At 52.2% G+C, this 57,671-nt stretch carries 38 protein-coding genes (1 of these 38 only partly in view); 14 read left to right on the forward strand and 24 right to left on the reverse strand.

Annotation, left to right across the window (positions count from 1 at the left end; genetic code table 11):
* The 3 genes from prmC to rpmE all read right to left on the reverse strand — a co-directional run.
* Positions 1-334, reverse strand: the 5' portion of a protein-coding gene (prmC, locus tag SH449x_RS26685) for a peptide chain release factor N(5)-glutamine methyltransferase (protein WP_482379128.1). The gene continues 572 nt to the left of window position 1, outside the view; only the first 334 of its 906 coding nucleotides appear in the window; it begins with the start codon at positions 332-334; its stop codon lies off the left edge, out of view.
* 60 nt (positions 335-394) lie between these two features.
* Positions 395-1,471 carry a peptide chain release factor 1 gene (gene prfA, locus SH449x_RS26690; RefSeq protein WP_482379129.1) on the reverse strand — a complete coding sequence of 359 codons (1,077 nt, stop codon included), beginning with the start codon at positions 1,469-1,471 and terminating at the stop codon, positions 395-397.
* Positions 1,472-1,590: 119 nt separating this feature from the next.
* Complete coding sequence (gene rpmE / locus SH449x_RS26695; protein ID WP_482379130.1) at positions 1,591-1,836, reverse strand: 50S ribosomal protein L31; 246 nt, start codon at positions 1,834-1,836, stop codon at positions 1,591-1,593.
* A gap of 317 nt (positions 1,837-2,153) precedes the next feature.
* On the opposite strand from rpmE, the gene SH449x_RS26700 reads away from it, so the two are divergent.
* On the forward strand, positions 2,154-3,521 hold the full coding sequence (locus tag SH449x_RS26700; RefSeq protein ID WP_482379131.1) for a rhomboid family intramembrane serine protease: 1,368 nt from the start codon (positions 2,154-2,156) through the stop codon (positions 3,519-3,521).
* Here SH449x_RS26700 and SH449x_RS26705 read toward each other — a convergent pair.
* The 3 genes from SH449x_RS26705 to SH449x_RS26715 form a co-directional block, all read right to left on the reverse strand.
* Positions 3,518-4,270, reverse strand: coding sequence for a 3-keto-disaccharide hydrolase (locus SH449x_RS26705; protein WP_482379132.1), 753 nt, complete (start codon positions 4,268-4,270; stop codon positions 3,518-3,520). The genes SH449x_RS26700 and SH449x_RS26705 overlap by 4 nt on opposite strands.
* A gap of 31 nt (positions 4,271-4,301) precedes the next feature.
* Positions 4,302-5,771 (reverse strand): L,D-transpeptidase family protein, encoded by a 1,470-nt coding sequence (locus SH449x_RS26710; protein WP_482379133.1) that lies wholly within the window; start codon positions 5,769-5,771, stop codon positions 4,302-4,304.
* 88 nt (positions 5,772-5,859) lie between these two features.
* Positions 5,860-6,171: a Rieske (2Fe-2S) protein gene (locus tag SH449x_RS26715; RefSeq protein ID WP_482379134.1), complete on the reverse strand. Its 312-nt coding sequence runs from the start codon at positions 6,169-6,171 to the stop codon at positions 5,860-5,862.
* A 212-nt stretch (positions 6,172-6,383) separates the two neighbouring features.
* Between SH449x_RS26715 and SH449x_RS26720 the strand changes: the two genes are divergently transcribed.
* Positions 6,384-9,827, forward strand: a complete 3,444-nt coding sequence (locus SH449x_RS26720; RefSeq protein ID WP_482379135.1) for a pyruvate carboxylase — start codon at positions 6,384-6,386, stop codon at positions 9,825-9,827.
* Between the two features lie 89 nt (positions 9,828-9,916).
* Positions 9,917-10,390, forward strand: coding sequence for an RDD family protein (locus tag SH449x_RS26725; protein ID WP_482379136.1), 474 nt, complete (start codon positions 9,917-9,919; stop codon positions 10,388-10,390).
* Positions 10,391-10,408: 18 nt separating this feature from the next.
* Here SH449x_RS26725 and SH449x_RS26730 read toward each other — a convergent pair whose 3' ends face one another.
* From SH449x_RS26730 to mch, 5 genes are all read right to left on the reverse strand, one after another.
* Entirely contained in the window at positions 10,409-11,572 is a 1,164-nt protein-coding gene (locus SH449x_RS26730; RefSeq protein WP_482379137.1) for a XylR family transcriptional regulator, read from the reverse strand.
* 324 nt (positions 11,573-11,896) lie between these two features.
* Positions 11,897-12,628: a DUF4058 family protein gene (locus SH449x_RS26735; protein WP_482379138.1), complete on the reverse strand. Its 732-nt coding sequence runs from the start codon at positions 12,626-12,628 to the stop codon at positions 11,897-11,899.
* 454 nt (positions 12,629-13,082) lie between these two features.
* Positions 13,083-14,801 carry an L-arabinonate dehydratase gene (gene araD, locus SH449x_RS26740; protein WP_482379139.1) on the reverse strand — a complete coding sequence of 573 codons (1,719 nt, stop codon included), beginning with the start codon at positions 14,799-14,801 and terminating at the stop codon, positions 13,083-13,085.
* A 68-nt stretch (positions 14,802-14,869) separates the two neighbouring features.
* A complete protein-coding gene (locus SH449x_RS26745) occupies positions 14,870-16,339 on the reverse strand; it encodes a Gfo/Idh/MocA family protein (protein ID WP_482379140.1) in 1,470 nt (489 codons plus the stop codon).
* 99 nt (positions 16,340-16,438) lie between these two features.
* The gene (mch, locus tag SH449x_RS26750; protein ID WP_482379141.1) at positions 16,439-17,413 is read right to left on the reverse strand and encodes a methenyltetrahydromethanopterin cyclohydrolase; all 975 of its coding nucleotides are present in this window, start codon (positions 17,411-17,413) and stop codon (positions 16,439-16,441) included.
* 193 nt (positions 17,414-17,606) lie between these two features.
* On the opposite strand from mch, the gene SH449x_RS26755 reads away from it, so the two are divergent.
* Complete coding sequence (locus SH449x_RS26755; RefSeq protein ID WP_482379142.1) at positions 17,607-18,446, forward strand: hypothetical protein; 840 nt, start codon at positions 17,607-17,609, stop codon at positions 18,444-18,446.
* Positions 18,447-18,546: 100 nt separating this feature from the next.
* Here the strand turns inward: SH449x_RS26755 and SH449x_RS26760 are convergent, their stop codons facing one another.
* Positions 18,547-21,891: a hypothetical protein gene (locus SH449x_RS26760; RefSeq protein ID WP_482379143.1), complete on the reverse strand. Its 3,345-nt coding sequence runs from the start codon at positions 21,889-21,891 to the stop codon at positions 18,547-18,549.
* Positions 21,892-22,147: 256 nt separating this feature from the next.
* Positions 22,148-23,434: a gluzincin family metallopeptidase gene (locus tag SH449x_RS26765; RefSeq protein ID WP_482379144.1), complete on the reverse strand. Its 1,287-nt coding sequence runs from the start codon at positions 23,432-23,434 to the stop codon at positions 22,148-22,150.
* 334 nt (positions 23,435-23,768) lie between these two features.
* On the opposite strand from SH449x_RS26765, the gene SH449x_RS26770 reads away from it, so the two are divergent.
* Positions 23,769-25,340, forward strand: a complete 1,572-nt coding sequence (locus SH449x_RS26770) for a hypothetical protein (protein WP_482379145.1) — start codon at positions 23,769-23,771, stop codon at positions 25,338-25,340.
* On the opposite strand, the gene SH449x_RS26775 is transcribed toward SH449x_RS26770, so the two are convergent.
* Both SH449x_RS26775 and SH449x_RS26780 read right to left on the reverse strand, forming a co-directional pair.
* Positions 25,283-26,698, reverse strand: coding sequence for a hypothetical protein (locus SH449x_RS26775; protein WP_482379146.1), 1,416 nt, complete (start codon positions 26,696-26,698; stop codon positions 25,283-25,285). The genes SH449x_RS26770 and SH449x_RS26775 overlap by 58 nt on opposite strands.
* On the reverse strand, positions 26,695-27,453 hold the full coding sequence (locus SH449x_RS26780) for a glycosyltransferase family 2 protein (protein WP_482379147.1): 759 nt from the start codon (positions 27,451-27,453) through the stop codon (positions 26,695-26,697). The genes SH449x_RS26775 and SH449x_RS26780 overlap by 4 nt, the downstream gene beginning before the upstream one ends.
* Positions 27,454-28,173: 720 nt before the next feature.
* Here SH449x_RS26780 and rsmH point away from each other — a divergent pair.
* Complete coding sequence (gene rsmH, locus SH449x_RS26785) at positions 28,174-29,076, forward strand: 16S rRNA (cytosine(1402)-N(4))-methyltransferase RsmH (RefSeq protein ID WP_482379148.1); 903 nt, start codon at positions 28,174-28,176, stop codon at positions 29,074-29,076.
* 167 nt (positions 29,077-29,243) lie between these two features.
* Positions 29,244-30,728 carry a BBP7 family outer membrane beta-barrel protein gene (locus SH449x_RS26790; RefSeq protein WP_482379149.1) on the forward strand — a complete coding sequence of 495 codons (1,485 nt, stop codon included), beginning with the start codon at positions 29,244-29,246 and terminating at the stop codon, positions 30,726-30,728.
* A 12-nt stretch (positions 30,729-30,740) separates the two neighbouring features.
* Here the strand turns inward: SH449x_RS26790 and SH449x_RS26795 are convergent, their stop codons facing one another.
* Entirely contained in the window at positions 30,741-34,643 is a 3,903-nt protein-coding gene (locus tag SH449x_RS26795) for a cohesin domain-containing protein (protein ID WP_482379150.1), read from the reverse strand.
* 372 nt (positions 34,644-35,015) lie between these two features.
* On the opposite strand from SH449x_RS26795, the gene SH449x_RS26800 reads away from it, so the two are divergent.
* Positions 35,016-36,413 carry an SdrD B-like domain-containing protein gene (locus tag SH449x_RS26800; RefSeq protein WP_482379151.1) on the forward strand — a complete coding sequence of 466 codons (1,398 nt, stop codon included), beginning with the start codon at positions 35,016-35,018 and terminating at the stop codon, positions 36,411-36,413.
* Positions 36,414-36,604: 191 nt separating this feature from the next.
* Positions 36,605-37,804 (forward strand): hypothetical protein, encoded by a 1,200-nt coding sequence (locus tag SH449x_RS26805; RefSeq protein WP_482379152.1) that lies wholly within the window; start codon positions 36,605-36,607, stop codon positions 37,802-37,804.
* Positions 37,805-37,809: 5 nt separating this feature from the next.
* Here SH449x_RS26805 and rsmG read toward each other — a convergent pair whose 3' ends face one another.
* The 6 genes from rsmG to SH449x_RS26835 form a co-directional block, all read right to left on the reverse strand.
* Positions 37,810-38,493, reverse strand: a complete 684-nt coding sequence (gene rsmG / locus SH449x_RS26810) for a 16S rRNA (guanine(527)-N(7))-methyltransferase RsmG (RefSeq protein WP_482379153.1) — start codon at positions 38,491-38,493, stop codon at positions 37,810-37,812.
* 34 nt (positions 38,494-38,527) lie between these two features.
* A complete protein-coding gene (locus tag SH449x_RS26815; RefSeq protein WP_482379154.1) occupies positions 38,528-41,341 on the reverse strand; it encodes a tetratricopeptide repeat protein in 2,814 nt (937 codons plus the stop codon).
* 265 nt (positions 41,342-41,606) lie between these two features.
* Complete coding sequence (locus tag SH449x_RS26820) at positions 41,607-42,422, reverse strand: segregation and condensation protein A (protein ID WP_482379155.1); 816 nt, start codon at positions 42,420-42,422, stop codon at positions 41,607-41,609.
* A 9-nt stretch (positions 42,423-42,431) separates the two neighbouring features.
* The gene (locus SH449x_RS26825) at positions 42,432-44,045 is read right to left on the reverse strand and encodes a BamA/OMP85 family outer membrane protein (RefSeq protein WP_482379156.1); all 1,614 of its coding nucleotides are present in this window, start codon (positions 44,043-44,045) and stop codon (positions 42,432-42,434) included.
* Positions 44,046-44,141: 96 nt separating this feature from the next.
* Positions 44,142-45,521: a BamA/OMP85 family outer membrane protein gene (locus SH449x_RS26830; protein WP_482379157.1), complete on the reverse strand. Its 1,380-nt coding sequence runs from the start codon at positions 45,519-45,521 to the stop codon at positions 44,142-44,144.
* Between the two features lie 193 nt (positions 45,522-45,714).
* The gene (locus SH449x_RS26835; RefSeq protein ID WP_482379158.1) at positions 45,715-45,852 is read right to left on the reverse strand and encodes a hypothetical protein; all 138 of its coding nucleotides are present in this window, start codon (positions 45,850-45,852) and stop codon (positions 45,715-45,717) included.
* Here SH449x_RS26835 and SH449x_RS26840 point away from each other — a divergent pair.
* Complete coding sequence (locus SH449x_RS26840; RefSeq protein WP_482379159.1) at positions 45,851-49,159, forward strand: PVC-type heme-binding CxxCH protein; 3,309 nt, start codon at positions 45,851-45,853, stop codon at positions 49,157-49,159. The genes SH449x_RS26835 and SH449x_RS26840 overlap by 2 nt on opposite strands.
* Before the next feature lie 503 nt (positions 49,160-49,662).
* Here SH449x_RS26840 and SH449x_RS26845 read toward each other — a convergent pair.
* Entirely contained in the window at positions 49,663-51,066 is a 1,404-nt protein-coding gene (locus SH449x_RS26845) for a DUF1598 domain-containing protein (protein ID WP_482379160.1), read from the reverse strand.
* A gap of 199 nt (positions 51,067-51,265) precedes the next feature.
* On the opposite strand from SH449x_RS26845, the gene SH449x_RS26850 reads away from it, so the two are divergent.
* From SH449x_RS26850 to cyaB, 4 genes are read left to right on the forward strand one after another with little or no spacing between them, the layout of a single operon-like run.
* Complete coding sequence (locus tag SH449x_RS26850) at positions 51,266-53,350, forward strand: sigma 54-interacting transcriptional regulator (RefSeq protein WP_482379161.1); 2,085 nt, start codon at positions 51,266-51,268, stop codon at positions 53,348-53,350.
* The gene (locus tag SH449x_RS26855; RefSeq protein WP_482379162.1) at positions 53,347-53,982 is read left to right on the forward strand and encodes an HAD family hydrolase; all 636 of its coding nucleotides are present in this window, start codon (positions 53,347-53,349) and stop codon (positions 53,980-53,982) included. The genes SH449x_RS26850 and SH449x_RS26855 overlap by 4 nt, the downstream gene beginning before the upstream one ends.
* A 50-nt stretch (positions 53,983-54,032) precedes the next feature.
* Complete coding sequence (locus tag SH449x_RS26860) at positions 54,033-56,333, forward strand: efflux RND transporter permease subunit (RefSeq protein WP_482379163.1); 2,301 nt, start codon at positions 54,033-54,035, stop codon at positions 56,331-56,333.
* 15 nt (positions 56,334-56,348) lie between these two features.
* Complete coding sequence (cyaB, locus tag SH449x_RS26865) at positions 56,349-56,912, forward strand: class IV adenylate cyclase (protein WP_482379164.1); 564 nt, start codon at positions 56,349-56,351, stop codon at positions 56,910-56,912.
* Positions 56,913-57,081: 169 nt separating this feature from the next.
* Here cyaB and SH449x_RS26870 read toward each other — a convergent pair whose 3' ends face one another.
* On the reverse strand, positions 57,082-57,516 hold the full coding sequence (locus SH449x_RS26870; RefSeq protein WP_482379165.1) for a hypothetical protein: 435 nt from the start codon (positions 57,514-57,516) through the stop codon (positions 57,082-57,084).
* Positions 57,517-57,671: the final 155 nt, after the last annotated feature.

Below are 57,671 nucleotides of genomic sequence, written 5' to 3' on the forward strand. Positions count from 1 at the left end.
CCAAATGCTCGGTTTCGCTCCGCGGAATGAGACACTCTGGCCCCACCTTAAGAGAGATCGAATAAAACTCCTTCTTGCCAACCAGATAGGCGACCGGTTCTCCGGCAGCTCTTCGTTTGATGAGTTCGCGAAACTTAGCCTTTACGTCTTCGGGAGGCTCTTCGTTGAATGCGGTGTAGAGTTCGATGCGTTTGCAATCTCTGGCATGGGCCAGCAGAACTTCGGCGTCCAGTCTTGGAGTGCTTGACCCAGACTTTTTCAAGTGCTCTGTGGTCCACTGCAGCAATCGCATGATGGTCCATGGTTCCGAGTTTGCCGCATTCTGGTTTGTCATCCGTGCTTATCCTTGGTGATTGTCCTGCGTTCCGCTTTAGGCCGTTCTAAGTCTAGCGGCTTAAGTCAGGTCGCCATCGTCACGCAACGTGGACCGTTCGTATTCGATCAATGCTTCCGTTACCGGCTGCATGTAGCCCGCCATGATTTGGTCGAGCTTGTACAACGTTAAATTAATCCGGTGATCGGTCAAGCGATTCTGTGGATAGTTATAGGTTCGGATTCGCTCGCTCCGATCTCCCGATCCAATCAGTGACATCCGTTGATCCGACCTTTGCTTCATTTCCTGCTCGCGCTTCGCCTCGTAGAGTCGAGTCTTCAGAACACGCAAAGCTTTCGCTAGGTTCTTGTGCTGGCTTTTCTCGTCCTGGCACTGAACGACGATCCCTGTTTCCAAGTGGGTTAGTCGTATCGCCGATTCCGTTTTATTGACGTGCTGACCGCCGGGGCCCGACGCGCAGAACTTGTCAAGCCGGTAGTCCTCCGGCTTGATGTCAATTTCAATGTCTTCGGGCTCGGCCATGACGGCAACAGTCGCGGCGGAGGTGTGAACCCTTCCTTGCGTCTCAGTCTCAGGCACTCGCTGCACTCGATGTCCGCCGCTCTCGAATTGCAAATCGCGGTACACACCTTCCCCTTCGAGCCCCATGATGATTTCCTTGAAACCACCGCGCTCGCTGATACTGCTGTCCATGATTTCGATCCGCCAGCCTTTGCTGTCCGCGTATCGCTTGTACATGTCGTAAAGATCGCGAGCAAAAAGAGCGGCTTCTTCGCCACCGGTGCCGGCTCGGATTTCCATCACACACCGAGTCCGGTTCGCGTCCTCCCCACCGATACTCATGTCGAGAAGTTCGTTCCAAATCGTCTCGCGCTCGGCCTTTAACCGGGCCACTTCCTCCTCGGCCATAGATCGTTCGTCAGAATCATGAGAAGCGAGCATGGGCTCTAGCTCTCTCAGCTCCTCCCCCATTCGCTTGTATCTGCCAAATTTGTGCCCTACTTTGGCCAGTCCCCCGTGCTCTCGGAGAATTGTAGCCATTCGATTCGACTCGCTCAGAACCTGAGGGTCGGACATCATGGCTTCGAGTTCTTGAAAGCGTGCGTAGGTTTGTTCGAGTTGATCCCGGATTTTCATAATAACACCAATAGTAAATGCAAAAACCGTCACAGGCCTATCGAGGCAATCTGCGACGGTTTTCGATTTTTGATTGCCAGAGCCAATTTTACCCTCGTGCGAGGAAGCGGCTCAGGCAGCTATTTCTTCTTGGCGGATTTCTTCGCTGGTTGTAGCGAAGCGTAGGTTCCGGCAGCAAACTTGCTTTGGAACTTCTCAATGCGTCCTGCCGTGTCAACAAACTTAAGCTTGCCGGTGTAGAACGGGTGGCAGACATTACAAATGTCGACCCTGAGCTCTTTCCGTGTGCTTCGAGTCACAAAACTGTTTCCACAACCACAGGTTACAGTGGTGGATTGATAGTTTGGATGAATTCCGTCTTTCATAGCATAACCAGAAAAAATTATTGGATTTCGATCGGAAGCCACCTCTTCGATGAGGCGCTCTCCTGCACGTTGTGACCCGATGGGCCGCAGATTATAACGCCGGCCGGGATGTCGTGTTAGCCCAAATCTCGGCATTTTTCCCCGGCAGTAAGGCTTGTTTTTTCCCAATTCCCAGCTTTTCGGCTGGAACGGTTAGAAAATCACCTCTGAGGATGTGATTTCCCGTGCCGTAATCCACTTAGGCAACCTTTCTGGTTACACTAGTCGGGGGACAATGCCCTATTTCTCTAAATCTTTACGCCTAGTATGGGCCGCCTATGATTCCCATCTCCACCGACGCCCCACTCTACCACTACCCAATCGCTACCGTCACCATCATGGTCCTCAACGTGCTGGTTTTCCTGGGGGTGGGACTAAATCCCGAAATCGAAATTGTCGAACGAGAATCCTCGAAACATCGCTCCTCACAGACGAGTCCACACGACCAGTCCGAGCAACCCAAGGGCTGGAATGACGTTCTACGGGACGAGGAATCGGGCCAGCAAAGATCAGACGGGCCTGGTGATTTTAACGATGCCGATGACGAGTTCTTTTTTGACCCTGAACGTTCTACCGTTCGAACTGGCTTCCTTCATCGCAATCTATGTTTGCAGTTCGGAACGTTCAAACCGTGGCAATGGGTGACCTGCAACTTTATGCACGCCGACTGGTTTCACCTGATAGGAAACTTGATTTTCCTCTGGGCTTTCGGGATCATTGTGGAAGGAAAGGTCGGATGGCTCGTTTTTTTGGGGATCTACCTGGGGGTGGGGGCTCTCTTCGGATTCTTCCTGCAAATGAGTACTCTTATCTTCGGCATGAATGAAGGGGTGGCCCTCGGAGCCTCGGCTGCCATCTTTGGGCTTCTTGCCATTTGTGTCGCATGGGCACCAGCTAACGAATTTGAAACCCTGTTTTTCGGGATTCGCGGTGGTACAGTCGAGCTTAGCATATTGACCTACGGTGCATTTTTCTTTGCTAAAGAAGTTATTTTCCTTGGGCTCCAAGGCTTTCGCATGAGCTCTGAGTTGTTGCACATCATGGGCTTCCTCGTGGCGTTTCCCGTTGGTTTGTGGATGGTGAAAGCTGGGCATGTGGATTGCGAGGGCTGGGATTTGTTCTCTTACCTCCAAGGAAATACCGGCAAGGACTCGAAAGTCGTCAAGCAAACCGAGCGACTCAAGCGAGAGAAACGACAGCAGCAAAAGCAGCTTGCCGCCACAGCCTCTCCGCCCCAACAAACCAATGTCGCACAATTTCAATCCCAGGTCGCAGAGGCATTGGATCGTGGAGAATTCGAGTTGGCACACCGGCTTCATCTAAAGCTGGCAGCCAACAATCCGTCCATTCAATGGAAACAAGACGAACTGCACCAGATCATATCAGGCTATCTAAAATCCAAACGCTACAACGAGGCTGCGGATTTGATTCAGGTGTATCTCGAACGATTCGATCACGACAGCTTTGCCATGCAAGTAGCCTTGCTCCGTATCTGGCTTAGTCAGCAAAGACCTCGCAAAGTACTAAAGTACGTCAAAGGCATGAACGTCGCTTTCCTCGGTCCAGAGCACACCGCGAAACTAAAACCGATTGTCGAGCATGCCAAAAAGTTAATCGAGTCGGGTGTGGTAGAACTCCACGACTAGCGGGGTGAGGACTTGCTTTCGGGGGCGGTGGCCGGAATCTTTAGGGACGTGAGCTTGTACCAAACTTCACTGCCGTGATCGGTCAGCATGAGTCGCCCCTTGCGATTGGCGCAAAACCCTTCGACATCATGGAACTTGCTCTGTGCAAGTCGATCGTTCCATTCGTCGCTGCCTACCATTGCGGAAACGATCAAGGCACCATTCAGCCAATGCTCAATCTTATCTCCGTCAACTACGATTCGGGACTGATTCCACTCTCCAACTGGTCGAAGACGCTTAGACATATTCGGCTCGTATAGATCGTAAAGGGAACCGGTGGAGTTCTTCGGGGAAACAGGATGCGTTCCGTCGTCATCGTAGATTTGGTACTCAAGACCTAATACGCGATCTTCGTAATGCTGCACCATAAACTTGATACCACTGTTGCCGTTTTTAGCAATCTTCCACTCGAATTCGAGATCGAAATCTAGGTATTCCTCTTTGGTCACGATGTGGCCCGACCGTCCCTCTTTCATCGAGAGGAAGATAACGGTGTCGCCAAACTCCCAGCCGCTCTTCGGTGGAGATCCGTCGATCATCATCCATGCATCCGTGGAGTGAAGCTCGCTTGCATCAGCGGTATCAGCCCCCCCTGAAGGATTGGAGGCGGCGGCCCCGAATATTACCAACCATACGGTAATGCAAAACACCGAGCCTGCTGCGCGGACCCGGTGTATGTGACAGTCTTTCTGCTCCCGCCAGTTCAACATGGGGATCGATCTCTATACGAGTTCTTGGTGCTTAACGCCTGATGGTCACTTGGGAACCACTGGATAGCATACCAAAAACGTCAGCCACATCCTTAGGGGAAAGGCTTATACAGCCCAAGTTTTCATTGGCACCGCTGGTCGAGCCATGAATGCTGAGCTGGTTGCCTAGATCGATCCAGAACCCGCCATACGGATTGTTGGCATCGGTAGCCATGATTGGCGTGCTAGACCCATAATAATTCTTGTTTCTGTCTTTGGAAACGACCGAGTAGCTGCCGGGTTGTGGATTGGGGTCTTTACCTACAGAGACCGGGAATCGGCTTGCATACAGTTCACCTAAGAAGAGGGTCAGTTCTTTGCGGTTCAAGTCGACCTCTGCTCGAAAAGGCCCTGGCAAAACCTTTAGTTTTGTGCCGTTATTGACAACCGCCCCCTGATCCAAGCCGTTGATACTTGCTAGAACCTCGACAGGAATCTGATAACGCTTTGCAATCCCATCTAGTGTCTCACCTGCTGCGGTGAAATAAGGTAGATCAAGGTAGTGCTCACGAGAGTAAATGACTTCGGCAGCCAGCGCATCCAACAAATCGACTAGATCGGTGCGTTGCGCCTCGTCGAGATCTGCTGAGTTGTAGAAGACGCTGAGGGTGGCCAGCGCCTCTTTGAGTTGCCCCTTGCCCGCTTGCTCTAACGCAACCGCTTTCGCGTTGCTGTAGGATTTGCTGGGGCGTACCGGTGCGGATTGTGCGGTGCTGCCTGAAGAGGTGTTGGCTTCAGGAAGCTTGGGTAGTAGGTCGGTCGATGGCAACGATACCGATCCAGGCAAACTGGAAGCTGCATTCAAGCTGGGGCTTTCGGCTGCGAGGTTCGCTGCTGGCTGACTCTTTGGGGCGGTCGGTATGGCGAGGCCAAAGTCGGGTGTGTCGGTGCTTGCGACGTCACTAACAGAGGCTGTTTCAGGGAGTTTTGGAGAACTGGATCCCGCGAATGCTCCGGGTAGGGGGGACAATGTGTCTGATGCTCCAGGAAGCGAGGGGGCAGTTTCTGATGACGGTGGGAGCGAACCTGAGCTCACAATCGGAGGAAGCGGCGGCAGTGGCGGCAAGTCGGACGCTTCCAACGTTGGTAGAGTGCCGGCTGCAGGATTGCTAGAAGCATTGCTGGCAGTCTGCGACTCAATAGCGGCTGGTAAAGTGGGGAGGGACGGAGGAGTAACCCCTGCATTGCTAGCCACAGGTTGAGCATTAAACCCAGCTGCGGGTTTCGACTGAAACTGCGCCCAGGGATCGTCAGTTGCTGATGGTGTCAATGAGCTTGGCGGCATCGAGCTCGATACGAACGGCCCAGTTACGCCACCGATGTCTGGGGTATTGGTATCCAAATCCACCATGCTCGCGAACTCGGGATTCAACTCTGTGTTGCTTCCGTTGATGGCTACGAACGCGCCGTAAATCACAAATAACAAAAGCACAACGACTAAGGCAGTCTTCAAGGTTTGCACTGCTAGGCCTCCTGACCATGCGAATCAATAAATACGACCACCAAACATCCTGTTTGACGACCTTGATTAACCGCCGGAATGCTAGAAACTAGCTTTCCGGTACGTCAACCTCAATATGCCCTGCATTGTCTCGAATCTGATAAGTTTTTAGCATGTGCTTTTTTGTAGCTGCATTGCAACCAGTGGCCAATTCATACTGCCAACCGTGCCATGGACATGTAACCACCCCATCCCGAACGCACCCCTTAGCGATTGGACCTCCCTGGTGCATACAGACGCCATCCACTGCAAACAGTTGCCCATCGCTTCTAAAGATCGCTACGATCTCCCCATTCAGCAACTCTTCTCGTGCTTGCCCATCCGTCAACTCTGCCGAAGCACAAATTTGTTTCCAAACCATTTCGCTATAACTCAATCGTTGAATAAGTGTTGCTTGTGAACGAAAGACTCCTGCCCCGCAGTTCTGTTCCCTATAGTAAACCGAATCTCGTTTACGAATCAACTTGGGCAGCGATTTGGGTTACAATTCGACCGGGTCAATGTCCATATCCTGGTAGACATTCACTCCCTTGTTCTCTCCAAATCCACTCAATATAAACGACGAAACTAGTTATGCGACCGATCACGAAGCTGTTGGCAGCCAATCGTAGCGAAATTGCAACTCGAATCTTTCGAAGCGCTCACGAAATCAAAGTCCGAACCGTCGCTATCTACTCACACGAGGATCGATTCGCTCTCCATCGTTTTAAAGCGGATGAGGCTTACCAGATCGGACGCCCCGGCGAACCGATTCGATCCTACCTCGATATCGATGGTATCGTGCGCCTGTGCGTGGAGTACGGCATCGATGCCGTTCACCCAGGCTACGGATTCTTGTCCGAGAACGCTGATTTTGCACGTGCACTTGAACAAGCCGGTATTACGTTTGTTGGCCCCAGTGTGCGAGCCCTCGAGTTGCTAGGTGACAAGGTGGCAGCACGAGCCATCGCCAAAAAAGTCGGTGTGCCGGTTCTCGAAGGCTCTGCTCATGCCGTCACATCTCTCGACGAGGCGATGGAGACCGCAAAGAAGATGGGCTATCCTGTCATGCTCAAAGCCTCCAAAGGTGGCGGCGGACGAGGAATGCGAGTCGTTGAATCCGAAAAAGATCTCGCCATCAACCTCGAACAAGCACAAAGAGAAGCTAAGAACGCGTTCGGTAGCGACGAAGTTTTTATCGAGAAACTAGTGGCCAAAGCTCGCCACCTTGAGGTGCAGATTCTTGGCGATCAACACGGCAATCTCATCCATCTCCACGAGCGAGACTGCTCGGTACAACGCCGTCATCAAAAAGTTGTTGAACTAGCACCTGCACCGAACTTGGATCCCAAGGTGGCGGCGGAGTTGCACGAAGCAGCGCTGGCGATCGGTCGCGAAGTGGGGTATCACTGTGCTGGCACGGTAGAGTTTCTGTACGACACGGATACGAACAAGTTTTACTTTATCGAGGTCAACCCTCGCATCCAAGTAGAACATACCGTTACCGAAGAAGTGACCGGGATCGATTTGGTCCGCGCCCAGATTTTGGTAGCACAAGGTGAGAAGCTCGGCAATGATGCATTGGGTTTGCCGCTTCAGAAAAACGTTCAGGTCATGGGTGCTGCCATTCAATGCCGCGTCACGACCGAGGACCCTGCCAATCAGTTTCGACCTGACTACGGCCGCATCACGCACTACCGCAGTGCTGGTGGCTTGGGGATTCGGCTCGATGCGGGAAGCGCCTTCAGCGGGGCGGTGGTTAATCCGTTCTACGATTCAATGCTCGTCAAGGTTACCGCTCGCGGACGCAATCTAGGGGAAGCGGCTGCTCGCATGGAACGTTCCCTCCAAGAGTTCCGAATTCGGGGTGTAAAAACGAACATTCCATTCCTGATCTCCTTGATCACCCACCCAACATTTTTGGCGGGCGATGCGACGACTCGGATGATCGACAAAACCCCTGAGTTGTTCCAAATGACCGAACGCCGGGATCGCGCGACCAAACTGTTGAGCTACATCGCCGATACCATCGTCAATGGTAACCAAATGATTGGGACCAATATCAAAACGATCCGCCGTGATCCTGCCCCTGCCCCAAAACTGGATGTTCGAAAACCAATTCCCGAAGGCTATCGCAACCAGTTCTTAAAGCTTGGGGCGAAAGGGTTTTGTGACTCGATTCGTGGCTCAAAAGAATTGCTCCTCACCGATACCACGATGAGAGATGCCCATCAGTCGTTGCTGGCAACGAGACTCCGAACCTATGACTTGCTGCAAATTGCAGACGCCTATTCGCGGATGGCTTCGAAACTCTTTTCGATTGAGATGTGGGGTGGTGCTACCTTTGATACGTCGATGCGTTTCCTCTCCGAATGCCCTTGGAGTCGGCTCGCAGAACTCAGGCAAGCAATTCCAAACATTCTCTTTCAAATGCTTCTCCGGGCATCGAATGCAGTCGGGTACACCAACTATCCAGACAATGTCGTCAAATTGTTCGTTAAAGAGGCAGCTGATGCCGGAGTCGATGTTTTCCGTGTATTCGATGCGCTAAACTGGACAGAGAACATGCGCGTCGCCATGGATGCGGTCCTCGAATCGGGCATGATCTGCGAAGCCGCGATCTGCTACACAGGAGATATTATCAACCCAACTCGGACCAAGTATTCTTTAGGCTACTATGTGGATCTGGCAAAGCAATTGGAAAAAATGGGGGCTCATATCTTGGCGATCAAAGATATGGCGGGGCTCTGCAAGCCAGCTGCGGCTCGTAAACTAGTCGCTGTACTGAAGCAGGAGATCGGCATACCGATCCATTTCCACACGCACGATACGGCGGGCATACAAGCGTCGTCAATCTTGAATGCTGCCGAAGAAGGGCTAGAGATTGCGGACGGGGCATTTGCTTCCATGTCAGGCGGAACGTCGCAAGTCAATCTCAACACGTTGGTTGAAGCCATTCGGTTCTCGCCTCGAGAAAGCCAGCTAGATACCGACACTTTGACGCAGATCTCTGAGTATTGGAAGGCTGCTCGCCAGTATTACGCTCCGTTCGAGAGTGAATCGCTCGTCGCCGGTGGAGATCTCTATCAACATGAAATGCCTGGTGGACAATACACCAATCTTTATCAACAAGCGAAAGCACTGGGCTTGGCCGATCAATGGGCCGAGGTTTGCAAGAAGTACGCCGATGCAAACCAACTGCTGGGAGACATCGTTAAGGTGACACCAACCAGTAAAGCGGTAGGGGACCTGGCATTGTTCATGGTTGCAAACCAGTTGTCCTCCGAGGATATCGCCGAGAATCGACGCGAGATTGCATACCCTGCTTCCGTAATCGACCTGGTTGGTGGCAATATGGGGCAACCACCCGGAGGATTCCCAGAGGCAGTCAAAAAGGCGATTCTTAAGGATCGCGTGGAACTGACCGAACGTCCCGGCGAGAGTTTGCCGCCGATCGATTTCGAGGAGGTCAAAGAAACCCTTCACCGCAAGCACAAGATTGAACCGACCATGAAAGATGTCGTGACCTCGGCTCTTTATCCTAAGGTCTTCGACGACTTCCTGAAGCAGTGTGCTGTGTATGGCGATTTGTCGATTCTACCCTCCCCCATTTTCTTTTACGGTCCCGAGGTCGCCGAGGAATTCTCGATCGATATCGAAACAGGCAAACGCTTGATCGTGAAGTATTTGACTGTGGGGGATCCTCGCCCCGATGGAACTCGCGTCGTCTTTTTTGAACTTAACGGTCAACCCCGCGAAATCGAGGTTCTCGACAAATCGATCGAGGGGGAAACCTCATCCCGAGTTAAAGCTGATCCGGCGGATCCGACTCATGTTGCCTCCGGAATGCCTGGTATGGTGATCGGTGTTACGATCACCGTGGGGGACAAGGTTAAGAAAGGACAAAAACTATTGGCTTTGGAAGCCATGAAGATGGAGACGGTAGTAACCGCTGAGCGGGACGGCGAAATCACGCAGCTACATGTGAAATCTGGAAGCCAAGTGGAAACCGGAGATTTGCTTCTGGTACTCAAGTAGCTTTTTTGTGTAAACTATCAAATGACGAAACAGGCAGGGTGTGGTGCCTTGCCGATTGTTAGTTTTAGGCTGTCTAATAAGGTTAAGTCATGTCCGAGCTCTCAAATCCTTACGCCTCTCCAAGTTCGACGCCAGGTGATTCTTTGACGCAGCTAGGTGCAACCTTTGACGTCGCGGGCAAAGGTGCACGATTTGTAAACTTGCTAATCGATTCTGCTGTTTACTACGCGATCAGTTTTGCAGCTGGAGTCGTTATTGCATTGTCGTCTAGTGAGGCATTTCTCGATTACTTGGAAAAAGTTCCAAACTTCCTGCTCGGCCTACCGATCTATTTTGGATACTACTTTACCCTTGAGGCGACGACAGGCAGAACGCTTGGCAAAATGGCTACTGGCACAATGGTGATCAATGAACAAGGACAGCCCCCATCGCCAGGGCAAGTCGCAGGACGAACACTTTGCCGATTGATTCCTTTCGAGGCTTTTTCCATCCTTTTCGCGAGCAGCGAACCTCGTGGATGGCATGACAGTATTCCGAAGACCTACGTCGTGAAATCGAGATAAGCTAAACGTCTGGAAAGTTTAGTCGGAACGTTCTGATTTAGACTCCCGATACTGGCTGGGAGTCATGCCGATCTCTTTCTTGAATGCGGCGGTCATATACTCCGGATGAGAAAATCCCGTTCGTTGAGCGATTTGATGGATCGAATCGTCGGTTTCCGTTAACAGTTCTTTGATTCTCGTTAATCTGATCCTCATGATTTCTTCATGCGGCGAATGCCCTATGTGTTTCATAAATCGATGCTCCAAGGAACGCCGCGAAATAGGCGTCACCTTGAGAACGTCGCATACTTGAATACCGCGAAGTGCGTTGCGGCGAATATAGATCAACGCCTTCGTAATTTCTTGATCGGGAATCGCCATGGTATCGGTCGACTCTCGAATTTTGACTCCAAGTGGTTTGGTTACAAGTCGAGTTGAGCGATCGACCTGCTCTTTGTCCATCATGCGTTGCAACAGTTCCGCTGCTTCAAAGCCAGTTCGATAAGTGTTCGGTTCTATGCTAGAGAGAGAGGGGGTGCAGAGAGAGTAAAGCAGGTGATCGTCATCGACCCCAAGCACGGCCACTTCTTCGGGGACAGATATGTGCAGTGACCGACATAGATCTAGTAGATGCTTTCCCAAATAGTCGTTACAAGTCATAACGGCGGTCGGGACAGGCAAGGATCGAATCCATACCGAAAGTTCATTTTGTACCTTGTCCCATTGAAACGACGGATCGTATCGATGGACCAGTTGGTGCTCAAAGTATTTGCAGCCCGCATCCTCGGCGAACGAGCGAAAGTATTGTCGTCGCGAATTGGACCAGGCATATCCAGCCTCCCCGCAGAATGCAACGTTCGCAAATCCTCGGTCTAGAAAGTGGTCGATCGCGAGCTGTGCAATGGCTTCGTCGTCAGTGTCAGCCCATGGAATGCCTTGAATTCGTCTTGCTGCGCTCAAGTCGACGATGGGGATCTGCAACTGCTTCAATGAGGCACCAACTTGGTCGGTTTCAATGCGGGCAATAATCCCATCACCCTTCCAATCAGCAAGCCAAGGGGGCGGAGGAGCGCCTCGCTCTTGTTCGTTGAGGTAAATCGACCATTCGCCTTGTAATTTTGCGAACGCGTGGATTCCTTCGAGCAGCCCGCGGCAGTAACCACTCGACATTTCAATTAGCAATGCAACCGCACGCGAGCTCATGACGTGATCCGTGTTCTAGTGGCGGTTTGCGCACAACAATGACTGCGAAGCATACTGACCAGTGTAAAAAATCTACGACTGTATACGCAAAGTTTACTGGTAAATCGATTCCGAACAAGTTCTACTTCTGCCCGTTGAAGGATTTCTGCCGCTAGAGTGTTGTTTTGTTGCGGGAGCCTTGATCGCTCAACAGCACTAGCGACCAGGTTTTTGCGCAAAATTAATGCTTTAGCGAGCAGACCCTTCTTTCTCGCTGGCTCGCTTGTAAATTCCTCTCGGCTGGCAATTTTCCGGACAACAGTTCTACATACGCAATCGGGCGGCTCAAATTAATCGTAGCGCGGCGCACGTTTGTTGATAAGACACCTCCAGGTCTAGAGAGATGGCATGCTCGTTGTCCAGCCAAAGAGGCAAAACAGGTAATCGCTGCCCGACAAGCATCGGGTACGCCCAAGATTCAAACCGCGAACGAGTAGCCATACGATGACTGCGACATGTAACCGCGTAGGTCGATGGAGGCTCTGGAGTAAATGCAGGATCGGTCTGACCGAAATTCTTGAGCACTTCGCAGTACAGATTGAAATGTTTCACTGTCACCAGATCCACGATCGAAACACAAATCTTTTTCTGTAGTAGGGCCGCGCATTTGGAGACAAAAGCCTGTCGAGTTTCAGGACGATCTTTGTTGGCAGGGCTCACAAGTTCTATGGCGGCTACCAGTTCTCGCCCTCGTTGTTGATCGAAGATTAAGACTTCGTACTCGAAGTTCTCAGTGGGATCGAGTTCCAGAGTAAGGGTAGGGACTGGAGGAGCCCAAATGGCCGTTCCCCCTTCATTAGCCGTTTGATCCGATGGCAAAGTGTTTTCTCCAACCATATCAAACGTGCAAACATCGACTTCAAAATTCTTTCCCAGATGCACTCGAGGCTCAGCGACATATTGCTCAGGCAGTAACTTGCAGAGGTCCATGACAATCGCCATGGGCCAGCCTCCATGAAATCCCTCCCAGGAACCTCTGTTCGAAATGGGGGGGCGAAAATGATCAAGCAATGGCATAGGAATCTCCTCTAGTAACCATTATAGCCAGCAGCCTGAGGAAACGAAATCGTCTTGCGGTTGGCCGAAGACCAGGAAATTGCCAATTTGATAGCTGGCCATAGCTTGATTTTATTCTGTTAAGGATGTCGCTGTCCATGTACCAGTTCATGTCGGAAAATTCCACGCAGCCCCGTCGATCCAAATACGTTGTGATGGGATCTGCCACGTACCAGTGATTCGAGTTCCGTCGACCGCATCAAGGTGTTGCTGGGTATTGTGGCTATCTGGGAATATTGTCCTGGAAGCCTAAACGCGGAGACGCTGAGAGCGCTGAGGGGACGCGATCTAGCAATCTCTGCGTCGTCTCCGTCTCTGCGTTTAACAATATTTTTAACCTAGTGGTCAATCCAATTTTAGAATTACGCCTTCCACCAGTCACTGGCATTAAACAGGGGTGTCTGTTTAGCCACGCCTAAATCTCTGGCTCTAAGCCAGCGGTGTTGCCGTGAAGAAAATCGAAGTCGCAACCCTCGTGGGCTTGCGTGACATGATCCGCGAACATCTTTAAATAACCTCGCTCCCACCTTGGTGCAGGCTTTTGCCAACCTGCACTTCGCCGATTCAACTCTTCGTCACTCACAAGCAATTGTAACGATCGATTATTGACATCCAGTTCGATGATATCACCGTCTTGTACCAACGCTAACGGGCCGCCTTGATGTGATTCCGGCGACACATGAAGAATGCAAGTCCCATAACTGGTGCCACTCATCCGAGCATCCGATATACGAACCATGTCACGGACTCCAAGCTTAAGAAGCTTTTCCGGTAACGGTAGCATCCCCCACTCAGGGAATCCGGGCGCACCAACAGGTCCACCTGATTGCATCACCAACACGTCGTCAGGAGTAACGTCTAAATCGGGACTATTGATTCTAGCTTTGAGATCACTATACGAGGAAAATACAATCGCACGCCCTCGATGCTGGTGCAGCTTGGGATCCGAAGCTACCGTTTTAATCACACAACCATTCGGTGCCAAATTGCCTCGCAGCACACACGTTCCTCCCGTCGGCCACAGGGGATTATCGCGCGTGCGTATCACATTGTCGTCGAGGACCGTCGCCCCCTGGATTTGATCTCCCAGGTTCGTATCGTTGATGGTTTTCGCCTCTAGGTACAGCTTGTCTCTTAACCGGTTGAGCAATCCTGCCAAGCCACCGGCGTTGTAGAAATCCTCCATCAGAAATCGGCCACTTGGACGCAGATCGGCCAAGACCGGAATCTCGCGAGATATGCGATCATAGTCGTCCAGAGTTAGGCGTATCCCCGCTCTACCGGCCATGGCTATCATGTGAACGATCGCATTCGTGGAGCCACTCAAGGTGAGTTGCGCGATGAGTGCGTTCTCGAAATGCTCTCGCGTCAAAAAGGAAAGAGGTGCGATTTGTTGCGTTGCTAATTGAACCGCTTTGCGTCCCGTTGCGACCGCGAGCCGACTATGTTCGGAAACCACCGCAGGAATGCAGCTCGCATTGGGAAGCGTAACGCCCAGCGTCTCTGCAATGCAAGCCATCGTGGATGCGGTTCCCATGGTCATGCAGGTGCCGGCTGATCGGGCGATACAGTTCTCGATATCTTTCCAGTCCCCATCGCACAGATTACCTGCGCATCGTTCCGCCCAATACTTCCATGCATCTGTTCCGCTGCCGAGCGTTTGATCCTTCCAACGCGCTTTTAGCATTGGTCCGGCAGGAAAGAAAACGAAGGGTATGTTGGCAGAGATGGCTCCCATAATCATAGCCGGTACCGTCTTATCGCATCCTCCCATCAAGACGGCAGCATCCACCGGATGACATCGCAAAACCTCTTCGGTCTCCATGGCCAGCAGATTGCGGTACAGCATGGTGGTGGGCTTCATGAGCATCTCACCCAAGCTCACGACCGGGATCTCCACGGGAAAACCACCCATCTGCAGAACACCTCGCTTTACCTCATCCACGCGAGACTTGAAATGCGAATGGCAAGTGTTTAGGTCGCTCCACGTATTGAGAATAGCGACGATGGGTTTACCAAGGTAATCCGCATCATCAAAGCCCATCCCCTTTAGCCTGGAGCGATGCCCAAAGCTACGCAGATCATCTTTAGAAAACCATCGGCTGGACCGAAGTTCTTTTGATTGCCCGTCCAATTCACGCTCCTCGTATGTTCTAAGCCGACTGTGTAATTAAATCGTGATCTGCGAAAATTGAATTTACATTAAGATATCTCTGGTACAACGTAGGGAGCTCGATACTCACGCTTGAGATACTTGTTTGCGTCTTGCGACCCATTCCCAACAAAGATTTCTTTCGCGGGATCGAACTCCAGCATTTTGCTGATCCGTACGTTAGCATCTTCGATATCGAGAGAATGGGCGGCCAGGTGATCCTTCATTTCGCCGACGAGAGCTCGCCATTCCGGAAGCTCCACTTGCCCGGCGGCTTCCAGTGAGAACGGCTCGCCTGTTTGGAAGACAATATTGGCAAGATTGCACCATCCGGTCGAATCATGGCCGACTTGGACATCGGCGGCCAGCATCGAAGGATCGCGGGATCGAATAGCATTGAGAAAGTTTTCTTGATGCAATCCATTTCCGCTGTTACCACGGAAGCGTTTCATCTCTTTGCCGTCTGAGTCGTAAGCCACCGCACCACCACGCTGCCCTTCGAGCCGACCACCTTGTCCAAAGGCGATGTATCCGCTACCGGGTCCCTTGACTCTGGGTTGTTTGTCCGAGTCGGTGCCGGCTGTGAGATTGCTAAGTCCGATGACAACGGGAATCGAACCCGTATCGAAGTAAACGAAATGAACGTTCGGAGTTTCTCCGGCATCGTTCCAAACGACTCGCCCACCGCCACCAAAGATGCGTTTAGGCAAGTTAACTTTGTCGAGGAATACATTGTTTCGCAAATCATCGAGCACGTGAACGCCCCAGTTCCCCATCTCTCCGGAGCCGGTGTTAAAGTCCCAGTGCCAATCGTAATGAAAGTTCTCGCGGAATATCGGGCGATCTTGAGCGGGTCCCAACCACAGGTCGTAATCGATTTTTGGGTCGATGGGCAAAGGAGTCGATCTGAGTCCAATCGATTTGCGGACACCGTAACGATTCACGCGGGCAGTCAGGATCTCGCCTATTCCTTTCTCTTCGTGGAGAAAAGCTTTAATTTCTGCCTGCATCGGGTCGGAGCGTTGTTGGGTGCCGACCTGGCAAATACGATTGTACTTTCGGGCGGCGGCGATCGTCTGCTGGCCTTCCCATTGGCTGTGCGAGAGTGGCTTTTCGACGTAAACGTCCTTGCCCGCTTGCATGGCCCAAATCGCTGCCAAGCAGTGCCAATGGTTGCAGGTCGCGATGACAACAGCATCGACGTTAGGGTCATCAATGAGATTTCGCAAGTCTGCGTAGCCTTTAGCTTGCGGGGCGAATTGGGAGCGAGCTCGTTCCACCTTGGTGCTATCAGGATCGCACAGGGCGGTGACGGCGGCACCTTTGAATTTGGTAAAGGTGCTCAAGTGCTCATTGGCGCGACCTCCGCACGAGATGAATCCCAACCGAATTTCATCGTTGGCCATCGCAAAACTACGAGCGACCGAGGGGCTGGTATTCGCCGCCGTCGTTACCAGCGCCGAGGTGGCTGCGAGGTTGGTTAGAAAGCGACGGCGTGAGGTTTTCTTGTTGCGGTTCATGCTAAGCTCCTGAGAGGTTGATAGGGAAGGATTATCATCCACCAGTTTAACACAGAAGCGATTGCCTGTGACGCAGCGTCGGCCAAAGGAGGACCACAGCTATTCGAGATACACTTCGCCAAAGGATTGTTGCAGGAGATCGGGGCGTATTTTTCCCCAGCGCCACGATCGACCGGACTTTAGGTTGATGATGGTAATCATGGCGGGGCTAAACAGCCCTGGATCCACTTTGTAGAAGTCGCAGTTGTAGCCTCGGAATGTTTCAGCAAAGGGGCGACCGTAGTCCTTTGAGTGACTGCTCGGTACTTTCGCCCCCACCGACTCGATTGTTGAGTCATCCGAATCGACCCAAAGGGTTACATGCGAGCCATAGAGAATGGCATCGTTCGTGCGGCCAATCCCATCTACAAAATCGAGTGCTGGAGGAGGAAGTGGGGCTGCTCCGTGGCCGTGCACCACAGCTTCGAGTGGGAACCCAAGTTCGAAAAGTTTGTGAAGGCTCGTCTCTACCGATCTCGCGACCACCTGAACTGTACCGGCGATGGATCGGGTTGGAGCGACACACAAGAAAACTTTTGAGGGTTCTACTTTGCATTCTTCGGCCACAAGGCTAGCGACCGTGCAGTCGGGTAACTTGTCGCATTCCAATACGCCAACCGCGTACTCGCTGTCGTCGGTGACCAGTAGGGCTTCTAGGACTGGTTCGCGCCCCCGCTTGGCTCGCATCGGTCCCGATCCCATCGCAAAAAAGCCCTCACATTGAACGGGCCAACCCGCGTACTGACTGGCCATGCAAGCGTTCACGGGATCCTCTGTATAGACTTGGATGAGTGGCCATGGTCCGATGGAGCTATCCGCAGGGTGAACCGTAACTTTCGCTCGGTCCGCCAAACAGATACGGGCAAGGTTTTGGCCAGCCAAAATGCCTCCCGTTGTTTGGATCCCAAAGTCGATGACTGTCGCTCCGCAATCCAACGAATGCGATGCGATATGCCACGATTGCGTGTGACCGAGTGCAGATCGGCAGATGCCGAGAGATTGGTCGTTTAGATTCCTGGAATTGATTTGGGACAACGTTGCACCGGCGGGGGGTTGGAGGATGTTTTTTTGCTAGCGATGGAATAGCGACCACACTATAGCGATTTTTCGGATTCGTCCAGGTCGAAATTCCTTGGGCTGATTAAGGCGAATCGTTTTCATTTCGTATTTGGTCGGCTATATTCAAAAAAGGAACGGATTTCTTTATTCAACGCAGGAATGACGACTCATGGATGGCTCCAAGATTTCGTTCGGGGTAACAGGTGTTGTTTTGTGGGTGACACTAGTTTTTTTGTGCGTGACGCTCAGTGTGGCACAATTGCCATTCCGTGATCGAACGAACAGTACAAGCCCCCGGTCACATCCCTGGCTGGCGACTGCTCCTGGCGAGTATTTGCGTCTTATTAATCGCGGGAACGTTGGTATCAAGGTCGATGATGCGTTGCTGGCGTCTCATCGCAAGGCAGCTCTTACGCAATTCGAGATAAAGTTAGACTACAAGTGCATCTATAGCACGCCACGTGGGACAGCTCAAGACATTGGGCGTCAGTCTCCTAGAGCGAGCACAACGCTAGACTTTCGGTACACGCGCCGCGACTTGAAGGTGGCCCACTCCATCATCATTCCCAACAGCTTCCAACCGGATGAACCCTGGAAGGATCGCTTGTTGAAGCATGAGATGGACCATGTCGCGATTACGACAGACCCGCGGTTGTATACCGTCGTACAAGGAATCTTCAGTCGGGGAGCCACTTTCGTGATTCCACTCGATGGAGGGCGTGTTCCGAGTTCGATCGAACTGCAAGGGTACATTGATCAATTTACGGCTGCCCGCATTTCCGAGCTCGAGTCCCTTCTCCAATACCAGTACGATGAATTGGACCGAGTTTCGCGAGATGGGTTGGAGGATTTAGAAGACAGGCTTACTTTTTTCCAAAATCTCTATGACTACGAAGCTTGTAGGAAACGATTAACTTTGTGCCTCGATAATGTCAGTCGTGAGACGTGGGAGCGATGGACGCGGCTCGAATCCAAGAAACTTTCCGCTCATTACTCATTGAGCAGGTAAGTCTGAATTTTCACGAGAACAGATTGCAATACATAAGCACGAAAAAAGCGAGCCATTTCTGACTCGCTTTTTCATTCTCAACAGATACCTCGAATCCTGCTTAAGGGATCGGAGTGCCTGTGAGCTTTTCTTCTTCTTCTTCAGGAATGATGATTCTCGGAGAGACGGTCATCATCAGAGTACTGGTTTCCCGACCGATCGCATTGTTCTTGAACAATCGGTTCAGGTAAGGGATCTTGCTCAAGATTGGTGTTCCCCGCTCCACTCGACCTTCAGACAGACGCTTGATACCACCCAAAAGGATCGTTCCGCCATCTGGAACGTTAACCGTGGTCTGGATACTGGTGGTACCCAGGGTCGGCTGTTGGACCGTCGTTCCCTCGATAACCTCATCCTGCTGGTTTCTCGTACCCGTTGGCAATCCCGTGTTTGGGTTCAGGATGCTTGTACCGGTGTTGCTCGAACGACGTCCTTGGAAGGTGAACTGTCGGTCCGCGTTTTCAAGGCGGGTGAACTGTGGCACCAGAGTCATTCTAACAAACCGTCGATCTTGGGAGACGACTGATTGCACATTCAATTGTGTTCCTTCATTGAGAACCACAACGATTGGCCTTTGAGCCACGGCAAAGTCACCGACAACCGGCTCAAAGGAGACCACGAACGGTCGCTGAGCAAAGTCGTTGATACTTGCAATCTGGCCGTCAAACATCGTCACCTTCGGTGCATTGAGCACGTTCTGACGACTGTTACCTTGCGAAGCTTCCAGGAAAAAGAACAACTCTAGGTCACTCAAAATCGCCAATCCGAACGTGGTAGCCTGATTAATATCTGGAGCCCCGAATGGTGGGTTGACGGAAAAATTGTTGCTCAGCCCAATATCAAGATCGCTCGTAAAGCTTGGTCCCGCAGGTGTATTTCCTGCGCTCAAGCCAACTGCGACGCGAGGGCCGCTATCATCGTTTGGCAACCTGCGGACGTTGTCGTCTTTCTTGATGTCAAAGTCGATGCCGATTCTCTCGAAGAACGTATCTTGAAGCTGGATGAAGCGAACTTCGATTGTCACCTGAAGATTCATAAGATCTCGCAAGCTCTTGAGCAGATCAGCGAGTGCCTCATGTGTCTCTTGCGGAGCTCGTACCAGCAAACTCAGCGTTTGTCGGTGTTCGATCATCGAGCTGGTACCAGAGTTCGATTCCCAAGCATCGGGCGTAACCACGGTTTCAATGAGCTGTATCAGTTCGCCAAAGTTAGCCAGGGGTGATCCACCGAAGCCCTGAGTTGCACCCGGAAACCCTCCCGGAGTGCTCGCTCCGTACATGCTGGACGACATCCCGGGAACCATGCCTCCGAAGCCTCCAGGTCCCATTTGTCCGTTCATACCTGGCATCGCAGCCAGCTGGGTTAAGACTTCTGATCGCGGATCGATGCTAACAGGATTGGCAGCAGCCAGTGCGGATGCTCTCCCTTGTCCTGGAACACTCGCGCTCGCAAAACTTGTCTGCGCGTTGTAGGCAGCCTGCAATGCACCTGCCATGCCCGTATTGTAATCGGATACAAAGTTTGGAATGGGGATGACCAAATCCTTGATCGAGTAGGTCACGGTAATGAGCTCAGGCTGAGAGAACTGCTTGCCTTGAATCGTGAGGGTCTCGTTCTTCACGACATACCTCAGGTTCAGCTTTTCCAGCATCAAGTTCAACGCACTCTTAACCTTGATCGAGTTCCCTTGTAGGTCGAGGGAAACCGGTTGATCGATCGAGACGTTTTCGACTTGAAGCGATCGCTCATCAATGTCGATTGGAATTCCATACATCTCTCCGAAGGTTCGCATCACATCGACGAGAGGTCTTCTATCGAAGGATCCCGAGAAGGATTCGTCGAGAGCTTCCCATATGCGTTTCTCCGATGGTAACATCTTCGATTCGCTTTGCGATTTCAATCGATTTCGACTCAACTGACTCCATTCATTCGCCGGACCAAAGCTCAAAATCTTTCGGTCGTCCTGAGGGATGGAGGCGAACTCAGTGCTCATCATCATGTTCGCGAAACCGTATTCTTTTTGTTCGCGAAGGAGTTCGTATTCGTTGTTATTTGCCTGAATCTTGGACTTGGCAGTCATAACGGCAGCGATCTCCGAGCCCGGACGCAATTCTGCTACACGTCTGGCAACCTCAACCGCTTCGTCGAATCGACGCTGATCGATGAGCGTATTATACTGATCCACTAACGAAGAGACCTGTAGGTCGGACCTTACGAGCTGGTCGGCTTCGACCCGCATCCGGTCTTCGATCTGCTTGTTGGTCTGATCGAGTTGAATAGCAACTTTGTTCTGCTCTACCCACTTCTCAATGTTTCCACTGACTTGATCAACGGTTGTCAGAAGGGACTTCTTGTACTCGTTTGATGCATCGCTTTGGCCGATCCGAACGCGGAGGGATCGCAGCTTGTCGAGCGCCTCGAGAGGTTTGTTTTGCATAGCCAATCGCTCGGAGTCCGCAATCTCACCGGTGACTTCGCTGAACAATCGCTGTCGTTTGCGCAGTTCGTCTTGGTTGGCTGCGGAAACAGCGTTGATTTCCTCAGGCGCACCACTTTGGCGAGCGCTGACCTGGAGCATAGCCATCTTATCCTTGAGCTGTGTCAAGGTCGGCTGATCGAGGTCCTGTCGCTTCTGATACGCAGCTCGGAACTTCGACATGGCAGCGTCGTTGTTGCCCGCTGCCAGTGCGTTCATTCCTTCGCGATACAATTCTGCACCGTTGGTGTCTGCATCGTAGGAGCTTAATACTCCACTAGCTGCCGCGACCCGTGAACCATCCTTTTGAGGCTGATAAACACCAGACTCAACAGGTTGCTGGTTGGGAGCTAATCCGCCAGCTGGCTGAACAGAGCTAGCGGTAGCGACTCCCGAGTTTGCCTGCATGGCCTCGCGACCTTTGACAGCCAGTTCTAGCTGCCAAGGACGAATGGTGCCTGGTTCAAATTCATTGTCGGGCACACCGAGAGCTTTCGCTTGATCCAGCAGGCGACGCGCCGAGGCGATGTCACCACGATCAAACGCCAGTTTGGCTTGCGAGGTCAGTGCGGTTGCCTGATCTCGCTTTGGATTCGCAGAGGCCTGTGTCGACCCTTGCTGGGGCTGGTTTAACCCTGGCAGAGGTGGTAACGCGGCGTTCGCTGAACTAGGCGGTAACAGGCTAGGAGCAGCTGGTGCCCCAGCACCTCCTGCAGCTTCGCTTTCCTTGTTCGCTTCGTTAGCACCAAAAGCTGACGTGGCGGGAGGCAACGGTGGTAAACCGCCTGTTGTTCCGCTCTGTCCTAAGACCGTCGATGTCGCGACCATTGGTGTGGCGAGGCCAACAAGCAATGGAACATAGACGGGCGACGGGACCGCCGACAAGGCAGTTAAGAGCCGTAATGTCCGGAGGGGGGTTAGATGTTTCAACGCGACACTCCTTTATCGCTTTTGTTAAAAAAACGCTCGTCTCATTTCATCAATGATCGACGGTCCAAACAGAAGTCGTGTTCATCATTCCCTTGCGGAACACGGCTCCGGTATGGAGACCAAAATCTATCTGGGTGGGGAATAGGTGGTAAAGCAATCGCTGGTCAATAGCAGATTCGCTGTTTCGGAAAGTTTTTTTCAAATGGTAAAATGGGGAGGTGTTCAGGGCTTTCGCAGCTTCTCTGGAGCCCCCGTTTTACCTTGTGGGCTGTGGGACCTTACGTCTCAGAACGCCACCCATCGTCTCGAACGGACGTGGTTGGCTAACCGAATGCTGTATTCCTTCAGGCGGGAGCGAGGGCGCCACTGGCGTGTCACTTGGTAAGGCCGGCATTTCTGCTGGCAAGACGGATTGATCTGCCCGAACCGGGTTGTTGTTGCCAGCGGATTCCGCGATCCTGGACGCTTGACCTGTCGGGCTGTGAATACCCGCCACTGCTAACGATTGTTCCCCGTATGAGCCGGTGCTCTCGCGGCTTCGCAGCTCATTTAGGTAATAGCTGCCTTGCCCACGAGTCAAGCCGCTCTCGCTATTGGATCGGGTTGTCTCCGCACTCGCGGTTCTCACGCCCTCAAGCGGGCCCTCTCCTGTAGCCAAAGCTTTAACAACGGGCTGCGCCGAAGCAAGGCTGTTGATTGTATTTCCTGTACTCAGTCTCGCCACCAAGGCGTGATCACCATGCCCTCGAGCGATAGCCGTGAATCGACTGACATCTCGTCCGCCGTTGTTCACCCAATCGTTCCAAGCGACTTGAAGCTTGCCAACCAAGGGGTAGCCATAGATCTCGTTTGTTGCTGATACCCAGTCATTGTTCTTCATGCCAGCTTCGAGGAAGCGAATAAAGGTTCGTGGGCCTTCCTCTCCTCCCTGTGCTATCAGAAAGCTCGCCAGGCTGTAGCCTTGTGCATACAGTGGCAACGGGTTAGCAGGGTAGTCTTCCAATAAGAACAAGGTCGCGAATGGTAGTCCTTCTCCTTCGGAAAGAAACTTGATTAGCAGTTGATCATGTTTGCGACGCTCAGCCTCGTGCTCCACCGTAGTGCACATCCCTTCGTCGGCCCAACGCGGGACGGGGCGACCGTAGGGTGCAAAGTGGCTAGCGATGATGGTATGGGTTACCTCATGTGGCAAAACCGAATCGAGAATTCGTTCACGCGTGCCTCGGACAGTCATCTTGAAATTGATAACCGCTCCGCTGACGAGGGTGTAATTAGTCTCACCGCTCGCGAGAGCCCGGGGGCTATCTTGTACAAAGAGAACGCAGGGTTTTGACCATTGCGGTAGGGCTTGGCCTGTCCAGTGAATCGCTAGAGCCTTTCGATACTCCTCGGCAGCTTGAGAAACCTCTTTAGCCCAGTTCGGATCGTTTGCATAAACAGTAAAATTGGGGCTGGCACTCATGAAGCGCGGAGGTGCACCCAAGATCTGAGCAAAGCATTCGTTCCAACAAGCCAACGCTGACATCGTTGTCATCAGCATCATGCCTATGGTTCTCAGTGAAAACATCATCGCCTCCCTGCGGTGATTGGTGGTTCCACCCCTGTTGATTCTGCATCCTTGCAGTTTCCTCGAGGTGTCGTTGGGTCATCAGCTAGCCAGCTCGTTCTTGGCTGACCGTCCCGAGTCTAGAAAACGGAGAAACGACGGCTCCAGGTCAATCTTGAGCCAAAGTCGGGAAAATTTCGCAAATATCTACTTTGCTAGCGAACCGCAAAATCGATGCTACGTGCATTGATGGCTGGAAAATGCGGATTTTTTATTTGGCTCCCATACACAGTGCGAACGGTAACAGCCTTACCTGTTCGATATGCAAGGCATGGACTTAAGACACAATCTCAGAATTGGACCAGGTAGGGACGCTGTGCTGATCGGGGCAGTACTGCTGGCGGTCGCTCTCGCCTTTTTGGCCTATGTCGCGAGACTAAACGATGTGACTCACGATGCATTTCACGAAATGGCGTTAGCACGCGAGTTTTTTGAACGAGGCTCGTTCCCCCATGAAGACCGGTTTGCGTTTACTCCAACGGTGTCGCCTGCTGTGCACCACGAATGGGGAACCGGGGTTTTGTTATACATAGTTGCCGGCGCGAGCCCGCTGGGGCTGGATGGAATGGCCGTCACTCGCCTCCTGCTAATCGCCATGCTCGGGCTCTGCATATACCGCGCGGCGAGGAACAGCGGAGCTCATCCTCTCATGATTGGCCTATGCCTCCCGATCGCTTTTCCGCTGGCTTGGGTTGGGTTTGCGACCTTACGGGCACAACTTTTCACCCTGCTGTTTTTGGTCATCCAAATCCTGCTCCAGCAGAGCGACTGGCGTGGTAAAAAAAGCTGGGTTGCAGCATGGATGTTGTTGTATGTCGCCTGGCTTAACGTGCACGCAGGATTCGTCGTCGGGGTTGCAGCACTCGGATTGCATGTGATTGAACGATGGTTGGGCTACTGGCGGGACTCTTCCCGCCCTCGAAACGTTTCCGACTTTTTTGAGCGTTTTTGGCATCACTTTCTTGTCGCCGCATTCCTGGGGATAGGAATTCTTATAAACCCCTGGGGCATTCAGTATCCGGTCTATTTGTGGAAGGCGATCCTGATGCCAAGGCCAACCATGTTCGAGTGGCAACCCCTTTGGTTTATTCCTGACCGTGCGATCAGCCTGGGAGCATTTGGTGTCATGGTTGTCACACTGGGGTACTCTTTCAAGTCGCGTCAATGGCGGAGGTTGCGTGGCTGGCTATTCTGCTGCTTAGCTGCGTACATGGCTCTCAAGCATATTCGACATGGCTCGATTTTTGCAATCGCCTGGATGGTTTATAGCCCCGGCTGGTTGACACCTACTGCTTTGGGACGCAACTGTTTGGCAGCTGTTCAACGGAATCGAAGGATGGCCGTGCAAGCTTGTTATATAGTTGGAGTCGCAGCAACAATTTTCTTCGCCCAGCATGCGGCTTGGCGTGCCAATCTACCGGATTCCGGTCCAGAGCTTAGCATGGTCTACCCCGTTCAGGCTGTAGAGTTCCTGAGGAAGAGTGAGTTCCAAGGCAACCTTATGACACCTTTCGCAGCTGGGGCATACGTTAGCTGGACTTGCTATCCGAACGTTCGGGTGAGCTTGGATGGACGCTACGAGGTGGCATACCAACACGATGTACTACCCAAGCACAACTCCTTTTTTGCCGCAGGGCCAAATTGGCAAGCGGTGCTTGAGGAATACGCTCCTGATGCCATTTTGGTCAAACAAAATGCACCGGTTCGCAAGTTGCTCGGTTCGCGTGAGACCGATACCGAACACTACCACCTGGTTTACGAGGACGATACTTTCGCGGTGTTCGTTCACGATTTGCTGTCGGTGCGAACATCATCGTTCCGCTGGGGTTCGGTCAATCGCTGAACAACTTCCAAATCGTCATGAGGAGCCATCGAACGCAAAACAATCTCGATAGAGTCGACTAGCGTGTTGCACCAGATCGGACGCCCACCCTGTGACAGCTTAGTCGCCAAGTCCTTGGAGCTGCCGGTTTTCGGATAGAGCCGAACGCAACCGCTTTCAAGCTTTGATTCACTCCAGATGCCAGCTCCGATGGGGCAAGCTTTTACGCACGCCTCCGCCCTTGCAATCAACTCGCTCCCCTCGATCTGCTTGGCCATCCGCTGTGCTCGATTTAGCAGGTTCTCTGTCGAGGTCGTAAGGACCTGCCCCAGCTCGGTTTGCTCCCACTCTTGAAGACTCGATACGGACTGAATCGAGGCACTGAGCAGGAGTTTCGTGATCGCGGAGGAATCAATACCACACGATTGCACCTGCGGACGGACAGCACCAGCCAAATCCGAATGCTCTCGGAACAAGATCATGCACCCTTCTGAGGTGCCTATTAAGTATTCAGTCGGAACAATGGCGATATCAATACCCTCTTGCCAAAGGGATTTGACGTTCGTTCCTAGACTTGGCTGCGTTCCCGGCTCGAACAAGATTCCATCGAACACCAATTCCACAAGACGCATCTTCCCTTTAGATTTCGCCGAGAGAAGTGAGGCACGGGTATTGGAAGAGCCGTCGGTAAGCTTGCGGTTTGGGGTGACCGAGAGGGCGAAACACGATCTGTCGTGGCACGCAGATAGAATCTCGCTTTCTTGGCAATCTTGATTGGTCCCCACTTCTAAAACAGACGCTTGTGCTGTGTCCAAGACTTCGCGCAGACTGCAACTGTTGGCAGAGCCAAAGCGTGGAACTCGAATGCAGTTTTGTCGGGGGAGAATCCAAGGCGAGTTGTCCCCCGTGCGGCGTGCAGCGCTGGCTAAAGCAAATAATGCAGAGGCTGTGGAATTCGTCAGGACGACTTCCTGGGCACCTGTTCGCTGACAAATATTTTTCGTCAGGTCATCCGTTAAGTGGGCGGTGTCGACGGTTCCCGGCAAAGAGCCGGCGAGAAACAACGCCTGTTGCGAACTAATGGGAACGCCAGACCATCGAGACGAAAAGAGTTCGCCTGTACCATTGATGCCTGGAGTTAGATTGCCCGATTCCAATCCAGTAAAGAAATGCTGTGCCAGATCCTCCATCCATCGAGACGCATTCTCGAAGACTTGCTGGATCGGCTGCAAATTCACATTGCTGAAACTCTCCTTCAAGCCCGCTTTCTCGGCTGCCTCCTTCAATGCGTCGGCAATTTTAGGATTGCCTACGAACTGAGAGATTTGCTTGACGGCTTCTGTAGGAAGGAATTGCCGAAAGTTGTTTGGGAATTTCATAGCTTACGTGAAGTTAGGAGATCGTTGACCGTTTTGATGTACTGCTTACCTGAACCAGTATACGGATGAATTAGGTTGTAGTAGAAAATGTACCATAGGGCGGCGATGCCATCTTTAAGGCCGATCTTCTTGCCTTCCTCGTAGGTGCGACCATAGTAGGAAATGGGAACCTCGTAGGTGCGTGCATTGGTCTTGCAAATCATGGCGGTAAGCTCCACCTCCATACCGAAGCCAGCGCTCGTAAGCTTTATCGGTTTGATGACCTCCTTTCGAAACGCTTTGTAACACGTCTCGATGTCGGACATATTTCGATTCGTCAAGAAGTTGCTTAAGAACGTCAGGCCCTTGTTGGCGAGGTAATGATAGAAGTAGAGGACTCTAGACGCTCGCTTCACTAAAAATCGACTGCCGTAAACGACGTCGGCCACGTCCTTTTGAATTGGGGCCACGATATCAGGAATCTCATCGGGGTCATACTCTAGGTCAGCATCCTGGATGATCAAAATGTCTCCTGTCGCGGCCTCGATTGCTCGTGAGATGGCGCTGGTTTTGCCGCCGTTAACCGATTGCCGAAATAGCTTGATGCAATCGAACTCACATTGAAATCGATCCACGATCTCCGGCGTTCGATCCGTGGACGCATCATCGACGACGATAACTTCTCGCTCGTCAAAAGGCAGATTCAAAACCTTCTCCAGCACTTTGCCAATCGTTGGCTCTTCGTTGTAAGCTGGGATCAGAAACGAGATTTTCAAAGATTTGCTCCCTAACGCATCTGGAACCGAATACCTTCCAATGTCCAGGAAGCCATGACGTTTGTAAATCCCACAATGGATCTCGCACGACGCTAGGGGAACAGGGCATCCCAGGCCGGTAATCCTGGGGCTACGAACAAATTCTCCATTGAGACGGGAACCGTACATCAATCAGAAATTCGCACAATCTATCATCAGATGGGCTAATGAAGCGGTGTTGGTTGCAGGATCTGTTTTACTGATGCTACGAGTGGGGGATTAGGAGGTTTGTAAGCTTCATGCTGGTGGGGATTTACGGCCAGGATGAGCGAAAGCAGCCCCATTGCATGCATTGAACTGATGCTGGCTCTTGTTCCAAATTCTGATTTCCACTCCCGAATAACCATATGACGAGACGAAAGGATCGAGTATGGTAAGGGAGTCACAGACATGATCACTTAACCGGTCGGTCTTCGCAGAATCACCGCATACCTAAGCGATGATGGGCGGACTCAGAAAGCTGGTGTAGAGTTTCGCGGCCACGGACTTTACCCTTAGATTCGCTAAGAAGCAGTTGGCGAGTCCTTTCCCTCCGCTCCTCGGTTTGTTCGGTAGCGACTTAACATCCAGAGTCGTTTTTGCTGAACAACCACCGCGAATGGAATTCCTAGACTTAGGACGCGATTGACGAGCGAGCCGACCGGTTTTTCTTTTTCCCTGCGTTGCTAGCGCGAGCTTAGTTTGTCCAGCCAGTCAGTTCACATTCCAGTACTTCTGAGCGAAGTAACGCAAGCAATCGCCGAAGCAGGCATTCCCGGCGACCGATTGTGGATCGATGGTACACTCGGTGGGGCCGGCCATGCCGTCGAGCTCGTATCGCTCTTGGGGGCGGGAGATTGCCTAGTGGGATTTGACCGAGATCCAGCGGCTTTGGAGCGTTCGGAATCCAAACTTGCGACGATCCCAAGAGAGTGTGCGGTTCGAATCGTGAACGCGAGCTACCGCGAGATTCCCGAGTACGTGCGTGATGGGACCTTTGGGCCTGCGGATGCGATTCTTCTTGATCTAGGGCTATCCAGCGACCAACTGGAGGATCGAAACCGAGGCTTTTCGTTCAAGGTTGGTGGACCGCTCGATTTGCGATTTGACACCACGCAAGGAATTTCCGCTGCCGAACTGCTGCAGAAGGGAACAGATCGCGAGCTAGCCGACATTATCTATCAGTATGGTGAGGAACGGTTCAGTCGACGCATAGCGAGAGCGATCGTGGAGCAAAGGATCTCCTCTCCTGTCGAAACTGCCGAACAGCTCGCCGATTTGGTCCATAGAGTGGTGCCCGGCAAGATCCATGGTCGGATTGACAGTGCCACGAGAACCTTTCAAGCACTACGTATAGCGGTTAATCATGAGCTTGAGCATCTGACCGTGGCCATGAAACGCTTGCCTGAGTGTCTCAAACCCGGAGGCTTGTTAGTTGTGATTTCTTTCCATTCGCTTGAAGATCGAATCGTAAAGCACGGCATGCGAGATCATCCGCTCCTCGATGTTGTCACGCGAAAACCGATCCTTCCCACTGAGCAGGAAACCGAACAGAATCCGAGAGCCAGAAGTGCAAAGCTGAGGATCGCAAAGCGCGTTTTCTGAAACGCTTTCAAGATCGCGGAAGAGCGTTTCCGCAATTTCACCGGACGTGGCGACTTTAAAAAAATCGCAAACAATTTCTCCAAATCAGAAAAAGGATTGGATAAGTTGGGGGGAGTGTTCCGATTACACCAAATGTAGGGGGGACACGAAACCATGGAAGTTGACCAATGAGTTGGGTACTGCCAGCATTTAATTACAAACCAACGTTGCAACGCTCTTCGCTACGGCGAAGGCATCTCGGCTGGGTAACCAGTTTGCTCGGCAACGCATTGGTACTGCTTGTATCCGCTGTTTTGGCTAGCACTTCTGTGCTGTTCGGCGTAGGTTTGCACGCACAGGATGCTACCTCAAGCTCTTCAGGGTCTCAGGTCCCTAGGCCGCGAATCGGTCATTCGACCGTGGGGCCAGCCTATGGAACAGCAAGCGAAGCGGAAATGTTCGCTAACTCCTCGGTCGCCCCTATGGAATCGACTCATTTCGATCATTTTGATACGGTGCAACCGTTCTCTACATCTACGGCCTACAGGCCTTTCCGATCGGCCGTGGGATGGTGTGGCTCGGTCTGCGACAGGGACTTTTTCTCGACATTTTTGAGTGCGGCACCAGGAGATCGATGGCTGAGAGTGGAATATTTGTACTGGGGTGTAAGTACTCCGAACCAAATTCCATTGGTCGCGGCAAGCGTGCCCGGCACGGCTCCAGAGAACACTGGCGTCTTGGGATTGCCTACCACATCAATCCTTGCCCCTACCGATGATAGCTTTCGTGGACTGTCGGGTTTTCGAATCGCCAAAGGCTGGTGGCTGGAGTGTGCCGATATAGGATTCGAACTGAGTTACACTGGATTGCCACGATCCGAGATGCGCAATGAATTTCGAGCCCCATCGGATACGCATCTTGCTCGCCCGGTCATCGACGCAATCACTGGTCAAGAAATCTCCATGCTGGTAAACCACCCGAATGTTTTAAACGGCAGCGTTCGAGTCACCTCCGATGCAGAGTTTCACATTGCCGACTTCATCGCAAGAACGAGAGCGATTGGGGACGAGTCCGCTTCAGTAAGCAGGCTCTTTGGATTTCGCTATGCTCGTCTAGAAGAAGGCCTCCGAATCGACCAGTCTTCAGACTACCCCGCAGCCCGTGGCCCTATTATCGCGGGCACGCAAGTCGAACTGCATGATCAATTCCGGACTAGAAATCGTTTCGTCGGGGCCGTCATGGGCTTTGATGCTACCCAACGATTCCGTCGATGGTCGCTCGATTTTCAAGGAATGATTTCTGTTGGTAATACCCAATCGTATGTCGACATTCAGGGGCAAACGGTAACATCAGTTCCCAATGCAGGTAGCGCTCTCTTCCGTGGCGGATTGCTGGCCCAAGAAACCAACATCGGTAAAGTCGTAAGGGATCGATTCTCAGTGATTCCGGAGTTCACTGTTTCAGCGAAAGTTCCCTTTCGATGTATGTGGGAAGCGTCCGTGGGCTACCATTTCCTATTTTGGTCTGGAGCTGCTCAGCCAGGAAATCAAATCGATAGAGCTGTGTCACAGTTTCCGCCCGAACCCACCGCCGGCCGATCTCCGCAAGCACTCTTCGATACCTCTGGAGCCATCATTCAAGGCCTACAATTGGGCCTTGAACGTCGATTCTAAGTGGAACCGGTTCTAGAAGGGGGCTTCCAAGATGACGAACACTTGCTCGACCGATAATCCATCCGCATCAGTGCTTCGCACGCGAACCGAGAAGCTCTCCTGATTCGCGAAGTCGATTTCGCCGAGGACAAGCAACTGATTGCCATCGATCTCGAAGAGAATATTGTCCATATCTCCTTCGCCCGCGACCAGCTCGTAACTATGGCTGTCTCCGCTATCCGGATCGTCGGTCGATAGGATTCCAACCAAAGTGCCGGCAGGAGCTAACGTAAAGACAAATACGTTATCGATCTGGATTCCGGTTGGAGCTTCGTTGACATCGAGGATCGCAATGACGAACGTTTGCTCGACAAATAATCCACCTGCATCAGTGCTGCGAACGCGGATGCTCACTTCTGGTGTGGTCTCAAAGTCGAACGACTCTGCGGTAAGCAATTGATTGCCCTCGATCGTAAACCAATCGTTAGCCGTATCACCCTCGCCTGCTACCAAGGTATAGGTATGCGTATCACCGGCGTTCGGATCGAGGCTCGAGAGCAGGCCGACTAACGTGCCAGCGGGTTCGTTCTCGTTGATACTCGTATTGCTTAGTTCAATGGCGGTTGGAGCTTGATTGGACTCTGTTGCACTGAGAACGATCACTTGTTCGACAAACAGCCCACCAGCGTCGGTGCTGCGAACACGGATGGAGAAGCTCTCTTGGTTAGGTAATTCTGCTGCGACCAAGAGTTGGTTGCCCGCAATGCTGAACATTTCGTTATCCGTGTCCCCTTCACCTACGACCAACGTGTAGGTATGGGTATCACCAGCATCCGGATCGGTCGTCGAGAAGTTGCCAACAAGGGTGTCTACCGGCGAGTCCACGTCGACTATGGTGTTGTCCAGAGCCACCATCGTGGGTGCTTCGTTGACATCGAGGATGGTGATAACGAACGTTTGCTCGACAAACAATCCACCCGCATCGGTGCTGCGAACGCGGACGCTGACCTCTGGTGTAGTCTCAAAGTCGAACGACTCTGCGGTCAGTAATTGATTGCCCTCGATCGTGAACCAATCGTTAGCAGCGTCACCCTCACCTGCTACCAAGGTGTAGGTATGCGTATCACCGGCGTTTGGATCCATGCTCGAGAGCAATCCGACTAAAGTTCCCGCAGGTTCATTCTCGTTGATGCTTGTGTTGCCCAGCTCAATGGAGGTCGGAGCTTGATTGGTCTCCGTTGCACTGAGAACCATCACATGTTCGACAAACAGCCCGCCAGCGTCGGTGCTGCGAACACGGATGGAGAAGCTCTCTTGGTTAGGTAATTCTGCTGCGACCAAGAGTTGGCTGCCCGCAATGCTGAACATTTCGTTATCCGTGTCCCCTTCACCTACGACCAACGTGTAGGTATGGGTATCACCAGCATCCGGATCGGTCGTCGAGAAGTTGCCAACAAGGGTGTCTACCGGCGAGTCCACGTCGACTATGGTGTTGTCCAGAGCAACCATCGTGGGAGCTTCGTTGATGTCAAGGATCGCAATGACGAACGTTTGTTCAACAAACAATCCGCCTGCATCAGTACTGCGAACGCGGATGCTCACTTCTGGTGTGGTCTCAAAGTCGAACGACTCTGCGGTAAGCAATTGATTGCCATCGATCGTGAACCAATCGTTGGCTGCGTCACCCTCGCCTGCTACCAAGGTGTAGGTGTGCGTATCACCGGCGTTTGGATCCATGCTCGAGAGCAATCCGACTAAAGTTCCCGCAGGCTCATTCTCGTTGATGCTCGTATTGCTTAGTTCTATAGAGGTCGGACCTACATTGAGATCCGTCCCCGTGAGCACGATCACTTGTTCGACAAACAGCCCACCAGCGTCGGTGCTGCGAACACGGATCGAGAAGCTCTCTTGGTTAGGCAATTCTGCTGCGACCAAGAGTTGGCTGCCCGCAATGCTGAACATTTCGTTATCCGTGTCCCCTTCACCTACGACCAACGTGTAGGTATGGGTATCACCAGCATCCGGATCGGTCGTCGAGAAGTTGCCAACAAGGGTGTCTACCGGCGAGTCCACGTCGACTATGGTGTTGTCCAGAGCCACCATCGTGGGTGCTTCGTTGATGTCAAGGATCGCAATGACGAACGTTTGCTCGACAAATAATCCACCTGCATCAGTACTGCGAACGCGGATGCTGACTTCTGGTGTGGTCTCAAAGTCGAACGACTCTGCGGTAAGCAATTGATTGCCATCGATCGTGAACCAATCGTTGGCTGCGTCACCCTCACCTGCTACCAAGGTGTAGGTGTGCGTGTCGCCAGCATTCGGATCGATCGTGGAGAAAAGACCGACGACAGTCCCCGACGCAGAGTTCTCGGCGACTGTTTGGTTGTTTAATTGGATTGAGGTAGGCGCTTGATTATCTTCATTGACGGTGATCAGGAAGAATCTTTGGAAGCTCCTGCCAGTCGAATCAGTCGTTTGCACTCGGACGCTCAATGGTTGTTGCCCCGTAGCATTAAGAGCCGCGGTAGTTACCAATGCGTTTCCTGAGATTGCAAAAAGGTTGTTGTTGGTATCCCCATCACCACTGACGATCGAGTACGTGTGCGTGTCACCGAGGTCGGGATCAGCAGTGCTTAGCGTGCCAACCACGGTTCCGCTGGGGAGATTCGCCCCCACGATAGTGGAGGACAAAGCGATGCCGGTGGGGGCTTGAGCAGTTGGCAACGCAGGAATGTTGGGTGTAGGAAGTCCAACGACTCTTCGTAGGATGTCACTAGCATCCAGGGGGCTGATTCCCTCGAGGCCTGTCACATCACCGATGATGATAGGGTCAATTGTCGCGAAAGGTCGCATCTGGGGCGTGCCCACTCCTTCGGACAGAGCTCCCACGAAGCCAGAGTCCAATCCAACCCCAACCCGAGCAACCAATCGTGCGTCCTCCGCGTCATAGCGACGATTTCCCGTGACGTCCCCCGGGAAGGCGACTAGGTGCACGGCGTCACGCGTGGCTGCTTCGATAGCCCCGGAGTTAATTTCCAAGGAGCTAATTCGAATCAAATGAGCGGAACCGTATGTTGCATTGTCTGGCACGGATGACTCCAGCACGATCAGGCTACCAGCACCTGCGGCGAGAGGCTCCAGAGAAAAGAAGGCAATGACAATCTCGCCAGGGTTAGTCAAGTTCGCCTCGACTTGGCTTCCGTTGGGGGCACTCGGCCCAAGATTCACATCTGTAACGTTCAGGAGCGAGGGATCGTAGCTGACCGTCATCGTCAAGGAGGTGATTCCAGCAGTGTTCGAAAACTGGATGGGAAGATCAGGTAACGGACTTTGCCCGCTACCCACCGCGGGAACATTTACTGGTTGAGAAGGCCCCCTTGCAAAATCGGGCATGCCCACAACCACTGTAGGCAGGGCCGCCACCACGAACGAAGTAACGAAGTCACCGCCGGGTACCCCATTGCCCGATGGAAACTGACCGTTAAATTCCCCGTCGAGCAATTGCCCCAAAGCCGCGTCCACAAAAGCGTCGCTCGCGCTGCGGAGGGTGGCGAAATAGGTGTCAGGGACCAAAACTCCGGCAGAAGAAACAAAGGTGATGCGATTTCCCTCAACCACTAGAGAACCGCGGACGTTTCCCACCGTCTCGCCTTGGAGGATTACGTCTGCCGCCCCCATCCCCCCTGAGGCCGAATCGTAGAGATTGAGATTATCGAGCTTGATGGGTGCGGTCAGCTCGGCAGTGAAACCGCTGGGGGTGGGGGCAAAGGATCCCACAGCGAACGCCAGCAATTTTCGATCCTCGAGTGACTCGTGGATCAGTTTTCGGAACTTTACCCGGCGATCTTGCCTAGTGTCCTGTCTATTGTTTCTCGAGGCGCTAGGAAACAATTGGTTCTTGAATAGTTCTAGCCACTCATTATGTCGAGCCATACCGAGGTAACCTTGTTGGGAAAGGAAAATCTTAGGGTTTATGCCTATAATCGCGTCTCACTAGAATACATCGGCCCCCCTACGCAAAAACCAAATTTTGTACCAGCTGTAGAGATATTGAACCGATCATTTTCCGATGTTTGAGTACGATTGGAATAATTAGCTTCTTCTAGCCAATTGTCAATTCTTGCATACTCGCCGTAATCTTCCATAACTCGACGAACAGTCACTTTAGTTGCCGGGAAGCACCGAAAAGTTCCGAGAATCGGGGAACTACTCGGCAGACAAAGGTAATCTAGAAGGGATAAAGAGTCAGATAATTGGAGGGAATGCAGGTCGCTAACCTTAGTGGGGTGGGAAATGATGGGGCAGATGCGTCGTTTAAGTTTTGAATCCCTCGAAGCCAAACGTTTGCTTGCGGCGGTTAGTATTCCACAGGATTTGACCGTTGCCGCCGGGGCTCAGGTCTCTGCACCGGTGCTGATTGACACGGCGTCTGGAATTCGAGCTGCCGAGATTCGGTTTCAATTCAATCCACAGCAGCTCTCACTCACCACGAACGACATCACTCCAGGGACGACGTGGGCGGGGGGGGATGAGCCCCTTTTGACCGCGAACATTGACAATGCGACGGGATTGGTAACCGTCTTCATCGCAGCCGCGTCCGACCTGCCCAATATTTCTGGGTCCCTTTTGAATATCAATTTCACGGCGGCCGCATCCGTTGCAGAGGGAACTCAGGCCGATATCGATTTGCGTTTAGTAACGCTAAATGAAGGGGCCATAGCGGTTCAACCAGCTCCAATACCCGGCGTAGATCCGACGGATGGTCGAGTTACCATTGTAGCTGACCCGACTGACCCAACAGATCCGACCGATCCGACAGATCCGACAGACCCCACAGATCCGACCGATCCGACCGATCCGACCGATCCGACCGATCCGACCGATCCCGAAAATGCGGACCAGATTCGCGGCTTTGTTTTCGCCGACACCAATAACAATCTCGTACCTGATTCCTTTGAAGGCATTCCCGGAGTCACCATAACATTAATCAACGTCGCGACGGGGGCGACACTGACTGCGGTCACTACGAATGACGGCAGCTACGGATTTCGAAACCTGACAGCGGGCTCCTATCGAATCGTTCAGACGCAGCCAGAGGCCTATCTAAACGGAGGGCCAAACGAGATCTTGGTCGAACTAGCCGCAGACCAGACTCTCGCAGGGCAAAATTTTCGAGAGCTTGGCTTAAGACCTCAATTCGTGTTCAATCGTCTTCACACCTCAATAGTACAGCCGATGGGCTCAAACGAGTGGACGAGCCTACTGCTGGATATCAACCAAGTTGCGGCGGGAAACACAACTTCGGCATCGAATCTTGTTTCCATGATGTCATTAGCTATCCCTACGGGAACGACTGCAATGCTCGAGACATCGAATGAACAAGAATTTGGATCGCAGAGCGACTCGTTCATGGACCCGCTCAGCTTCCTGATTGAGGATGGCTTTATGTTCGCCCCCGACCTAACGGTAGGTGAGGGTGAGGGGCTGGATCCGATTTCCATCGATTGGAGCAGCATCGTCACGTTCGCGAATTCAATGGCACCTCAAGTTAACCAGCATTTGAATCTGAATTTTGCTGAGACTGATGGACTGCCTGTTTCAGCTTTCTTCGAATTCGATGAAATTGATAATGACGAAGACAGCTACGATATCGGACTTCTGCTGGCAGATTGGCCCAACGACTTTGCTGGGGAAAAAGGATAGCTTTCAGCATCCTGAAAGCCATGCCGCGAAGCAAAAGTTCTGAACGAACTGCCATTGATCTATCGTTCCTCAAGCTGCTATTCCTCCACCCGTACCCGCGCAACGCCAAACAGTTGTCGGGCTTCTCGTCTTAGCGTGTTCCCTAGGAACACAAACGGAATGGCATTCATTTTCTTTAGGGGTCGGGCCTGATGTCCTCATCCACGACGCTACGGCGTTTCGAGCGATTGGAAGAACGCAAGCTTTTTTCGTTATCAAATTTCTTGGTGGAGTCTTCGTTGCCTAAAGAATCTCAGGATTCGGCGTTGATATATCTTCCCGAGATCAGTGGCTTAAGAGCAGCGTCTGTCGAGTTGACCTACAATCAAGACCTCGTCAAGATCGATCCTAAGAGTCTTCGCGCGGGTTCAATCTGGGGAAATCGAGGACTCGCGATTGCCAATGTCGACGAGGAAGCTGGCCGAATCGTAGCATTCATTTTTGCGAGCCGAGAAGTCCCAGCGGGAGCAGGTAGTCTCCTGGAATTCGACTTTACCCACAACGACTCCAACCACTCCAGCCAAGACCAACTCGAGTTCATTATCGAAAGTCTAAGCTTGAACGAAGGAAAGATTGCGACGGAGGCTGAAGGAGAGGGGACCGCAGAGATTACCTGGAGCAGGCCTCAGCCTGAAACGGATTATCCAGACAAAAATCATGCAATCGAGCTAAACGATCCAAAAACGAAACCTCCTCGAATTTCCAAGCCGTTGAATCCCGTAACTCCGTCGATTGCACTTTGTTCGATTGCACCTTGTTTCGTGGCCGATAAAAAACCTCTTACAACTCCCAGCCAAGGTTCGCGTCTCGTGGGGGGCCAATCGAATTGGACAGCCAGAGAAAACATTAGTCTCCCGGATACGCAACCAAAGCCTGAAATGGTCGCTGTTCCCAAACCTGAGCCCCCACCTATTCGACCATCAGCGTCAACTCATCCGTTCTCGTTGGAGCTCCCATCGATAGCCAACCGAGCTCCGTTCCGGACCGTCGTTTCAGTCGTTTACGGCCCTGAAGAACTGCGTTTGGATGACCAAGCTTCTGTTGAGAATCTCGAAAACAGCACGGAAATTGGACCTCATCAACTTCAGTTTCCCTGGTATGAAGCCGGAAAACGACCTGGTGAGGAAAAGTTTCATCCTAGCCGTGACTACCCTCAGGTTGAGGGGAAAATAGAAAGGGGCACCGATCGGCTCGGGGCTTTACCAAACACGGAACTTCTCAGCCGCCACGCGATCGTCGAATTCGAATCTTGGTATGTAATGGAACAGGAAACGCACAAAGAAAGTGATTTCCGCAAAGCATTGCCACCAGTCTTCGAATCGAATACCCGAGCTAAAAAGATCGTTGGCTGAGGCCTTCACGGCTTTCGCTTAAGCTGCAAAATCGAGCTTTCGGATTCCGTACCTGGCATTGGATAAGAGACCAAGCAACGAAGATCGACTCGTTTAAGCAATCCCTTGCTTTCAGCTTCCTGTTTTTCTTCTGGCCACTTCGGTCCTTTGATCGCCAGCATCCGACCGAACGTATGCCAGTAGGGATCCAGCCAGCGACACAGCTTTGCGATCGGCCCCACCGCTCGCGACGTTAGCGAGTCATAGCGGAAATCGTCGAGCACCTTCTGAACACTTTCTGCATAAACGGGAACTTGCAATTTCAGCTTCTTCGTAATTTGCTCCACAACATTAGCCTTTTTGGCAATGCTGTCGCACAACGTAACCTGTAAATCCGGTCGAATGATGGCTAGTACAATCCCGGGAATTCCACTGCCGGTCCCTACATCGAGCATCTCCTCGTTTTCTGCTATGCATTGTGAAACCTGCCAGGAATCCAAGAGATCCCGACGGACAAACGATTCGGGCGTAGTGTGACGGGTCAAATTGATTTTCGTGTTCCAATCCCATAGAAGCTCGCAATAGTCAGCGATCGGTTTCCAATGTTCATCCGGTAAGCTGATCTCCAAACTTGCTGCCTCGGTGCGGAGTCGGTGATCTAGTTCTTCCCGATTGCCTTGGAAGTGAGTGGAGGAATACAAGTCCTGCATGTTGAGCTTTGATCATTCGGAAAAAGGGAATTGATTACGAACCGCTTGAACCGCCCGAAGCGGCTCCGAAGAAGCGTTTCAATTGTTTTTTGTGCTGTTCTTCACGTGGTTCGAGCTCTCGACATTTTTGAGAGAGCTCAATTGCTCGTTCTACGTTGCCGAGCTGAAACTCGAGATCAGCCAAAGTATCGATATAAGTCGGATCTGGACGCAACTCGACGGCTCGTCGCGATAGCACGACCGCCTCATCCAACCTGCGGTTACACTGCGAGGCCATCCAAGCGGTATTGTTGAGTGTCATCGCATCGTCTGGGAAATCGGCTAATTGTGCTTGCATGCCGCTCCAGAAAAGATCAAACCACGCGTCAACGGTCTCTTTATCAAAGTGCTTGTCGGCATGAGGGATGACGTCGATCGGGTACTGAATTTGCGATGGTTCCACGCGCGCCGCAATCTCGAGCCAATATCCTACTGCTGCTGAATCTTTACGTTGTACTGCATCCAGCGCGAAGGGGCCGATAATCAACTGCCAATCCCCGCGCGAAGTATAGTCGTCCATGACAAGAAAGTCTGGTGCTCGCATCATCAAACGCCGCATGGCTGCCCGCTTGGCCTTGTAGGCCCTAGACAAATCGTTCTTGGCAATTTGGTAGCGAAGCAACAGATCTTGGCGTTGTGTAGATTCCCCGACCTTGTCGACCGGAACGCCGCTGACACGATCCAAGCGGTCCAGCATCAATTCGACTTCCGCCCGGTTGCATAGTTCCGCGTCGTCGGTAAACAGCGAATAGGGAACGTTGATTTGAGGGGACGTGGAAGACAGTCTTCGATATTGAAGCCGTTCCAGCTCTGCATACTTTCCGGTTCTATCAAGCAAATCGACCGTTCGAACAAAGGTTCCCAAGTTGTCCGAAACCTCACTGCGCCGAAACATCAAGTCGGCAGCGGTCTTCGCATAGCCCAGCTTCACTAACAGATCGCTCATCACCCAGACATCTGGATCCGTCAAAGCTTGAGACTGAAGAACGTAGTCTCTGAATACTTGAACCGCCTCCTTGGTGTCTCCGAAGAGATCGTACAATACGGCGATAGATTTATAAAATTCCGCTTCGCTATAGCTCTCTACTTGAATGCTTGTTTTCAGAGCCTTTAACTCGGCGACTCCATCCCAATGAGAAGGTTTTCGACCAAAGTGTAAATCATTTAAGACCTCAATTGCCTTGGTGATTCGTGCGGCGGGTGTGCCAGATTGTTGCTGTTTAACCAAGTATTGCAGGATCAACATTGGCTCTACAATCGAGCCCTCAAAAACCTTCTCCAGGCACTTTATGTAGTCAGAACGCTTGTCACTGATATCCATAGCCGGAGCCGACGTATTGAGCCAAATCGCGACGGAGTTAGCGTTCTTCTTCGAATATTCCTTCAAGTACTTTATTGCTTTGTCACGCTGGTTGACTCTTACCCAGCGAGAAATCATCGGGTACATAGCATCTGGACCATCACCCGCGAGCCTTGCGTTCACCATACTCATCCAATACTTGTCGAATCGCTCCTCCAGTTCAGGCTTGCCCATTTGGTGAAACGCGATAACGTACATCGAGAGGAGGTCACGCGCTGGACCATAAACGCTGTACTGCTCCAGATCGTCGAACAAAACCCGAATGCTCTTTAGCCACTCATCGAGAGCCTCAGGCGTGAGTTCGTCGAGCCCCACTTTGCGAAAAGCATCTTTGACTCGTCCCGCGCTGAAAAGTACATCGAATGCATCCCGCTTGGGCAAGGTATCTACGACTTGCTCAAAATAGGGCATGTCATTCATGACCAACGCCAACGTTGCATGCCCTCGGTTAGGGAACGATCCTTTCGGAGTCTTGATCTCATTCCACAATGACAACGCTTTCTCTTGGTCGTTCTTGGCGACTGCGAGAGCCCAGTGTCGAATCTTAGATTGTGCCCCACTCGGCGGAACGAGGCTGTTTTGATTCATGCCTCGCAACCAAGCGTCCCAATTTTCGGACTCCAACGCTATGCGGTCGAATTCTGCCCTAAGTCGGTTTTGGGCCGCCAGGTCCAAGGCTTCTTGAACCTTACCTTGAGAGGCCAGTTGCATCGCGGTGACCTTTGGGTCGTCAGGTTCTGACACTTTCCATTCTTCTGGCATCCCAATCTCCCGCCACCACAAGTTGATTCCAACTCGATTCTCGTTCGGAGCGAATATGTCAACGATCTGCGGAACAGCCCACTCATTGCCGCTCCTCCAGGCTTGTTCGATAATGCTGCGAACAAATCTGCCTTCGGTAAGATTCTGGCGAGCATCGCGTTCGAGCAAATCTTTCAGCGACTCCTGAGGAATAGTCCTGAGCAGATCCAACGCCTCAGCCCAACGCCCCGCGACAATCCGTTGTAAAAGGGGGGTGTAGTCTCCCCCGATCATCGCTTGGTAGTCGGACAGCATCTCGAACTTTTGCGAAATATCACCGGGCGAAAGACGCAGCTTCAATAACCAAGCCGCAACTCGTGACCGGTGAAAATCGGAAGACTCTGTTTCCTTCTCGAGAAAGGAATCGATGTCAAAACCTGCGTCACAAAGCCTTAAAAATGCCTCCCGCCGAACTGTGTAACGAGAGTCACTAAGCTTTCCCAATAAGGAATCGACACTGCTTTCTCGAACGCTCTGCGTATCATCGGTCGGCTCTATTTCTGGCTGATGAGTGCATGCTAAGCCCGTCAAGCAGATCAGCTGCAAAGACAGTCCAATCGCTATTCGACGGAGGCTAATCGGCTCGCTGCATTTCGAACCAAAGGCATTCGATACGGTACTTGTAGGCTTGTTTCGAACAGAGAACATTGAAATTGCTATTCCAGGACCAACGTGAATCCGAACGATTCCACGCGAAAATTCCATCGGCATAAATTCGTGCCGCTAGACGGCTGTATGCCGCATCCTACAGCATACCTCGAATCCCCTGACAAGCGAAGTGCGCCGGCGATTTAAGGGGCAAAACCAGCCCTGTCGGTGAATTCCATTCCACGCCGCAGGACAAAACCTGCTGTAGGTCAATTTTCGCGATATTGAAACAGTTTTTGTCGACATTGAGACGACGAAGCCGACCCTATCGAGCCATGATCTGCATGCTAGCAGCTTTGAGAGAGTTGGTGTCAGCGTTTTCGACCTCGGCAACGTCCAAGATATCAGGGAAATCTTCGCCAGGCTTGAGAACGAGCGGTTGGTCTGCCCCATTCTGCAGCGCCAGCAATCCATGATGCCGCGTCAGTTCCAAGGTGGCAATAAACATCGCAATCACCGAACTCTTGTGCATGCCCCAATCCAATAGATCCTGAAGCTCGATCTCTCCATGCTCTTTCACCAAAGTGTGCAACCGTTTCATATGCACGTGGATAGGGGTGTTGTCGTATTGCAAGCGGTGGTCAGCCGGCTTTTGATTGGCTTTTATGATTCTGCCAAAGGCGTTGACCAAATCCCAGACTTCGATCTTCGCAATTTTCGACTCGGGAGCTTCAGTCCGCTTGGGAAGCACGTCTTGGCACATTCTCGGGAACCGCATTTGCCATTGCCGGCTTTGCTCGTCCAGCAAGCTGGCTACGTCACGAAACCGTTTGTATTGAATGAGCCGGTCCACCAAGTGATTCATAGTATCGGGGTTCGAGGAGTCGACCGAGACCTCTCCGTCTTCTGTCGGATCCTGTGGCAAAACACATCGGGCTTTCATCTCGATCAATTGACTGGTTATCTCGATAAACTCTCCCACCTCGTCCAGGTCGAACTGGCTCAACAAGGTTACATACTCGAGATACTGAGTTGTGATGCGAGAGATAGCGACCTCCTCGATCGGCAACTCTTCCCGACGAATCAGGTAGAACAGCAGATCGAGTGGACCGTGATACAAAGGCAGATCGACTCCGAACATAAAATCGCCTTACCTAGCCACGCCCATCGAGAATTGGAAGATTCGTGTATCGTCCGTGCTCGCCTTGGCAACCGGGACAGCAAAGTCGAATGCGAGAGGAGCAGGGCCCAATGCAGGAACTGCGACTCGCAACCCTAAACCAGGTGCGACCCGGAAATTGTCCCAATTAACCTCTATATCGTTTTCGACAGTACCGAAGTCGACAAAGGCGACCATTCGCAACATGTCGTCAGCCGTCAATGGCATCATATACTCAAAGCTGCCGAGGAACTGAAAGCGACCTCCCGTAAAAATCCCTTCTTCAAATGGACCAACTCCTCGAAAATCAAATCCACGCAATGTTGAGAATCCACCTGCGAAGAAGTTCTCGAAGATAGGTGTTTGCGTTCCCGTGTAACCAAATCGGAATGCGCTAGAAAACGTATGGCGACCGGTTCGGTCAGCGCGTTCGCGAACCAAAAAGTACTTGCTATAGTTCACTTGAGCGCGAGGAAAGTCGTACTCGCCAAAGTACTGGTCATAAATCAAATCGATCAAATGGCCTTCGGTCGGTAGAAACGGGCTGTCGCGCGTATTGTGTGATAAGTGGACGCGACCTCTGTACATATCATTGCTTCCCAAAACATTATTCAACGCGGGAAGCGTCGCCACGGCAGGATTAAACACCTTGACGTCCTCCATGTTGAGTTCGGTTACCAAGGACAAATCTTCGGTGATTTCGTAGCCGATGCCGACACGACCACCGAGACGCTGCTCTGTCCACTCTCGGAAGATCCGTGTGAAGTAGAATCCACCCACGGATAGACTAAAAGGTGAGTAACCAAAGATATTCGGCTCGGTCCAGTTGACGGTATAGCGTTGGACCAAGTTGCCGGGCATCAGCTCTAATCGAAAGTTTTGACCAGCCCCACGAAACGCTCCGTTCAACAAGCCTCGCTGCGAATTAGGCCATGCCCGAATATCAAAGTTCCGTTCCTCGATGGTCACGTTACCAGTGACTCCCAAGTCGCTGTTTACGGCACCACCGATCATGAATCGACCTGTCTGGCCTTCTTGCAAATAGACGTCCAGCGGAACGTCGCGAACGCGCGGGTTATAACCGAATGGTGGCCCCTGCATGAACGTCGTGTTAGGCTCGAGCTGCCATGGTGGATTGAGTCGACCGAGAGGTTCGTTCATTGGGCCGGGAGCGATCAAGGGCCGATTGAACGGAGGCATGGGGTCATTGGCAATCGGAACCGCAACCTCGGGGGCACCGGTTGCAGCCGGATTGCCGTAGATTGAGGGTGGATACGCCGTCGGCGGCTCAGCGGGCCAGCCCGTAGGATTCTGGTAAGCGACGTTGGGTTGCACTCCTGGAGCGAGGTTGGGATCTGGTTGCTGATAGGGTGCCGCAGGTATCACGCCGTTTTGGAGCGTGGTATAAGGGTTGCCAACCGGCACGCCATTTCCAACCGGCACGCCATTTCCAACGGGCACACCGTTTCCCACAGGAGCATTGTTTCCCCCAAAGAGCTGCCCCATTGCCTCGGAACTGCTCGCGAGGCTTACGCAAGTTGCCAAGCATAATCCCAATGCCTTCAGCAGCTTGCCTCGCTTGGCCAATCGTGTTCTTGGTTTCATGGATGATAAGTCGCACATGAGATTAGGGCCGATTCTTACGTTTCATAGTTCATGAGGGAGTTGCTGACTGGTCGCGGTTGCGAGTCAGACAAGGGATCAAAAATCGTCGCGAATGAGATCATCAGGAGGTTCGATTTTGAGCGTTGGGATAATTCCTTGCATTGGGTCAACGTTGAATATTTGGGAGTATTGCAGTCGTCGTCTTGCGTCCTCGATGAGCCTGCTATTGGCTAGAGCACCGGGACGGAGTTGACCGAGCGGGTGGAGAGCAACTCGTTCCTTGGTGTAGTCCCCCTCGAGGTGGATACGAATATCGCTGATCCGATAAACATCACCTTCTCCGATGTTGTAGATGATGTCGACGACGTTGTCGGGCTGATAAATGATTTCTCCGACCACATCGCAGAAGAAGTGCCCCTGGATTCCGTATAACTCCCGCAGAAACGCCTCATCCTTTTGCTTGTCAAAAAAACTAAACGGAGCCCCTTGTTTCACCTGCATATACGGCAACAGCTCTTCTGGAGCGTATCGCTTTGTTCCGGTGATTGCGACCGAACCAATCTGGTATCGCTCCCCCTCAACAATCACAAAGGTTACCGATACTCGATCTCCTGCAGGATTGTAGTCCTTGCGGACCTCTACCTTGGCGTCAAAATAACCGAGCGATCGGTAATGACCGAGTATGAACTGGCGGTCGTCCTCGAGTGCTCGGTCCGAGAATTTAGGGGGCAGGATGACAGGATAAATCTTCGTCTTGATTTTGGCTTTAAGCCATTCGGTTGAGACCTGCGTGTTTCCTAGGAAACTGATCGACTTGAGCCTCTCCACCGGGCCTTCGGCAATGTAGAAGTCAACATCAGGCTCGTCAGGCCGTAAGCCACTTCTGATTTGTATGTCAATCTGATTCATCCCCTGATCCTGGTAGTATTCGATCAAACGGCTTTTCGCAGAATTGATGCGAACAGGATTTCTTGGATCACCGGGATGAAGTGAGGCATGCTTCTCTAATTCGCGGTTATTGGCGCGGGTGTTTCCTGTGAAATAGACTTTGCGAATCAATGGCTTTTCTTGAACTCGTAACTTTAAATGGACGCCGTCAGGTGACTCGTTCGAGTAGGACTCGATCTTCCCAAACAACTCCGTTCGGTGCAGAGCAGCTATGTCTTGATTGAACAAGTTTTGATCGAAGACGCGGTCCGGTCTCGATTGCATGATTGACAGAATGTGGCTGTCGGTTACCGTCCGGTTTCCTTCGATGGTAACCGAAAGGATCATTGCGCCGTCCTCGGCCAACCGGGATCTTGGACCGCCGGCCTCAAAGACTCGATCCGTAAACTTGGGTGTTGAAAAAGCGGGTGCGCTATCGCCTCCCCCCATTCCGCCGAGCTGACCAAATAGCACGGAGGCGTACAATTCGAGCAACGCTATCGCCATACAGGCAGCCAGGCCATTGCGGACCCAGAATTTTCGATGCATGCATTCTTCCTTGTCTTGTGCCAATCTTGAACGATCCAAAATGGGAGATACAAGAAAAATGCAAACCAAATCAATGTCACACGAGCTAGACTTTATTTATAATCGCAAAGTTGATTCAAATTGTGGCCAATGATAGACTTAGGAGACTTGCCCATCCTGCCGATTTTGTTGCGTCCCGCCCATCCATCCCATCCTACCGCCCCACGCATGCCTCTTTGCTAGCACGATCCTCCCCACTCTTGATATCGATTCTTATGCGAACTGTTACGTTGATCACCCAAATAGCAGCTTTTTCCTCGCTGCTCGCAATTGCTCCTTGCGCCTCTAGCATGGCTGCCACGTTCGGTAACGAACCGGAACCACCCTACAAGCCAGCCCGAGACCTTTCCGTTCGCGAACCTAAAACACCCGAAGCAGAGTTCGGACTCACAATTCGCTCCACGCCGCATCGAAGCCCCGAACAAGAACTGGCTGGCTTTCACGTCCCCCAAGGCTTTGTGGTCGACTTGATTGCCTCGGAACCCACTATCCTCAAGCCGCTAAATCTGGCGTTCGATCGAAAAAATCGACTGTGGGTTACACAAACGCAGCAGTACCCATTCCCTACCAAGGAAGGGGAAGAGCCCAAGGACTCCATTATCGTTCTGGAAGATAACGATGGGGACGGGACTTTCGAATCCTCCAAGATTTTTGCAACTGGCCTCAATATTCCCATCGGCATCCTACCGGTCGACGATGGAGCGATCTGCTTTTCCATCCCGCATATCTGGCATCTAAAGGATACGACCGGGGATGGCGTTTGCGATGAACGCTCGATCCTCTACGGACCATTCGATACTACCCGCGACACGCACGGCATGGTCAACTCGCTCCGCGATGGTGGCGATGGCTGGATCTACGCTTGCCACGGGTTTAACAATCAATCGGTCGTCAAAGGCAAAGACGGTCACGAGGTCTCGATGACTTCAGGCAACATCTTTCGGTTCCGCCTAGACGGCAGCCGGATTGAACTCTACACCCAAGGCCAAGTGAACCCGTTCGGCATGACGCGCGATGCGTACAGCAACTGGTTCACTGCGGATTGCCATAGCAAGCCGATTTCACAACTCATACGCGGCGGTTGCTACCCCAGCTTTGGTCGCCCCGATGACGGGCTGGGTTTTGTGCCAGACATGATGGATCACCTGCACGGCAGCACGGCGATCGCGGGGCTAGCTCATACTGCGGATTCCCGTTTCCCCGTCGAGATGGCGCACCAGTTTGTCAGCGGCAACGTCATGACCTGTCGCATCAACCGCAATCAATTGGTCTACCAAGGTGCTTCCGCAAAAGCTGTCGAGTGCACCGATCTTCTCACGAGCGAGGATTCTTGGTTTCGTCCCGTTGACTTGGTCTTTGGTCCCGATGGGCATTTGTACGTTGCCGACTTTTACAACAAAATCATTGGACATTACGAGGTTCCACTAGACCACCCAGACCGGGATCGGACCAGCGGCCGCATCTGGCGAATTCGCTGGACAGGCGAAAACGCACTTTCTCCGTCTCGCTTGGTCTCCTCAAGAAAGCCTGATGCCCTCGAAAAGCTTGCCTCTCTAGACCTGAGCGATTCCGCCAACGCTTTCACCTGGATCCGCGCTGTCGATGCTGCGAGCGAACAAGCAAACGCCACGACCGTAAAATGGCTGATCGAACAATCGGAGTTGGTGTCTCAAGCCAACGATCCCGTTCTCAATCAAGCGTACCTGATCTCGCTGCGTCGATCGATTCGCAATGCCAAGCAGAACGCCGAAGAGGAGGTCTTGCAGATCATTCGCAGCTTTTCCATGAAAGGTAACAATCCCCAACAGCTAGCCCTTCTCAAGGTTCTGCCATCGGTCGGCGACACCCAGTACGTGGCATCGCTGCTCGATCTGGTTAAGTCGCGGCAGACATCCGGCTTGATGAATCAGTCTGAGATCTCAGTTGTCCTGGATCAATTGGCAAGCGTTGTAGACGAGGCCAATATGCTTAGCTACATCCAGTTGATGGTCGAGTCACTCGATGCTAACTCAGCGTCAAGCGTGAATCTCGTTGCCGATCGTGTTCAGCAATTGATGAAGCTGCAACGGGACCGATTGGGAACAATCTCGCCAACTCTCAAGCAATATGCTTCGCAGGTCTTCGCTCGGCTTGAAAAGTCCTTAACAAGTGCAGCGGAAGTCAAGACTGTATCCAGCTGGATTCCCTCTAGCCCGACCAACGATCGGCGAAATTGGCCCATTCAAATGCGGTCTCGCGAAGCAGGGAATAACGAAACCAAGCCTGTTCCCGTTTTCAGCAGCTTCCCACTCGGGGAGCCGTATGTCGGTAGTTGGACGACTGCTCCATTTGCAGCTCCGAGTTCTTTGAGCTTTGTCGTGTGCGGTCATAATGCACTGCCGAGTGAACCGGACACGCAACTCAATTTCGTCCGCTTATGGGCATGGGACCGGCAATCGGGTGAACGTCGCGAGATTCGGCGTGCCTATCCGCCGCGTAGCGACATCGCGAAAGAGGTTCGTTGGGATCTGCGGGACGTTCAAGGCGAAATGGTGGCCCTGGAGATTGTGGACCAGGATCGGAACGGCAGCTACGCATGGATTGCGGCGGGAGACTTTAGTATGCCCGAACTCAATCACTCCCCTGTTCGCGAATCAGTCGATCGCTTACTAGCCATTGGAGAAATGCTGACAGCCTCCGAATTGCCCGCTGATTCACTGAAGGGGCTTCTCGGTCCAGCCTCCAAACTCGACACCAAGGCCAAACTGCGATTGGCCAGAAATCAATTGGCCTCCAGTGGTGCCATGCAGATAACGCTGACGGAGTTTGCGATGGAGCAGTCTCTCTGGGATCTGGTCTCGAGTTCCCCGGTTCTAGACCTGGCGACCGATACTGGGCGAGAGGGTTGGATATCGACCGTTCAAGCTCAGAGCCAGGATTTTTTAAAGCGACTCAATTCCGAGACACAATCTAAGCTGCTAGTGCGAATCTCGAACCTAAGGGAAGCTCCCGATCGGATTGCAGATTGGCTTGACGCTGGTTTGGTCGGCGTCGATTCGATTAAGAGCTTGCCTGCTGCATGGTGGGATTCGCTCAGTTCGGAACAAAAGGCACGCATGCAAGGGCATCGAGATCGGATGTCGCAGATGGTCGACATGAGCCAAGTGGTTAAGGCGAAACTCGCAGAGGCCCGCGTCGCGAAGGTCGATGAGGCGCTGGGCAAGAAAGTGTATGCCGACAAATGTTCCCTTTGCCATCAACTCGGTACGACCGGCAATGTACTCGGCCCTCAATTGGAGGGAGTTGGCAATCGCGGCGACGAGCGATTGTGCGAGGACATTCTTTGGCCAGATAGGAACGTCGACGAAGCCTTTCGCGTCACGTTGTTCCTACTTACCGATGATACCACGGTGACGGGCTTGGTAACCGAGCGAACCGACAAGACGGTGACCGTTGCCGATCAAACGGGCCAAAAGCGCTCGATCTTATTGGAGGACATCGAGCAAGAAAAGCGAAGCGAGGTATCGTTAATGCCCGGCAATTTTAGTGAGACCTTGACGGCAGACGAATTGGCTTCCTTACTCGCCTTCCTCAAGCAGAGCACTCGCAAAGCCCAGTAGATTTCCGGGGGCGGTTAGCCCGCCCCGCGAGCAAACGGATCGGACGCTGGCAACTCACGCCTAGCCTGACGAAACAGTGTTGGCTAGGTATTCAGGGAAGTTTTTCAACCAATACTGGTCTTCCTCAACCAACACTGGTCTCCCTCAACCAATACTGGTCTCCCTCAACCAATACTGGTCTCCCTCAACCAATACTGGTCTCCCTCAACCAATACTGCTCTCCCTCAACCAATACTGCTCTCCCTCAACCAATACTGCTCTCCCTCAACCAATACTGCTCTCCCTCAACCAATACTGCTCTCCCTCAACCAATACTGCTCTCCCTCAACCGAAACTGGTGCCCTCAACCGAAACTGGTCTCATTGGCAGGCATCAGTTTCGGGCGGCACCCCCTTCGTTCCTCAGAGCGTTCCACACAGGAATGAAAGCGTCACGGCAAAATCCGTGCGATGTCGCGACGCATGCCGAGGTTGATCCGGTAATTCTTCAACTGGTGTTTGCCGTTATTGCCAGATCTTGCCTGAGTTCTTCCAGTCCTTGGCAGCGTCGGTTCGGACCAAGCTGGCAGATGCCTTGGCGGTCGAGGCAACTTGCCAGGAATCCACCAACACACCACCACTAGCGGAAACCACGAATCCTCGATTCGACTTCACAAAGCTGCATTGTGGGTCGAGTGCTTGAGGGATGTCGAGCTTGGCGGTCTCCACGTCAGCCGAATCGCCTAGGATGGTAGAAAGGTCGCACGAAGCCAAGTCCTGCAAGCGGTTCGACTCGATGATTGCGGCCACTACACAGAGGTCCATAACGTTTCTCAGTTGGCCAAAAACAGGATCTTTTACCGAAAGTTCGTCTAACTTGGCGGTAAAGGTATCTGCCCACTTCTTGGCAATCGGGTCTGCTTTGCCGGCTCCCTTCACAGATCCATCGGCGGCATAATGCTCTTGTTCAGTCAGAGTCTTGATGCCAGGGCCAGTGATTTTCCAAGCGAGTCGGTCGTCACTGTGCTCGATGGCGGTGTAATCGCACGCCATCCACCAACGAGATTGAATGTCTTTGGAAGCGGTGTTTCGCACCATATCCAGATAGCTCGGCAAACCAGCCACTGGCGGTTCGGCAAGCTTCATACCATAAAGCTTCATTTTGTAGTCCGCTGCTAAAATGATTCGAGCGATATGGCTGTCTGGGCTAACCCCTTCTAGTTTGATTTGCTGAGGCCCAAACGCTTCGCACATGGCGGCCTCTAGTCGCTTCCAATTGGTCTGGCTGGCATCGCGAACTTGGGAAAGTAGTTGATTGAGTCGTACTACCCCTTGTTCGGTGGGTTCGATCGAGACCGAGATGCCGGTTCGCTCAGCATTGTGAACGCTCTTCATCGCGTTGAGCAAATCGTCCAAGAGAACGATGGGGCGCCCCGACTTTGTTCCAACGATCGTTCCATTTGCACCGACGGTCCAAGGCTCAGATGGGCCGGAGAGGACGATATCGTTTCGCTCGGGATAGACGTAGATGTTTTCCACTCGGGTGAGGCCACCGAGGAATAAGGTTTCTTCTGGAATCTCTGTGTTGTTCTTACGAGCTTGAGAAACCGTTTCCTGAACGTTTTTCAAGGAAATCATTCGCTTAGCCGCAGCCGCTTGCAGTTCCCCTTGAGGTCCAGCCAGGGTTTGTCGCAGCTCGGTGAGGGTTTGATTTTGATCCGCCATGGTGGCAGCTCGCATTACGCCGTCTGCATCAATGCGAACTCCCCCAACGATGGGCTGCCTGAAAAAACCGCCCGCTTGGCCGAACGCTGACCCGCCAGCACCCAATACGCCAATGGTGACTGCAATAGCCATCGCATGCTTTGCGACTGGGTGGTTGCCCAAGCAAATTCCCAGCGTTTGGCGGCAAAGTCTTCGAAAGCCCATACTCAGTACTCCGGTTCAGTTAGTCAGCGAGGGGTGCAAAAGAAAAGTGGTATTCCGTGGCTTCTAATTTCAAAGCACACTGTATTCTATTGTGTACGGACTCTCGACAACTTTCCACAATTTCCGATGGAAAATGGTTGATGGATCGTCAAAAAGAATTCCGCTATCTCCGCTCTAGATTAATTTCCCTTCGCCGCATATGCAACCAAACAGTTCGTCGGCTTATTTGATTATCCGGCAAGGAAGCCGATGGACCGACGTGTTTCGGCTCGAAAAGGAGAAGAATTTGGTGATTGGACGGGCATCTTCCAACGAAATTCCCGTGCCAGATGAGCGGTCCAGTCGCAGACATGCGGAAATTTTCTGGGAAAATGGCTGGCGAGTTCGTGACCTGGGCTCGCGAAATGGCACCTTTGTGGATGGTGAGAAAATTTCCCAACCCAAGGATTTGCTTCCCGGCACCACGATTACCGTGGCCTCCTGCCGCATGACCTTTTCGGATTCTCTCGAGGACATCGCCCCGCCCTTGGACGCGGAAGCCTTGCCGCCAGAGACCACACAAACGGTGGAAAACGAGGTCTCCACCATCGTTCATCGGCAATCAAAGTCCGCCATTCTCGATCCCGAAGCTTTCGGAATTCCTTCTTCCCCTACGCCGGGACCAATGCGGCCAGCCAGCACCAAAACGGCCAACCCTATGGCTGTGGCTCCCAAACCGGTTGCTCTGGGTGCGTCCACCGTCAATCTGTTGCAATTGGCCTTTGAATTAGCCAAAGAAACAGACCTTTCGCGAGGTTGCGAATTCGCGCTGGAACGCTTGCTCGCCGCCACAGGTTGCCAATCGGCGGGCATTATTAAATTGACCTCCCCAACCAAAGGACATCTGGACAACCCAGGCCGATCCGTGATCGCAGCCATTCAGAAAGCAGGCAAAGCCTATCATCCCGTGTCGGATAAGTTGGCGAGTGCAGTCCTGCGAGAAGGCTCGGCCATACTTGCCCGAAACATCCAACTGGACCGAGATTTGGTCGCCTCGAATTCTTCTCTGTCGGCATCCCAAGAGAGTCACGTCCGCACCACAACTAGCGTGATCGTCGCTCCCATTCGAGCGGAATCGGACGTGATTGGCCTAGTTCATTTATACAGCCGACTCGACGAACCAGATCTGTCCCCTGAAGATCTAGAAATGACTCTCGCAGTCGCGGAAGTCCTAGCCAGGTTCATGGCGAACTTGACCAGCCGAAAGCAGCTTGAAAACCGTCTAAACCATTCCAAGTCCCGCATCCAAGAGCTCGAGTTGCAGCTCGGACATTCCGATGAGTGGGTTAGTGCGTCTACCGGCATGAGCCGGATTCATGAACAAGTGCTCCGGGTCGCTCCTACCAACGCTACCGTTCTGCTGCGTGGCGAAAGTGGCTCCGGAAAGGAAGTCGTGGCTCGTGCCATTCACGATGCGAGCACCAGAAGCAACGGCCCATTCATCGCTCTGAACTGCGCCGCATTGACTCCCACTTTGCTGGAAAGCGAACTCTTCGGTCATGAAAAGGGAGCCTTTACCGGTGCTACCGAACGCAAGGCAGGAAAATTCGAACAAGCCAATGGCGGAACCATCATGCTCGACGAACTCGGCGAGATGAGCATGGAAATCCAATCCAAGTTTCTACGAATCCTCGAGGGCAAAGCCTTTGAACGAGTCGGTGGCAGCAAACCCATCGTCGTCGACGTTCGCGTGATCGCAGCGACCAACAAAGATCTGGAACAAGCGGTCAAGGAAGGGACCTTCCGATCGGATTTGTATTTCCGGCTGCGAGTGATTGAGTTAAGAATTCCTCCACTGCGCGAGAGGCCAGAAGATGTTATGTTGCTGGCCAACCATTTCTTGCAACAGTTTCGTCAACGCTCCGGACACGGCCCTACCGGTTTCTCCGCACGGGCCATCGAAGCCATGAAAAAGTATCACTGGCCCGGAAATGTTCGAGAATTAAGAAATTGTGTCGAACGAGCCCACGTTTTGTCGGTTGGAGATAGGGCAGAACCTGAGGATCTGGCTTTGTCTTACCTACAAGTGCCCGGAATGGTAATTGATAACACGCAGACCACCATTCCCGCTCAAAACGCAACTTACCTGGAGCGGACTATCGAAGAGGTGGAGTGGGAGCACATCAAGGCGACTCTCGAGCATACGGGTGGACAAAAGAATATCGCAGCTGCTATCCTCGGGATCGAACGCTCCACGCTCGATCGCAAACTTAAGAAGATGACCTCCAACGATTCGGACCGGTGAACCATTTGATTCCTGAACACTACTTAGATTGGATAGAATCCGCCAGCGGAATCATATTCGACTGCGATGGGACTTTGGTCGACTCGATGCCCATTCATTTCGTGGCTTGGTACCAAACGATGCAGCGCTACGGAATGGAATTGCCCGAAGATCGCTTCTACGCGCTCGGCGGTATGCCGAGTCATCGCATCATCGAGTTACTGGCTGGCGAGCAGTCGGTCGAGGTCGATGCCGTCCATGCAGCTCATGAAAAAGAGCAAACCTTTCTCGAGCATCTGCACTTATTGAAACCAATCGAACCTGTTATGGCGGTCGCTCGAGCTCACCGCGGCCGCAAGCCGATCGCGGTAGCCAGCGGAGGTTTTCGGAAGATTATTCGTCAACAATTGGAGCTAGTTCAGTGCATCGATTGGTTCGATACAATCGTAACAGCTGAGGATACGCAACGTCACAAACCGGAACCAGATGTGTTCCTAGAAGCGGCCCGCCGACTAGGGATCGCAGCCACGGATTGCCTCGTTTTCGAAGATGCCGATTTAGGAGTCGAGGCTGCCAAACGAGCCGGAATGAGATGCATTGATGTTCGGGAATTCCACCAACCGATTCGCATTCCAATTGATTTAGGAACTTAAAGGACTTGCCTCCCCTAATCCAGTATCGTGCAATTTGTTTTACCATCGCAATGACGATTGCGATGTGCTTGCTTCCAGGATCGCTTCAATTAAAGCTGGATCGTTCGCTGGAAAACATGTTCTCGGAATCGGATCCTGTGCGAGTGAATTTTGAACGCTTGCAAAGGGTTTTCGGTGTGTCGGATTTAGTCGTTTTTGCGTATCGCGATCCGAAATTATGGTCTGCTGACGGAAGCGGATTGGACCGCCTGAAGCAGATCCGCGAGCAATTGGATCAATTGCCCGGAGTTGACTCCGCGATGGATCTTTCCAAGCTGAATCAAATCCTGGTCCAGTGGAAATCTGCAACCTCGGTTTTTCAAATAGGGAAGGCTCTGAATCCTCATCCGCTTCTTTCTGACGAGGATTCCATCGCGGTAGCCATGAAGAAGCTTTTCGAGGGACAAACCCATGCCCCCGATAGCGACTTGATCGCGATAGCCTGTATTTTAAAAAAGAATGCGGCAGATAATCTTCCCGTAACGAAAACGCTAGAAGCGATGCGACGAATCGACCTCGGCGGGGGACAGACTCCGTTGCTAGCTGGACAACGGGTGATGGTCGAGGAAGGCTTTGAAGAAATCGAGAAGGATGGAGCACGGCTAGGTTTGTTTTCTATTGTCAGTCTTTCGGTGCTCTTGCTAGTCGGATTTCGGTCTCTGCGATGGGCGATCATGAATGTGGTTTTGATTCAATGGTCACTCGTCGTGTCTCGCGGTTTGATGGTAGCGTTCCAATGGCAAATCACGATGGTCTCTTCCATGATGGCTTCCTTGGTGACGGTTATCACCGTGGCTACTCTCATGCACTGGTTAATTGGTTTTCGATCGGGGCTAAGGTCTGGATTGGCCGCAGAGGAATCGCTCGCAGCGTCATGGCTTCGGCTTCGCAAGCCGATCGTTTGGGCCTGCATCACGGACGGCATTGCATTCGCCGCGCTGGGGGTTTCTAAAGTTGGCCCCGTTCAAGATTACGGCTATATGATGGCCCTTTCTTCGCTCGTCGTTCTTTCGGGAATCGTATTGTTAGTTCCATTCTTAGCCTTGGCTCCTTTGCTAAGCGTGAAATGGGAGCGAAGACTTGGGTTAGATAGTGAACTAAACACCGCACTGAACTTAAGAAACACCAAGCCTCGTTCGTCGCTGAGTCTGGATCAAGACCGATTATCAGCATGGCTAGTGAAGATGCTAGACCGAACCATCCCGCATGCGAAATGGCTTGCCTCGGCTGCCGTAATTGCGTTGGGGCTTGCGTTTTGGGGGGCATCGGCAGTTCAAGTCGAAACGAACTTCATTGAGAATTTCCGTCCTGGGACTCCGATTGTCAGGGCATATGAAGCCATCGAGAACGATCTAGGTGGAGCCGGAGTGTGGGACGTAATGATCCCAGTGGAGCCCGTATTGACTCCGGATAGAATCGAGTCCATTCGGCAACTAGAACGAGATCTAAGAGCTATCGAAGTACGAGCGAGTCAGTCCCGAATGGAGGGGCCCATTCAGCTCACTAGCGTCATGAGTGCGATCGATGCCGACGATGTTTGGGCTCAGAATCGAATGCTCAGCAATTTGCGTTTTGATCTGCGATTCAACGGAGTCAAAGTCCTGCTTGGATCATTTGCAGAATCACTGTTGGCTTTCGATAAAGAGGTGACACCGCCGCAGAGGATGCTGCGTATAATGCTCCGCTCTAAAGAGCAATTGGGGGCGGCGGAGAAAACGGGCTTGATTGACGAGGTTCAAGCTGTTGTGGATCGGTTTTCCGTATCCCAAACGACGAAGACCGCAGTTGTCTCTGGATACTATGTGTTGCTAACCAGTTTGGTCGCAAGCATCGTGTCCGATCAGTGGATCTGTTTGGGGATTGCAACGCTGGGCGTTTGGTGCGCCTTGGCAGCAGCCCTGAGAAGTTGGTTGTTGCCGACTCTCGCTTTGTTGCCGAATCTATTGCCGAGTTTACTCATCATGAGTTGGTTTGGTTGGACAGGGACGCCCATCAATTTAGGGGCCGCCATGATCGCAGCGGTATCGCTCGGGATCAGTGTCGATTCTTGTTTGCATTATCTCAATCGGTATCAATGGGAACGCCGGGCCGGAATGACAGTGAATGAATCTTTGCGCTGCTCGCAGTCTCAGATTGGATTGTCCGTTACGCTGGCGACGTTGGCGTTAGTGTTGGGTTTTGGTTCCTTGGCCGTAAGTGATTTCTTGCCAACGGTTGTGTTCGGAACAACGGCAGCGATTTCCATGTTAGGATCATTGATTGGCAATTTGTTTTTGCTGCCATCACTTGTGTATCTTGTCTCCAGAGATTGAAAGAAACCGTCTTGTATGCAGCCGTTGGAAGCAGAGTGTAAGTTTCGTGTTGTCGATCAATCGCAAACGAAGGATAAGTTAATTGCGTTAGGTGCGACCTTTGTGAGAACGGAGGAGCATTGCGACACCTACCTGCGTCATCCGTCGCGGGATTTTCGCGTTACGGATGAAGCGTTACGGATTCGGCAAATCAACGAAGAAGCTTACGTGACTTACAAAGGAAAACGGCTAGAGGGGCCAATCAAAATCCGGCCAGAGATCGAATTGAAGCTGGAGTCCTCCACGATTGAAGGTTGGTTTCAGATATGGGAAAACCTGGGCTTCGAGAGAGTGCGTCAGGTAAAGAAGTCCCGAGAGATATACGAAATTTCGGGAGAGTATGGTCCCATGACCGTGACGTTGGATGAGGTCTTCGGTTTGGGGTTTTATGCAGAGATCGAGCGAATCTTGATTGATGCGAGTCAGATTGCCAAAGCACAATCCGACATTGCAGCCCTGTCTTCGCAGCTCGGTTTAGGGGACATAGAAAAGCGAAGCTACCTATCCATGCTATTGGGGCAAAGCGAAAAAATCGTTTAGCCGTACGGGCAACGCCCTGCGCTGAGGTCTCCAGGGCAGCAGCGGCATGATTTCCAGCAGATTCAGGAAGGACAGCAGATTGCAAGCGATAAACCTCGAAGCCATACTTCTAAACGCGGACGCGAAGACTGTCTAGCTTCATATCCAGGTTGTTGCTCACCGAGAAATCTCAAAAATTCATGTCGTTGTTTAGGCAGCGGACGCTATCGGAGGACCAACGCTGGCCAGTCACCGGCACAAATGTATTCTCTCTCCCCGTATTTTTGAGATAGAGCAAATACTGGGGAACGCTCTCGTTCTTTTCCGATTTCTCGATTATGCCCCAGTCGGTAACCTCGTCGTTGAGCACGACTGCTACAAGACTAGGAAATAGAATCCGTTTGCGGAGCTTTGCCAGGTCTGTTTTCAATCCCAGTACCACGGTCCTTGGTTCCCACTCAGTTGTTACGACGTTGACTTCTGTTCTTACCTCGCCTTTCAGTACAGAGAGGACATCCAGTTTGTTCAAAAAACGTCGTGTCGATTCTCGGTCAAAGTCTGTCTCGCCGACAATGTCATGAGCCGTTTCTTGCTTGTCAGCAAGTTTCGCGATAAGCGAAGACAAAATGTTTGACTTCCTAGGATAACTTCCCACAATTACGGCTTCCTCACTTGAAAAAGCTAGAGGTGTGCATGTTCGGCTACGAGAAAAAGAAACAATGGATACACTACCCCGCCTTGATCGCTCAAAAACGATGAAAACCAGCCTCGCCCGCCAAG

It is taken from the genome of Brakhagea baltica (assembly GCF_052161605.1).
GTDB lineage: Bacteria > Planctomycetota > Planctomycetia > Pirellulales > Pirellulaceae > JBKCUI01.

Bases quoted from the DNA above. Each gene is read 5' to 3' on its own strand.
- prfA (WP_482379129.1), bottom strand. From the start codon at position 1,471: ATGAAAATCCGGGATCAACTCGAACAAACCTACGCACGCTTTCAAGAA.
- rpmE (WP_482379130.1), bottom strand. From the start codon at position 1,836: ATGAAAGACGGAATTCATCCAAACTATCAATCCACCACTGTAACCTGT.
- SH449x_RS26700 (WP_482379131.1), top strand. From the start codon at position 2,154: ATGATTCCCATCTCCACCGACGCCCCACTCTACCACTACCCAATCGCT.
- SH449x_RS26705 (WP_482379132.1), bottom strand. From the start codon at position 4,270: ATGTTGAACTGGCGGGAGCAGAAAGACTGTCACATACACCGGGTCCGC.
- SH449x_RS26715 (WP_482379134.1), bottom strand. From the start codon at position 6,171: ATGGTTTGGAAACAAATTTGTGCTTCGGCAGAGTTGACGGATGGGCAA.
- SH449x_RS26720 (WP_482379135.1), top strand. From the start codon at position 6,384: ATGCGACCGATCACGAAGCTGTTGGCAGCCAATCGTAGCGAAATTGCA.
- SH449x_RS26725 (WP_482379136.1), top strand. From the start codon at position 9,917: ATGTCCGAGCTCTCAAATCCTTACGCCTCTCCAAGTTCGACGCCAGGT.
- SH449x_RS26730 (WP_482379137.1), bottom strand. From the start codon at position 11,572: ATGAGCTCGCGTGCGGTTGCATTGCTAATTGAAATGTCGAGTGGTTAC.
- SH449x_RS26735 (WP_482379138.1), bottom strand. From the start codon at position 12,628: ATGCCATTGCTTGATCATTTTCGCCCCCCCATTTCGAACAGAGGTTCC.
- SH449x_RS26745 (WP_482379140.1), bottom strand. From the start codon at position 16,339: ATGAACCGCAACAAGAAAACCTCACGCCGTCGCTTTCTAACCAACCTC.
- SH449x_RS26755 (WP_482379142.1), top strand. From the start codon at position 17,607: ATGGATGGCTCCAAGATTTCGTTCGGGGTAACAGGTGTTGTTTTGTGG.
- SH449x_RS26765 (WP_482379144.1), bottom strand. From the start codon at position 23,434: ATGATGCTGATGACAACGATGTCAGCGTTGGCTTGTTGGAACGAATGC.
- SH449x_RS26770 (WP_482379145.1), top strand. From the start codon at position 23,769: ATGGACTTAAGACACAATCTCAGAATTGGACCAGGTAGGGACGCTGTG.
- SH449x_RS26775 (WP_482379146.1), bottom strand. From the start codon at position 26,698: ATGAAATTCCCAAACAACTTTCGGCAATTCCTTCCTACAGAAGCCGTC.
- SH449x_RS26790 (WP_482379149.1), top strand. From the start codon at position 29,244: ATGAGTTGGGTACTGCCAGCATTTAATTACAAACCAACGTTGCAACGC.
- SH449x_RS26795 (WP_482379150.1), bottom strand. From the start codon at position 34,643: ATGGCTCGACATAATGAGTGGCTAGAACTATTCAAGAACCAATTGTTT.
- SH449x_RS26800 (WP_482379151.1), top strand. From the start codon at position 35,016: ATGCGTCGTTTAAGTTTTGAATCCCTCGAAGCCAAACGTTTGCTTGCG.
- SH449x_RS26805 (WP_482379152.1), top strand. From the start codon at position 36,605: ATGTCCTCATCCACGACGCTACGGCGTTTCGAGCGATTGGAAGAACGC.
- rsmG (WP_482379153.1), bottom strand. From the start codon at position 38,493: ATGCAGGACTTGTATTCCTCCACTCACTTCCAAGGCAATCGGGAAGAA.
- SH449x_RS26815 (WP_482379154.1), bottom strand. From the start codon at position 41,341: ATGTTCTCTGTTCGAAACAAGCCTACAAGTACCGTATCGAATGCCTTT.
- SH449x_RS26820 (WP_482379155.1), bottom strand. From the start codon at position 42,422: ATGTTCGGAGTCGATCTGCCTTTGTATCACGGTCCACTCGATCTGCTG.
- SH449x_RS26825 (WP_482379156.1), bottom strand. From the start codon at position 44,045: ATGAAACCAAGAACACGATTGGCCAAGCGAGGCAAGCTGCTGAAGGCA.
- SH449x_RS26830 (WP_482379157.1), bottom strand. From the start codon at position 45,521: ATGCATCGAAAATTCTGGGTCCGCAATGGCCTGGCTGCCTGTATGGCG.
- SH449x_RS26840 (WP_482379159.1), top strand. From the start codon at position 45,851: ATGGCTGCCACGTTCGGTAACGAACCGGAACCACCCTACAAGCCAGCC.
- SH449x_RS26835 (WP_482379158.1), bottom strand. From the start codon at position 45,852: ATGCTAGAGGCGCAAGGAGCAATTGCGAGCAGCGAGGAAAAAGCTGCT.
- SH449x_RS26845 (WP_482379160.1), bottom strand. From the start codon at position 51,066: ATGGGCTTTCGAAGACTTTGCCGCCAAACGCTGGGAATTTGCTTGGGC.
- SH449x_RS26850 (WP_482379161.1), top strand. From the start codon at position 51,266: ATGCAACCAAACAGTTCGTCGGCTTATTTGATTATCCGGCAAGGAAGC.
- SH449x_RS26860 (WP_482379163.1), top strand. From the start codon at position 54,033: ATGACGATTGCGATGTGCTTGCTTCCAGGATCGCTTCAATTAAAGCTG.
- cyaB (WP_482379164.1), top strand. From the start codon at position 56,349: ATGCAGCCGTTGGAAGCAGAGTGTAAGTTTCGTGTTGTCGATCAATCG.